Genomic DNA, 57,671 nt, shown 5'->3' with positions numbered 1-57,671 from the left:
ATAGAAGCTCTAATGAATATAAAACCTGAATATGCAAATTTAAAAGATAAAAATGGAGTTACAACAAAAGTTTCTCCAAACGATGTTAAAATAAATGATATTATAATTGTAAAAGTTGGAGAAAGAATTCCACTGGATGGAATTGTTCTATCCGGAGATTCGTCAATTGACAATTCAACTTTAACAGGAGAATCACTACCAATTCTTGTATCAAAAGACAGTGAAATATTAAGTGGTAGTATCAATTTAACGGGTATTCTAGAAATAAAAGTTACTAAACTTTACTCTCAATCAACAATTACTAAAATAATTGAATTAGTAGAAAATGCTGGAAGTAGAAAAGCTCATACTGAAAAATTTATTACAAAATTTGCTAGATACTATACTCCTATTGTTGTATCTTTAGCAGTTTTTATAGCATTTATACTACCACTATTCTTAGGTGATTTTAAACTTTGGATAGGTAGATCTTTAATATTTTTAGTTATCTCTTGTCCATGTGCATTAGTTCTTTCGGTTCCATTAACTTTTTTTAGCAGTATTGGGAGAGCTTCAAAACTTGGAATACTTATTAAGGGAGGAAACTACTTAGAAAGACTTACTAATATTGATAAAGTTATCTTTGATAAGACGGGTACCCTTACAAAAGGAAAGTTTTCAATCACTAAAATCGAGCTATTTAATGGAACAAAGGAAAATCTTTTAGAAATGGCTAAAGCTGGAGAATTTTATTCCAACCATCCCATTGGAAAAGCCATTTTAAACTATGGTGATATAGAGATAGATGAATGGGATATTGAAGGACATAATGAGAAATCTGGATATGGTGTTATTACGAGATATAAAGGCAATGAAATTATTATTGGAAATTCAAAATTCATGAAAGAATGTAACATTAGTTTCCCAGAAGAAACTGGAATTGGTACAGTTGTATATGTTGCTACAAATGATGTCTTACTTGGTAAAATTTATGTAAATGATACAATCAAACAAAATTCTATAAAAACATTAAAAGAGCTTAATGATTTAAATATTGAAACTTATATGCTAACAGGGGATAATGATGCTACTGCACAAGCTATTGGAAAAGAATTAGGAATAAATAAAAATAACATCTATTCACAACTTTTACCTCAAGATAAAATTTCTATTTTAGAAAAATTAAAATTAGATTCTAAAAAAGGGGTTATCTTTGTTGGCGACGGTATTAATGATGCTCCTGCACTTGCCATATCAGATGTTGGAATATCTATGGGTAAAATTGGAAGTGATATTGCTGTTGAAAGTTCTGATATAGTTCTTATGAATGATGATCCTTATAAAATAATTGAGTCTTTAAAAATAGCAAAACTAAATAAAAATGTTGTTTGGCAAAATATAGTTCTTGCATTAGGAATAAAAATAATCGTTATGATTTTAGGAATATTAGGATTAGCAAACCTATGGATGGCTATATTTGCCGATGTCGGCGTATCTATAATTGCAGTAATTAATGCTTCGAAACTTCTTCGAAACAAAAGGTAATTTTAAAGGAGTGAATATTGTATAAAAAAATAATTTTAACTTTGATGATTTTTTTAGCAGGATGTAATCAATCTGAAAAAAAATCAAATGAAGAAACATTTAAAATTGATAGAAGTAGTTATTTTGCAAAAGGACAAAATAATAGAATTAGACATATTATTTTGCACTATACAGTTTTAAATGATGAAAAATCCATAAAGGTTTTAACTGAAAGAGATGTAAGTGCTCACTACTTAGTTACATCAAACGATGACCAACCTATTTTGTCTTTAGTGCCTGATGAAAAAAGAGCTTGGCATGCTGGAATAAGTTCTTTTGATAACAGAACAAATTTAAATGATACTTCTATCGGTATCGAAATTGTTAACTTAGGAATAAAAACTCAGGATAAATTTGGATATAAATTTCCTCAAGCTCAAAATTATTTTCCATATACCGATGTTCAAATTGAAAAAATTGGATTTCTACTAAAAGATTTATCAAATAAATATTCTATAAATCCAAAATATATTCTAGGGCATTCTGACATCGCACCAGGAAGGAAACCTGATCCCGGACCACTCTTCCCTTGGAAAAAACTTTATTCTGACTACGGAGTTGGTGCATGGTATGATGATCAAGATTATCAAGATTTTTTAGATGATGATTTCAGACTTAAATATAATACTATTCAAATAAAAAAACAATTTATAAAATATGGCTACCCTATGAATTTAACTGATAAATGGGATAATGAAAGCAAACAGATTATCCAAGCCTTTCAAAATCATTTTAGGCCTGAAAAAATCACAGGAGTCGTTGATGCACAGACTTTTGCTATAATTAAAGCGTTAAATTTCAAATATAAAGACTAATATATATATTGTATATGTTAATCAAATAACACTTATTCACAGGAAATGATAACAATATATTTTTTATATGTATTTCCTCTATTGATTTTATGGCGTAAATGTTGTAATTATATAATAGGGGGCGATGCATATGAATAATCTGGCTAAAATTTTGATGCTTATAACTTATACAACAATCTGGGGAGGTCTTTTGGTTTCAATAATGATTGCCTTAAAGATAAATAAAAATAAATAAGTAAAATAATTTAAAGATTCTAAAATTTATTTTTAGAGTCTTTTTTTTTATCTATTGTAAACATTGACTAGAATTGCTTACAATAGTATAATATAGTAGTAAACTGGCAAATTCAGGAGGTGAAATAATGGATGAGTTTTTAGAAGTAATTAAAAAGCCTCATATATTTATGGCAGAGCAAGGTAAACCAGTTTTTGTTGCCTTATCTGATTTTTTTTCAGAAGATGAATTTCAAGAGATAGCTGAAAATACCTCGTTGAAAGGGTATAAAGTAAAAATAGATCGAAATAGTGTAAAGAAAACTAAAGTTATGGTTAGGCATAGTAGTAAGGGGTCTGGATACGAAGTTGGATTGAGTCCTAATCTAGATTTAAAAGAAGGATATACTGTTTGGGTGGCATCGATTAAGGACTATACGTTAGATTAAGCTAACTTATAGTCTTTTTTTTTAGGAGGTTTTATGAGTACCAATTTATCAAAAGAAAATATTCCAAAACTTTTATTGAAGTACTGTCTTCCATCTGTACTTACAATGTGGATTTTTTCTCTTTATAGTATTGTAGATGGGTTTTTTATAGGAAAATACTTGGGATCGAAAGGTCTAGCGGCAGTAAATATCGTTATGCCCTATATTAATTTATCTTTTGCAATGGGAATAATGATTGCAATAGGTGGATCAACAATTATAGGAATTAAATTAGGAGAAAAAGATGAAGAGTCTGCCAATAAGGTTTTTAGTATCTCCGTTCAACTTTTTATTTTATTTGGAACAATAATTGGATTCATTGGAATATTTTTTACCGAAGATGTTGTTAGACTCTTAGGAGCCAATGATACCATTTTAAATGATTCTAAAACTTATTTATTTTATCTTTCCTTTTTTATAATTTCTTATCTTTTAGGATATGGACTTGAAATTTTTATAAGAGTTGATGGAGCTCCATCATTTTCTCTTATTTGTATTATAGTTGGTGCTTTAGTCAATATTATTCTAGATTATATTTTTATAGGAAAGTTATCCTTAGGAATTAAAGGAGCTGCTATAGCTACAGGAATAGGTCAACTAAGTACTGTTATTCCATTAATCTATTATTTGAAATTTAAAAGAAAAAAATTAAAGTTTAAATTAAGCAAAATTAATTTAAAACTCTGTAACTCGATTCTTTTTAATGGATCTTCAGAATTCTTAACAGAAATAGCTACTGGAATTGTTATAATGGCTTTCAATATCAATATAATGAAGCTTATAGGAGAAGAAGGTGTTTCATCCTTTGGTATTATAGGATATATCTCTACTCTTGTTACAATGACTATGATAGGATTCGCTCAAGGAATTCAACCAATTATCAGTTATAATTTTGGGGCTTTAAAATTCAAAAGAATTAAAACTGTTTTAAATTACTCTCTAGTTATTATCTTAATCTTAGGTGGAATTTTTTATTTACTTGTAAATTTATTTACTCATAATATAATTAAGATTTTCGTATCGAATAATATAAATCTATACAATTTAACACATGAAGCAATTAAACTATATAGCTTTACATATTTAATAATGGGATTAAATATCATAGTTAGTGCCTATTTCACAGCGATAGAAGAAGCTTTAATTTCATGTGGACTTAGTATTCTAAGAGGACTACTTTTTATTAATGTAGCGCTACTTGTCCTTCCAATATTTTTTAATACAAAGGGGATTTGGCTTTCTGCACCAATAAATGAATTGTTTACTTTATTATTTTCTATCACACTTCTTTTTACAGTCGGATACAAAAAAATAATTCCAAATAATATAAAAAATGAAGACAAAGAGTATAACATACTCTAATTTATTGCTTTTTTCTTCTTTATAAAGATTTGAAACTCCTATTTTAGGAATTGGGATTGGATCAATAGGAATTCCATAACTACTTGCTATGGCTTTTATATTTAGCATGGAAATTACAGGAATTCCTACCTTTTCAAACTCTAATTTCAACCCTTCTGAAAGTAAATTTCCTCCAATATTAACAAATAATTTTATCTCTCTATCTTGGGTATAGTAATTAAATCTCTCACTTAAATTGTCACTTAATTTTGAGTTATAAAACTTCTTCAATCCGTATTCGTCTATCCTCCTTAAAATTTCAGCTTTTGTAACCTCTTCAAAATTATTTCCTATATCTCCATCTCCACCCAATGAATATCCTACACTTTTATTTTTTATATAATTTTTATCAGCTAATCTTTTCTCCATATCTAAATATGTAAAACTAGGATTATTAGCTCCATATGTTGAAGCCCCGACTGAGCTTATTATTATTCCTTCTAAATCCAAGGTATCCAATGCTGAAATTAAAGAAAGATTTAAAGCTGGAAAAGAACCAGACATATTCACTGCAATCTTATCTCCTTTTGTAATTCCATTTTCTAAAAATAATTTTATGAATAATGCTGCAAAATCTGGATTCGATGAAGTTCTTTTACTTTCTAAATTCCCTAAAGTTGTTGTTATTTCAGTATATTCTTCTCCTAATAATCCTGTTTTATTTATATCTATTGAAGAATCTATAGATATTCCATTTTCAATTTTATATTTTAATATCTCTTTACTTAAATTATTCATTTTCTCTGCGGATTTTATCATAATTTCAATATTTTTTATATCTTCTTTTTCTGATAAAACAATACCAAAATAAAGTATTATAAATAAGGAGGCAACTAGATACAATCTGTTATTTTTCATTTAAAAAAATCCTCCTCTATAATAAAAATTACTTATTACTTTTATAGTAATAGTTAAAATACTTAATGCCGAAATTGTTTTAAAACATCCATTTTTATCTATATCTTGAGCTAAAATTCCTGGAACTAAAATTCCAATAATTAAACTTTTATCTAAAAAATCTATCGACATATATCCTAAAATATACTTTAAAATAAAAGTTACGATTATAAAAACTACAAATTTTCTACGCCCATATAAAATAGTGTATTGAGATAGCCCTCTAACTACAAAATATGTTAAAATAGATAGCATTATTGTAAATAGTACTCTTTTAGGATTATCTAAAAAAAGTGCTAAATATCCCGGAACTATCACTCCACCAGGTGACAAATCAGTTACTTCATAAAAAATAATACTTAAAATAATTCCTAAAATTACTATTTCCTCACCCATTAATCTCCCCTTGTCCCTCTATATAATCAACTATTTTTTTTCCTTTTCCACATATATTTCCAACAGCAAATATCATAGAATCTTCTTCTATATTTTCAAAAAATTCAAAGTTTTTAATTTGAACAACTTTATTTTTTAAAACTCCAGCACTTAATATTTTTGTTTTAAAAATTTCCTGATTTTCTCCGGAAATTAAAATTTTTTCAAAATTATTTTCTAATTTTATTATAAAATCAATATACTGTTCAAATCTGCTTACTCTATCACGCCTGTTATTTATCATCAAATATCTTTTTCTATCCCAGTAATTATCTCTTTTTTTAATTTTGTTTAGAATTAATTCACTAGAATTTGGATCATTTGCAGCTAGGGCATTTACAAAACTAACATGTGCTCCTCTAAAATTTGTATAGTTTGTTGTTTTTAAAACTCCAGGATCTCTTTTGTAGTTTCTCATTCCTTCTAAAGCAATCTTTGAATCAATATTAAAATATTTACATACATTTAGAGCTAATGCTACATTTTCTGAAAAATCTATTGATTCATACTCCTCTTTTTCCTCCAATAAATCTAGAGTTTTTGTTCTTTTAGAAGTCGCAATATGTTTAAAATAATCTATATAATTTTTATCACTTGTAAAAAAAATTCCGTTTTCTGGTATAGTACTAGATAAAGATTCAGCTATTTGATCAAGCGTTGAACCCATTTCATCTAAATGATCTTCTCTTACATTAGTAATAATGCCAATATCAGAGTTTACTATTTGTTTTTCACATATTTTTTGAAAATCTGGTTTTACAGCCATACATTCTAAAATCAGTACTTCCGCAAGCTGAGAAGTAGCTTTCTTAAATATACTTATCTGTTCTCTTATATTCGCTTTTCCTCTTCTTTTTATTAATACTTCTTTACCATCAACGCCAATATATCTAGGTGAGGTTCCTGTTATTTTTGTAAAAACTTTATACCCACCCGCTCTCATTCCACTATCTATAAGCCTTGAAACTGTTGATTTTCCCCTTATACCATTAACGTGGATTACATACTTAATTTGATTTCTTCTTCTCTTCAATTTATATTTTTCAATAAAAAGATACAAGATATATCCCAGTCCCAACAATAAAATTATTTCTTTCATTCCAACTCCATTCTAAAATACTCTAAAGTTCTTTTTACAATATCTCTTTGTTTTTCTACTCTATTATATAAGTCCTCTTCTTTCGAAGTTTCAATAGTTAATACTGGAATTTTCAATCTTGAACTAACTTCATAATTCAAGCTTCCTTTTGCTCCACCTAATATTGTTATTAATTCAAATTCCAAAACTAAATCCATAAATTTCTCTAGGGTAGACTCTGCAAGAATAACTGTATTTCCAATATATAAATTAGGATCTTTATTTTCATCATATTTATATGGAGATTCATGTAAATCAATAATCAAATTAGGCTGAATCTCATCTATAATATCATAAATTTCTCTAGCAATTCTTTGAGTTAAATTTTTATCACTTCCTGGAAAACTTCTATTTAGATCATCCATATAATATGGAGTTCTTTTTTTTAGATCTACTGCTCTAAAATTAGCCTCTGGTATCAAATATAAAGTTCCATTTTTTAAAGATGAAAAGAGTAGCTCTTTTACAAGAACTACCCCCGCTATTTCATCCCCATGTACTCCTGAAATCACTAAAATTTTAGGAGTTCCATTTCCAATGCTATATAATTTAACTTCTGAATTTTCAGCTGATATCCCTATATAAAAACAAAGTAAGAATAAAATAAACACTGTTTCTAACATAGTTAATTAGCCTTATTAAGATATTCTCCTAATCCCTTCTCTACTAAATCACTGTAAGTTGGTATATAATCTATCTCAATTACTTTATCAGGTTCTAGTTCTCCCATAACATTTTTCAATTCAGTCAAGGCTGCTATATTTCTTGCAACCCTTTGCTCTAAAGGATGTCCATCCTCAGTGAAAGGAACAAATAATCTTCCTAATTTTTGAGCCTTTACGTATGTCTTATCCTTTCCAGTTAAAATAAGAGCTTCATTTGTTTTTCCTCTTAATCTTCCTTGAGCTGGATTAGCAGTTTCCATAAGTACCGCATATGTATCTGTATAATCTCCTAATTCTCTATGTGTAAGTCCTCTCAAAGTCTTTGGAGATGGCTCAAGACCAATTGCTATATCTTCAAATTCTAAGTTCATTGTTACTTGTGATGTTATTGGCATAGCTCTATCATGAGATACTATTGCGTTAATAACTGGGTACTCTGGTGAAGCTTCGTGTAAATCTACTGTCATATTTATTTTATTTTTCTTTATCATTTCTGTTATCGCATATGCAACTTTTTCAGTATATGTCCCGTCTGGTCTTCCAGGATAAGCTCTGTTTAAATTTCTAGTTTCGTTTCCAGATAACTGCTGACCTGAAGATGCATGAATATAAACATCAGGATCTGGCCACTGATCTAGAGGATTTGTTGCACGAGATCCATATCTAAACCATCTTTCTCCATCTTTAGTTTTTATATGGAATCTTTGTGGAGAACCTTCTTGAGGATCATTATGTGTAAATCCACTCTGATTAGTTCTAGGTATAACATAAAGAGTTCCTTTATTTACTTTTGCATTCTCTATAAGTACAACAGCACTCATAAATCCTGATGGCTCATTTGGATGAGTTCCACCAAGTACTAGCATAGATCCACCCGGCTCTTGTCCTTTTAATATATAAATATCTGTATCTCCATTAGTCCCTTTCAAATCTGGAAAATACTGACTTAACTTTTGAACTTCAGTTACTCCAACACCTTTTATAATTGGTTCTGGTTCTCTCATTTTTAAAAATTCTCTTCCTGCGAAAAATGCAGTAGCTAAAGCTAATCCTATCAATATTATTGCTGTTGTTTTATTTCCTTTCATCTCATTTCTCCCCTCCTATTTTATCATGAACAATCTTAATATTAGAGGAATTAAAACTAAAGCTGCATTTAGTTGGCTAAAAAATTCTTTCTCCTCAAGTAAATTTAATATAACTAAAACAAAAATATAGAGAGTTATTCCTAGATATATATAAGTCATTTTATACCACCTCAATTAAAATATTATTGATGCTAAATTTTTAGAAAAAATTATAAAGAGAATAGAATAAACTATTATAACTAATCCTGGAACAACTGATTTTTTTAGAACTAAGGTGTAATCTTTAAGTCCTACAACCTGAGCAGCAAAAATTCCTGCTAAAGCTGTTGGAGGCATTAAATCTCCAAGTCCAGCTATAAAAGATATTGCTGAAGCTGTTACAATTTGATTTTGAGCTAAGAAAACCATTAAGAAAGGAACTCCTAATACAGAAGCAGCTCCAAAAGATGATACAGCTCCAAATAGTGGTATTGTTATTGCCATTGCTAAGTATATAAGAGCTGGAGGTAAATCTAAACTACTCACAACGATAAATCCTCTAACTCCTGTCATTGTCATTACTTGTATAAACATTCCAACTCCCATTAAAATTCCTAATACTGGAAGAGTTTGTTTTATAGCATCTTTTGAAACTGATAAGAAATTAACTTTCTTTCCACAGAAAAGTCCAGATAATGCACTAATTATGAATATTAGAGGCATTCCTAAATTAAAAGTTTCTGGCATAACTTTTCCTAAAATCATAAGAACCACAGCTAAAATTACTGGAATATAAAGTTTTGTTCCATATGTTTCAAATGATGATGTATCTATCTTTGTCTTAACTAAATCGTAATCTATTGATTTTACATGTTTTAATCCTAAGTATAAAACTGTAAATATCGCCACCGGGATTGTTAAAAGTAAAAGTGGAATTGTAAACCCTACATATGGCATATCAATTCCTCCACCTATTATCATAGCTGGAATATTTACTGGTGGAGCTATCATTCCAAAAATTCCTCCAAGAGCAATTATAGTAGCTGTCTCAACAATCGGAATTCCAATTATCATTAAAATAGGTGCTACTATACTTCCAGCGGTAAGAACCGAGGCTGTTGATGATCCTGTAACCATTCCTGGAAACATTGCCACAAACATAAGAAAAATTAACATTAACCAAGGTATTTTATGAAATCTTTTTAAAATTGAAGCACTCAAAGCATTCAAAGTTCCAATATCTTGAATTGTTTTCATAAAAATCATTGCAGTTGCAATAACTAAAATCGTATCTAAATATCCAAACATTCCTTCTACTAAATGTCTTAAAGGAATTCCCTCTCCTGCAATTAATGTAGCTGTTATTGCTGATAAAGCCATCGCTATACTTACTGGTAACTTAAATTTAAAGCAGGCTAAGACGAATACAAGTATCATAGCTAAAAATATTATAAGTTCTATTGACAATTTAGTTCCCCCCTAAAATTAAAATCCAACTGCCTGTCCATCTCTTCTAGGATCTGCTCCACCATGAAGAGTTTTTGTTTTATAGTCCATCATAACTGCATGAACTCCACCAAAATAAGGATCATAATCAGATTTTACTTCAACTTCATGACCTATATTTTTTAAACCGTTATAAGAATTTAACGAAACTTTTCCTTCTGATTTTAATGTTCCTGCTTGGAACTGTGTAATTCTAGGTGCATTTATAGCCTCTTGAATTGTCATTCCATGATCAATTACATTACTAATTGTCATTGCAACTGCTGGAATTATTCTTGTTGCTCCTGGTGATCCAACAGTCATAAATGGTCTTCCTTGTGGATCTAAAACTAAAGTTGGACTCATGCTACTAAGTGGTCTTTTTCCAGGTTCAACAGAATTTTTACTTCCTGGTGCTGGAACGAAATCATCCATTTCATTGTTTAAAATAATTCCAAGTCCTGGAACTGTAACCCCAGAACCAAAGAAGTAATTTATAGTTTGAGTTACTGCAACCATATTCCCCTCTTTATCCATAACAGAGAAATGAGTTGTACTTCCACTTTCATATTTACTAGGGTCTCCAGCTTTTAAATCCATTCCTGGTTTAGATAAATCTATTTTAGACACTAATTCCTTAGCATATTCTTTAGATGTAAGACCTTTTAATGGAACATCAACAAACGCTGTATCTCCCATATATTCAGCTCTATCTGCAAACATTTGTCTCATACTTTCTGCCCATACGTGCCATGCTTCTGGTGTATTGTCTCCCATTGATTTTAAGTCATAATTCTCAACCATATTTAATAATTGAACTATATGTGTTCCACCTGAACTTGCTGGAGGACATGAGATAATTGTATAATCTCTATATGTTCCTGAAAGTGGTTCTCTTTCTATTACTTTATAATTTTTTAAATCTTCCTCAGTTATTATTCCACCTTGCTTTTGTACTTCCTCAGCTATTCTTTTTGCAATATCTCCAGTATAAAAAGCATCTTTTCCATTCTTTGAAATCTTCTTTAATGTTTCTGCTAAATCCTTTTGAACTATCGTATCTCCAACTTCATATGGTAATCCATCTTTTAAATAAATTTGTGAAGCAGCATCAAACTTCACAAGTTTATCGTAGTTATCAGTTATAATTGAAGCTAAATTTGGAGTAACTGGAATACCTTTTTCAGCATACTCTATTGCAGGTTTCATTACATCTTGTCTTTTCATTGTTCCATATTTTTCAAGAGTTGTTAAAAGTCCAGCTACATTTCCAGGTACTCCAACTGCCTTTCCTCCAACTGTAATCTCGTTATTTACAACTTTTCCATTTTCATCTAATGTATACATATTTGGAGTTGCGGCTCCAGGAGCTGTTTCTCTATAATCTATAATTACAGTTTTTCCAGTCTTTGCCATTCTTACAACAATGAATCCTCCCCCACCTATTCCTGAAGCATTAGGTTCTAATACTCCTATAGCAAAAGCTGTTGCAATAGCTGCATCAACTGCGTTTCCACCTTTTTTTAAGATATCGATTCCAACTTGAGATGCTTCGGGTTTAGCCGCCGCTACAACTCCGTTTGCTCCACTAGCTTCTCTTGAATATAAATTTAAAGGATGTGCAGCCTCTAATATTTTTGAAGTAGCTGTAAAAAAAGAAAATGTTATAGTTCCTAATGTTAAAATCTTATTCAGTTTCATTAATATAATCCCCCTATTTTTTAAATTAAAGGGACAATCAAATTGATTGTCCCTTTAGTTATTATTCAAATGCTTTTTTTAATGGATCTACAGCATTAGTAATTTTTGGAACTAAATCTATCGGGATATTTTTTTCAGTAGCTATTTTTGTAAATGCCCCGTCTTTATTTCCGTCTTCTACAACTATTAAGTAATCAACATACGGTGCAGCAGCATCATTGAATCTATCAGAAAGCTCTCCTCTTCTTGCTTGCCCTCCAACATGTAATCCTATTATTTTCATATTTTTTTCTCTTGCTGCTTTTATTAATTTTTCAGTACGATCAATCTCATCTTCGGCTTTTATTCCTGCTGCTCCTAAACCTTTAGAACTTCCACCAATTGCTAATATTAAAGTTTTTTCATCTTTTAAATCTTCGGATTTAAGATTTGTATTAAATCCAGATTCTATTCCACCCTTTTTTAGTAAAGCTTTTACCATCTGAACGTCAGCACTCTGACCAACTGATGTCAACATCACTGGTTTTTCAAAATTTGCTGCTAACGCTACCATCGCTGTAATCATAAATAATAATACATTTAATATTTTTTTCATTTTTCCTCCCTAGTAATTAAAGACCTAATGCTTTTCCATCTCTTCTTGGATCTGCTCCACCTCTAAGAGTTCCATCTTCAGACATAGTAACAGCCTGAACACACGGATACTCTAACCATGGACCCTCATCAACCATATTATGTCCCATATCTTTCAATTCTTTTATAACCTCAGGACTTATTCTTGTTTCATAAACTAGCTTATCATAATCTTCGTGTATTCTCGGTGCATCGATAGCTTCCTGAACATCCATCTTATGATCTATAACTTTACTAATTACTTGAGCTACTCCCGTAATTATCCTTGTTGAACCTGGTGCTCCAACACTCATTACAGGTTTCCCATCTTTTAAAATAATAGTTGGTGACATAGAGCTCAATGGCTTTTTATTAGGCTCTACTGAGTTTGCCTTTCCAAATCCAGTATCAAAATCATCCATCTCGTTATTTAAAATAATTCCCGTATTTTTAGCTGTTACACCTGAACCAAATACTTCATTTACAGTTTTAGTAACAGAAACAATATTTCCATCTTTATCAACTATTGAATAATGTGTAGTATCTTTTGATTCATTAAAATCCCAAGGATTTCCAGCTATGTACTGCTTAGATTTATTTAAATCTATTTGTTTAGAAAGTTCTTTTGCATACTCTTTAGATAGTACTCCATTCATTGGAACATCTATAAAATCTGTATCCCCCATATATTTCGCTCTATCTGCAAAAGCCATCTTTATAGCTTCAGAGAATAGGTGATAATATTTTGTTGAGTTTGGATCTATAGATGACATATCATAATTTTCAAGAATATTTAAAATTTGTATTATATGAGCTCCTCCAGAACTAGGAGGTCCAGCTGAGATAATTTCATATCCTCTATAATTTCCTACTCCTGGATCTCTTACTGAAATCTTATAGTTTTTCATATCTTCTAGAGTTAAAACTCCACCAGCCGCTTGAGCTGACTCAACTATTGCTTGTGCAATTTCTCCCTCATAGAAAGCTTTTTCTCCATTTTCTGAAATTTTTCTTAATGTCTTCGCTAAATCAGGATTCTTTAAAACATCTCCTACATCATATGGAAGTCCATCATTTAAATATATTTTAGCTGTTTCTGGGAACATATCAATTCTTTCAAATTGGTTTTTCATATCTTTATTAAGAACCGAAGAAACTTTATATCCATTTTCAGCTAAATCTATGGATGGCTTTAAAACTTCTTTTCTATCCATAGTTCCATAAGTATCCAAAGCATATAGTAGTCCTTTTACTTCTCCAGGAACTCCAATAGCTTTTCCACCTACTTCTTTTTCATTATTTTTTACGTTTCCTTTTTCATCTACTTCCCACATTGCTGGAGTAGCTCCCTTAGGTGCAACTTCCCTGAAGTCAATAAACTTTACTTCCCCTGTTTTAGCAAAACGAATTACCATGAATCCTCCGCCACCTATTCCTGAAGATTGTGGCTCACAAATTCCTAGTGCAAATCCAACTGCAACTGCCGCATCAACTGCATTTCCACCTTTTTCAATAATTTCTAATCCAATTTTACTAGCCTCAAATTTTCCAGTTGATACAACTCCATTCTTTCCTGTTGCATCTCTTCCGGTTCTAATTATATTTCCAGCTTCGTCATAAGGTTTAAATTCTTCTATTACTACTTTGTCCGTATTAATATTAGAATTAGTCTTGGCAAATACTTGACTGTTGGAACTTAGAATTGTTAATACAATAGAACCTAACAAAAAAAGTTTTTTCATTTCAATTTATCCCCCTTTTTTTAAAATCTCAACCACGACCTATATCTTATTAATATAAATATAGGTTATAAAATTGATTTTGCAAATAAAAGGAGAATTTATCTCTTTTTTCTCTTTATTCTCTCTGTTTTTTTTACTATTTTATCCATAAATATTCATTCTTAGGTCTTCCAACTTTTCCGTATATGACTTTTATTTTTATAAGGTTTTTTTCTAATAAATAAGTCATGTATCTATTTATTGTCTTTCCTGCTAGTCCAGTAAGTTCTGATATTTCCTCTATTTGAATATAACCATCAGTTTTTAACATTTCTTTTTTTATAAGTTCAATCGTATTTATATTTATCCCTTTCGGATAATCATTAACTTTTATAGATTCAACTTTATTTCCCTTGGCTATATGAACATTTATTCTAGAATATAAATCTAAAACTTTTATAGGTTTAATTGCAAAATCATTTGCTCCAGCATCAAAGAATTCTTTCGCTACAAACTCCTCCTCCTCAATAGTCAAAGCTATTATAGGTACAAGTGGATTTATTTGTCTAATCAATCTAACTCCAACCACACCATTTATATGTGGCATATTATAATCAATTATAATTGCATCTAAATCTAAATTATTCTCATTTAAAATTTTTAGAGCTTTCTCCACTGTTCCTGCTGTATAAGATTCCCATCCCTTGTATTTAAAAAATTCTGAAATAGCAAAAACTATTTCCTCTGAATCATCAATTATTAAAATTTTATTTCCCATCTTTTCCCCCAATTAAAAACTTCAAATAAACTTTTGTTCCTATATCAGTTCCCTTTTTAAAAAATATTTTACACTCATGCTCTTCTAAAACTTTATTTACAAAACTTAATCCTAACCCTGTAGAATTCTTTGTACTAAATCCATCATTATAAATTCTTAAAATATCCTCATCTGAAATTCCAGGACCTTCGTCTTTTATAATGATATAAAAATATTTTTTATAATCTTTGATAACGATTTCAACTTTATCTTTTGAAACTTCATATGCGTTTATAATTAAATTAATTATAGCTCTACACAATAGTATTCTATTAGCTTGTATAATGTAATCATTACTTAAATAATTTTCATACTTAATTTTACTTATCCCATTATGAGTTGACAAATATGAAAATATAAAATCAAAAATTTCACTAATTTTTACTGGAGTTTTTAAATTTGTTTTTAAAATCTCACTAATCATTAAATTCGTTTTATCTAGTGAATTTTCAATTTTAGAATAATACTCAATCTTTTTCTCATTCTCTTCCTGCATTTTTAAAACTTCAACCAAAGTTCTAATTGAAAATAAAGGAGTTTTTAAGTCGTGAACCAAATATCTAGCTTCTTTCATATACCTGTTTTCAAGTTCTTTTTCAAAAATATGCATCGCCTTTTCTTGACTTTTAAATATTGATAATAACAAAATTGAAAATGATGTAAGTAATATAAAAAATACTAACCCTAAAATATTCAAAATAGTTGTTGTCTCCATAAATTCTGAAGCTTTGTGTAAATCTGAAGTCAATTCACCAGTCCCCAAAATTTGGAAATATGACGTTATATCTAACCATTGTATCCCCATCATAAATACAAGTAATCCTAAACTTTTTTTAGGAATATTAGTCCTTTTGAAATTGAATCTTGAATAATAATATACCCAACCTAACCCTAAAATAGAACTTTTACCAATAGTCAATTCTATATTAAAAAATATTTTAATAAAAAAATATATTAAAGGCATCACTAAAGCTATCGGTAAAAATTTTAAAAAAAATAATTTTTTTTGATTAACTTTTAGAGTTATAGAGTCTATAATAGTAAATATAGCTATATAATTTGGAAAAGCTCTTATAGTATTTAAAAAAACTATCTTAAAAGTTGCGACTATAATGAACTCTTTATCCCATTTTTCTAAGCTTTTCGATATCAAATTATATATTTCTAAGTTTTCATGGTTAAAGTGTATTGGCATTATAATCCCGATAAAAATCATTAACATTCCAAAATGAAACTGTTCTTTTTTTATTGCAAAATCAATTCTTTTCATATCTCCCCCTGTAAATTAAATAATACTCTAAAACAGTACAAAAAAGAAGTTTTTTTTACTATGCTATTGACTTTTGGATTTTTTGAGCTAGAATTGCTATTACAATTTTATTAACAACAGGTAACTTTAAAAAATTGTTTCAACAGGAGGTTTTTTTATGTACAAGATAGGAGTTTTTGATTCTGGAGTTGGTGGTCTAACAGTTCTTAAAGAAATTGAAAAATATCTTCCAAAATCTCATATTATATATTTCGGAGATAGTGCTAATGCTCCATATGGAGATAAAAGTAAAAATGAAATAAAAAATCTTTGTCTAAAAATTGGTGAATTTTTATATAATAATAGTGTTGATGCCATTGTAATTGCTTGTAATACTGCAACAGCTGCTTCTTTAGAGGCTATGCAAGAAACATTTCCAATACCAATTATAGGTGTTATTGAACCTGGAGTTAAATCTGCACTTGCCACAACTACAAATGGTAAAGTTGCAGTAATTGCAACTCCTGCAACAGTTAAATTTAATGCTTATAGAGATGTTTTTGATAATTTTGCTCCTGAAAATTTTGACTTAGTTCAGAGAGGATGTAAATTATTGTGTCCTATGGTTGAAGAAGGATGGGAAAACAAATATAGTATATACTTTACAGATGAGATTATTCGTCTTTATTTAGAGGCTATTCCTGAAGATGTTGATACTTTAATTTTAGGATGTACTCATTATCCTATGATTAGAAATACAATTGAAAGACAATTTACTAAAAATATTGTTGATCCAGCAAAAGAAACAACATTAGAACTTCTTAATAAATTAAAAACCATCGATAAAAAAAATGATATTACTCCTAAAATAGAATTTGCTATAAGTGGAGATATTGAAAACTTTAAAACTATAGCAGAAAGATTTTTAGAAAGAGAAATTCAAAACTTATATAATATAAAACTATAAAAAGTTATAAATTTGTATTCTAAAAGCACTGCTGAGTTTGTAATTCTATGAGGAGGAAATTTTTATGAATTTAAATAAAAAATTCAAAATTATTATTTTTACAACCCTACTTATTAACCATACAACGCTTCTAGCAAATACAACAACACAAGATGAAATATCTAAAATTGACTTAACTATCTCCACAAAAAAATCAACAATTGAAAATATTTTGAATCAAGAAATTCCAAAATTGATAAATGATTCTGGCTCTGGAAATGAAATAATTGAAAAAAATAGTAATAATAAATTATTAAATTTAGGAATTAGTTTATTGGATAAAGTTCATAAAAAATCATTGGATAAAATTCAAAATTTTAAATGGAAATATTCCATCCAACGTGATGATATCCATTTTTCAGCAAACAATCGTACTATAGAGGCTCTTGCAAATTTTAATGGAACCGTTTTAGCATCTTTAGAAGAAACAAATTCCGAAGAACTAAAAAGTGATATTTCTGGAACAATAGGAATTAAAACTGATCTTTCAATTGATGAAAATTGGAACTTACTATCATCAAGTTCCCCTATTTTTAAATTAAGCGATGCAAATATTCCTCTAAACTTTGATTTAAAGGGTATAAAAATTAAAAAAAATATCAACCTATCTCATGATATAGAAAAACATATTGATCCTATATTAAAAAAAACTATTAGCAAGGTTGATGAATATGTCAAAGATTTTAAATTGCACTCATTTATTGAAGAAAAATGGCAAATTTTAAAAAATCCAATTTTAATCAATAAAAATTATAGAGTTTGGTTACTTTTAAATCCAGTTAATACAAGATATTCTGATTTTATGACTAACCAAGATAACCTAGGAGTAAAAATTGGATTAGATTCTTATGTTTCATTGTACTTAGGAGACAAACCAAATCCACTTATCCAAAGCAACTTACCTCCTATAAAATATGGTACAGTTGATGATAATTTTAATATGATACTTCCTATTTATACGACTTATAATTATATAAATGAAATTTTAGAAGAAACATTTAATGGAGATTCCTATCCTATTAATTCTTTTTCCAAAGTTAGGGTAGAGGATATCAATTTTTTAGGGACAACCAATAAATTAAATCTAAATGCCAAGGTTATATTTACTTTATTTGAATTTTTGGATTTTAAAGGAATTATAAATTGTTTTTTTACAACTCCTGGTGAAGATTTTGATTATACTTTAAAAACTAATAACTTTATTTTAAAAATTGTTGATAGCTTTTTTCATTCTACAATAAAAAAAGCTATTGAAAATAAAATAATTTCTGAAAAAAATAATCTTAAAGATAAAATGTCTGAAGTGATTATTGATAAAAATACTACTCTAAAAAATAAAATAATAACTCTTGAAATCAAAAGTATTACAACTGAAAATGAATCAATTAAAATATTAACAACAATCACTGGAACTTCTACTCTTGAAATAAGATAAATATAGTTAAAACAAAGCATGAGTTATAAAATCATGCTTTGTTTTTTTATGATTTTCTTGTATAATATTACTAGTTTACATTTTATTTTTTTATTAAGGAGGCAATATGATTAATGGAGTTTGGATGGGATTAATTTTAATAGGAATTGTAGTTTCTTTTCTAAACGGAAACGTACAAGGTGTTACAGACGCAGCTATAAATTCTTCAAAATCTGCTGTAGAAATTTCAATTGGTTTAGTTGGAGTTATGTCTTTATGGCTTGGAATTATGGCTGTAGCAAAAGAAGCAGGACTTGTTGATGCCATGGGTAGAGGATTAAGACCTCTTTTAAAAAAATTGTTTCCTGAGATTCCAGAAAATCACCCAGCTATGGGAAGCATCGTTGCAAATATAGCTGCTAATTTTTTTGGACTAGGGAATGCTGCTACTCCTCTCGGTATCAAAGCTATGCAAGAACTTCAAGATCTTAATCCAAACAAAGACGAAGCAAGTAACTCAATGGTGACTTTTTTAGCTATAAATACTTCGTCAGTTACACTTATATCTTCAAGTGTAATCGCTTATCGTACTGCTGCCAATTCAGCAAATCCAGCAGAAATTATAGCTCCTACAATTATAGCTACAATAGTTTCAACAACAGTAGCAATCGTTGCGTGTAAACTTCTAGAAAAAAGTAAATCTTTTAGAAGAGAATCTGAAAAAACTGTTGAAGAAATTGTATAATTTTAGGGAGATGATAATATGTTTATATTTATAATGGATAAAATATCTTTATTTGCAATACCAGTGATTATACTTTTTATAACTTCTTATGCTTTTTTTGTAAAAAAAGTTAAAGTTTATGAAGTTTTTTGTGAAGGTGCTAAAGAGGGATTTACTACAGCTATTAAAATAATTCCATTTTTAGTAGCTATGTTAGTGGCTATAGGAATCTTTAGAAGTTCTGGTTCTATTGATATTATAACTGGCTTTTTAAATCCAGTTTTAAGTTTTATTGGAATGCCTGGAGAACTTTTCCCAATGGCGATTATGAGACCTCTTTCAGGTGGTGGAGCAACTGGAATACTAAATGACCTTCTTACTACCTATGGTCCCGACTCTATGATTGGAAGAATGGCATCTACTATGATGGGATCTACAGAAACAACATTTTATGTTTTAGCTGTATACTTTGGTGCTATTAATATAAGAAAAACAAGACATGCTCTACTTGCTGGACTTTTAGCCGATCTTGCAGGAATTCTTACAACTATCTGGATTTGTAATTTAATATTCTAAATTGAATGGAGGGACAATGTTAGGTAAAAAATTATCTTATGGTGACACTATAGGAATTATTGCTCCAGCTAGTTTTGCAGATATTAAAAAATTGAATAGCGCTAAAAAAAATTTGGAAGAACTTGGTTTTAAAGTTGAAGTTGGAGAAAGTACTAAAAGTAAATGGTTTACGTTTTCTGGTACTGATGAAATTAGAGCTAATGATATTAATAAATTTTTCAATAATCCAAAAATAGATGCAATTATCACCATGAGAGGTGGCTATGGAAGTATAAAACTTTTAGACAAAATTGACTATGAAATAATTAAAAATAATCCTAAAATATTTGTTGGATATAGTGACATCACAACTCTTCATACGGCTATTTTTAATAAAACTGGTCTTTTAACTTTTCATGGTCCAATGGCTACAAGTAATTTCAGTAAAGAAATTAATGAGTTTACTCTTAAAAGTTTTTTACAAACTTTAATGCATCCTAAAGAAGAGTTTTATTTAAAAAATCCTACAGGAGAAGAGCTTAAAATAATCTCTGAAGGAAAAAATTCTGGAAAAATTATAGGTGGAAATCTTATAACTTTGATATCTAATATCGGAACTGAATATGATTTTGATTATAATGACAAAATTCTTTTTATAGAAGATATTGGAGAGGTAACATATAAAGTAGATAGAGCTTTGGCACAACTTAAAAATATTGGAGTTTTTTCTAAAGTTAATGGAATTATTATTGGAGATTTCAATGATTGTAAAAAAGATTGTGAAGACTCATTAACTCTTTTTGAAACTTTTCAACATTATTTTGCTAATTTAAATATTCCAGTTATTTGCAATTTAAAATCGGGACACTGTGAACCAATGGTAACTCTTCCTCTGGGGGCAAATTGTGAAATCGATACTTACAATAAAACAATTAAAATTTTAGAAAAAGTAGTAAAATAGAAGAAGCTTAAATTAAAGCTTCTTCTATTTTTTTAATAATCAAAATTTATTGTATAAGATTTTTTAATATTTCCACCTATTTCTAAAGAAATATTTCCAACTCTTTCCGAAATTTCACCATCAAAATCTATGAAATCACCTATTCCACACCAAGGTTCTATACAAACAAAATTTGCTCCAGGTTTTGCCCAAAATCCCAAATATTTAAAACCATCTAAGCTTACTGTTATTTTTCTATTAGTTTTCTTTTCTTTTAAAGAAACAGTCTGACTTTTATATCCTGTATAAACTAAGGCCCCTTTATTAAAACTATCTTTATTTAACTGTATTATCCCATCTTTTAGTTGTAATTCTTTTGTTTCTCTTTTGAATAATGCTTCTTCATTAACAAATAATTCTTCTAAAACTTCTGGATGTTCAAACTGTATAATATAATCTTCTATTTTAGAATTTTCATCAAATGGACACTTAAATCCGGGATGATTACCTAATGAAAAATGCATTATTTTATTTGATAAATTTTCAACTAAATATTCTGTAATAAGTTGATTTTTTTCCAATCTATAAGTTACAGAAAATCTAAATTCAAAAGGATATTCTTCAATGGAAATCATATTGCTATCTATAAAAAGAGTCACCTTATTTTCAGACATATCTTGAATTTTAAAATTAGTGTGTCTTGCAAATCCATGATTTTTAAATTGATATTTTTTATTTTCATATTTTATAGAATCGTTTACAGATTTCCCAACTACTGGAAATAATACAGGTGAAACACTTCCCCAAATATTTTTATCTCCACTCCACATATAGCTTTCTCCTGTTTTTCCTATAACTTTTTTTATCTCTGCTCCTAATAAAGAAATTTCAACGAATAAATCATCATTTTTTATACTTAACATTTTCGTCCTCCTCATTTTCTGAATCATAAAAATTATACTCTATTACTATACCAAATAAAAGAGTCTATTAAATAAAAGGAATTTAATAATTGATATTGAATATAAACTATTATGTTTTAAAGCTAGTTTTTAAACTTTATTTTATTCTAGGAGGTATAAAAATGAATAGTAAAAGTAGAATAGCTGCTGTATTATTGGCAGGAACAATGTTAACTGCTTGTTCTAACGTAGACAATCTTAATAATAAGACTACTGGTACAGTAGGTGGAGCCGCTGCTGGAGCTCTTTTAGGACAAGCTATTGGACACAATACAGCTGGTACTTTAATTGGAGCTGGAGTTGGAGCCTTAGCTGGACTTGGTTGGGGAGCATATAGAGATAAACAAGAACAAGAATTCAAACAGCGTCTTCAAAATACAGAAGTTCAAGTTTCTAATCAAGGAAATTATATTAATCTAAATCTTCCTGGTGGAGTTACTTTTGCTACTAACAGTGCTAATATTAATTCTAGTTTTTACAATCCTTTAAATTCAATTGCCTATGTACTTAATCAGTATCCTGAAACTAAAATTTTAGTAGCTGGATTTACTGATAATACAGGACCTTTAGCATTCAATAAAACTTTATCTCTTCAAAGAGCTCAAAGTGTTGCTAACTTCTTAGTTACAAAAGGTGTTAATCCTATGAGAATATCTGCTCAAGGATATGGACCTGATATGCCAATAGCTAATAATAATACTGCTGTTGGAAGAGCTCATAATAGAAGAGTAGAAATTCAAATTTATCCAAATAAATAAAATTATAAAAGGTTCATAACCGTTTAGTGTTATGAACCTTTTTTTATCTTAAGATTTCATCTACCTTTTCTACAGCTTTTTCTTTTTTCTTGGCTTCTATCTCAACATCAAAATCCTTAAAAAGCCATAAAAAATCTTTAACATCTTCCTTCAAAATATAATCTGAATGTGCTCTATCTGTAATATAATCTCTTCCACTCGAAATATGAGCAAGTGGTCTTTCTTTTTTCCAAGTTTTTTTAATTTCATCTATATCATAATTTTCAGAATTTGTTACTCTAGCATGATGAACATCTAAAACCATAGGAATGTGCAAAGTTTTACAAAGTTTTAAAACTTCATCGACTTTATAATAATGACAATTTTCTACTCGTATTAAACTTTTTAATTCTGGAGAAAGAGTCTCGAATACCAATTCAAATTTTTCTGCATCAGATTTTTTTCCTATATGAATAACCATATCCTTAATACCCATATATTTACATAGTTCTGCTTGATAATTTAAAATTTTAATAGAATTTTCTATAACTAAATCGGAGTTACTATTTAGTACAACATATTGATCTGGATGTATAGTAAGTCTTAAATAACAAGATAGACTTCTAATTTCCTCTAATTTTATAATTATTTGAGGATTTTTTTTCCAATCCCATATATCTATGAATGGAATAACTGAAGATGAAACTCTATAATTCAAGTTATTTTTTATACAATATTTAATACAATCTAAAGTATAATCTAAATTAAATAAGGCTGCTTCTGTTACTTTTTTTAAGTCAAATTTTGCTATGGAACTTACCCCTTTTTTCATACCCTTCTTATCAAACATACAAACTAATCCTAGCAAACTAACCACCTCTTCCTATTTAGCCATTTAACTATTATACTCTCTTTTATAGTTTATCCTTCAATGAATTATTTCACTTATTTTAACAATTAAAATAAGTTTGGCTATAGATTCGCTTTTTATTGATTTAAAATATATTTAATGATAATATTTGGCGTTAAAATTAACTATCAAGAGAGGATAAATATGAATAATTTTATTAATAATCCAGAAATTTTTTCAATAAATAAGTTAGAGCCACATTCAGATCATAAATATTTTTGTGAAAATAAAGTATTAAAAAAATCTTTAAATGGAATTTGGGACTTTTCTTATTGTGATTCTCCAATTTGGAGTACAATAATTGTTCCAGGTCATATGGAATTACAAGGATATGGAGTCCCTCAATATGTAAATACAATGTATCCTTGGGATGGACATGAAAATTTATCTCCTGGAGAAATTCCTCAAGATTATAATCCATATGGAACTTATAGAAAACAAATTAATATTCCAAAAGATTGGCAAAATTCTCCAGTTATTATATCGTTCCAAGGAGTTGAATCTTGCTTTGAACTTTATTGTAATGATAAATTTGTAGGCTATAGTGAGGATAGTTTTACACCTTCTGAATTTAATATCACTCCATTTTTATCAGAAAAAGAAAATACAATAAGTGTTAAAGTATATAAATGGTGTAGTGGTAGCTGGCTGGAAGATCAAGATTTCTGGAGATTTTCAGGAATTTTTAGAGATGTATATCTGTATACTACTCCATCTGTCCATGTTCAAGATACATTTTTAAAATCAGATTTAAGTGATAACTTAAAAAATGTAACTCTACGAAACGAGTTAATACTTAATTATCTTCGTGAATGTACAGTAAATATTATTATGGAATTAAAAGACTCCAATGATAATATCGTATCTATATCAGAAGCAATAAGAACAAAAGATAACAAAGTATATTTAGAGTTAAAAGCTGAAAATATAAATTTATGGAGTGCTGAAATTCCATATCTTTACACTATAAATACTTATGTTAAAGATGATTCTAGTGAAGAAATTATTGAAATGGTATCTCAAAAATTTGGATTTAGAAAATTTGAATTGGTTAACGGCATTATGACAATTAATGGTAAAAGAATTATATTCAAAGGTGTAAATAGACATGAATTTAATTGTTATAGAGGAAGAGCTGTAACTGATGAAGATATGCTTTGGGATATTAAATTTTTAAAAGCCAATAATTTTAACTCTGTTAGAACATCTCATTATCCAAATAATTCAAAATGGTATGATCTATGCGATGAGTATGGTATTTATGTAATAGACGAAGTTAATCTTGAAACTCATGGTACTTGGCAAATTATGGGAAAACCTACAAATAATAAAGTTATCCCAGATGATAAAATTGAATGGTTAGAAAATATATTAGATAGAGCAAAATCAATGTTTGAAAGAGATAAAAATCATCCGTCCATTTTAATTTGGTCTTGTGGTAACGAATCTTATGGTGGTGAAAATATTTTTAAAATGTCTCAATATTTTAAAAATATAGATTCATCAAGATTAGTTCATTATGAGAGCATATTTTGGGATAGAAGATTTAATGATACATCATGCATGGAAAGTAGAATGTATGCAAAAGTAAACGAAATTGAAGATTATTTACAAAACAATCCTCAAAAACCATTTATTCTTTGTGAATATTCTCATGCAATGGGAAATTCAAATGGTGGTCTACATAAATATATTGATCTAGAGGATAAATACCCAATGTATCAAGGTGGATTTATTTGGGATTATATAGATCAAGCTCTAATGAAGACTGATGAATTTGGAAAAGATTATCTTGCTTATGGTGGTGATTTTGGAGATAGACCAACTGACTATAACTTTTGTGTCAATGGACTTGTATATGCAGATAGAAAACCATCTCCTAAAATGCAAGAGGTTAAATATCTTTTTAGTAATTTCAAAATAATTCCAGAAAAAAATAGAGTTTTAATTAAAAATAACAATTTATTTACAAATTTATCTGATTTTTCAGTTCAATACAAATTGCTTTACAATGGCGAAATTAAAATTACTGGTATTATTAATGCCAATGTCGAGCCACTTTCTGAAAAATTTTTTAATTTAGATATTCCAGAACAGGTAGAGAATGGCGAATATACTGTCGAAGTTTCTATACACTCAAAACAACCGACTAAATGGGCAGAGATAAATCACGAAATATCTTTCGGCCAATATACTTATAAAATAGGATTGGATAAATTTCAATACTCAGACAAACCCTATACTTTAATAGACGGAGATTTTAATATTGGAATTAAAGGATTTAATTTTCATTTTATTTTTTCAAAAGTCTATGGTGGACTAGTCTCTTTAAAATATAATAATACAGAATTTTTAAAAGATACTGTACTCCCAAATTTCTGGAGAGCACCAACTGATAATGATAGAGGCAATAACATGGCACAAAGATATGCACAGTGGAAAATTGCCTCACTTTATCCTAATGTTTCTAATATAGAATGTAACGACTATCAAAAATATGTTGAAATATCTTATACTTATAATTTAAATACAACGCCAGCTTCCATTTGTAAAATTATATATAATATTAGTGGAGATGGAAAAATCAAAATTACAATGAAATACGACGGTACTAAAAATTTATCAAACATGCCAGCTTTTGGAATGAATTACAAAATTTATAAAAATTTTAATATTATTAACTATTATGGATTAGGACCAGAAGAAAATTATATCGACAGATTACATGGTGCAAGACTTGGGGTATTTAAAACTACAACATTGGAAAATTTGAGCCAATATGTAATTCCTCAAGAGTGTGGAAATCGTACTCAAAATAGATGGTTAGAAATAACAAATAATTTTGGATTTGGAATAAAAATTTCTAGTCCAAATCACTTTGAATTTAGTGCGTTACCATACACAATTTCTGAACTTGAGAACGCTAAACATCACTATGAACTTCCAAATTCACATTGTACCTCTCTAAATATAAATGCTAAACAAATGGGTATAGGAGGGGATGATTCATGGGAAGCTTTTACGCATGACGAGTATTTAATGCCTAGTGAAAGTTCAATGGAATTTTCTTATTGTGTAGAGTACGTAACTAAATAAAAGAGGATATTTCACTATTTTCTGTAATATTATATTTGAAGAATTTTTTAATATAATATTTTTAGGAGAGTGATTTTTAATGATAACCCTTGATAATAACAAACCATTATTTAGAGAAACTAGTACGATTGATGCTCCTTTAGTTTTCACAGAATTATATGCTATTAATCCTTCTAATTTTCCTAAATGGATTCCTGGAATAAAGAAAGCTAAAGGTAGCTTTGGAGATTTAAAAGTTTCAGAGCTTCTAAATACAAAAGTAAGTGTTATTCCTGAAGATGGTGGGATTTTAGTTGATGTTATTATTGGTAAAGATGAACATAAAATTTTAATAAAAAAATCAACTTTAGGAAATGGATTAGAAATAACTTTTAATAATATTGAAAACTTTAAAATAAAAACTGATTTTTCTTTAAAAGCTTTAACTGATACTTCTTGCTCTCTAAATCTTGAAACTTACTTATTAGAAGCAAAACATAAATTTCATCCAATACTTTCATTTGAAATTAAAATGTTCTTAAGACTACTTTTAAAAAACTTTACTAAATGTGTTGAAGAATCTTATGAAACTATTGAAACTAATGATAAAACAATAGAAGCTGAGATATTGAGTTTTTATAAAGAAAACGTATCTCAATTACAGGCTCTTATAAAACCAATAAAGGATGACTTAGGACCGGATGTAGTTGAAACATTGAATAAAGATATAAAAACACTAGCATATAATAATTCAGAAAAGTTTAATAATGTTGTGCAAATTCTTTTAACATCTATTCCAAAAGATGATTTAAACAGTATAATTACAACTATTAAAACTACTTTAAAAAATAATATGTTAACACTTAAAAGTCTTACTAAGAATACTCATTCTGGTGCTTTAGTAAATTTAAATTCTTCTGTTAAATTGCATATAGATAACTGTAGTTATGTTGTCAGTACTCTACTTAAAGATTTACCAGCTGAAACAGTTGTAAAATTTGAAAAAGCTGCTACTGAACTATTAAATAATAATTTGGAAGAATTACAAAAGATTATAGAGACTATTAGAGATAGAGTTCCTGCACAGGATGTTAAAGTCTTAGAGCTAGGAATTATCAATCTTATGAGAAAAGATATCACAAACTATAAATCAGTTTTAGATAAAATTGTTAGCGGAAACAGTAATCTTTCAGATATGGAAAATAATATTATCGTTGCCTTAAAAAATAATTTGGATAAGTACGAAGAAACTATAAATAATGAAGCTAACACAGCATATCTATCTTCGATTTCAATGTCTGAAAAGGCAATTTCTGATTTTAAAAATTCTTTAACAAAAATTTCTACTAACCTAACACCTGAAAAAATAGATGAGATTAAGTTAACTATTTCTGCTAAAACTTCAAATCTTTATAATGATGTTAATAATATATTAAAAGAAGCAACACCTGAAAATTTAGCGGCAAATAAAGATAAATTTGACTCAAAAGTTTCAGAACTTTTAGAAAGATATGAGCAAGCTGCAAAAATAATAATACCTAGTATCGATTCTGAAAAATTAAATCTTTTAACACAAAAAATAAAAGAAACTCTTGAAAAAGAGTATGACTCTTTTTCAAATAAAAAATAAATTTTAGACTTTCAGGGGGTATAATGATTCAAGTTACTATTGATGGTGACCTGTATACATTTGAAAATTCGTCTTCAGTTATAGACGTGCTTACTAGTTTAAAAATTGATTTTCCATATTTTTGTCACGACTTTAGATTGGACAAAAATTATGGACTTTGTGGACTTTGTGCAGTTTTAATCAACGGACAGTTACAAAAATCTTGTCAAACTAATATAGAAGATAAAATGATTATAGACACCAAAAATGATTTAGTAATTGAAAATCGGAAGAAACTTCTTCAAAGTTACATAAACAATCATCATGTCGACTGTTTAGTTTGTCCCAAAACTGGAGAGTGTAAATTACAAAACTATTGTTATCAGTATTCTATTGAAAGGAATATTCCTGAAATAGATCTAGTTTCAATAGATTCTAGTAACCAATTTTATTATCTCGATACAAATAAATGCGTAGGATGTGGACGCTGTCATAATATTTGTTCAACTCTCCAGTGCAGTCATGCCATTAAAATGGTTCAAACAAATGGCAGAAGACATCCAATTATAAACCAAGAACTTTGTGTTTCTTGTGGTAATTGTGTGAGTTTTTGTCCTGTAGGTGCCTTAATGCCAAAATCAAAAATAAAGTATCGTGATTTTGAAACAAAAAAATATACAACTACATGCACATATTGCGCTGTTGGGTGTCAAATACATTTTAAAGTTAAAGATAATATTATTGTTGAAGCAAATCCAAGTTTTGAAGCTCATAATAATGGTCTTTTATGCGTGAAAGGAAAGTTTGCATTTAGTTTTGTCAATCATCCCGACAGACTAAAAACTCCACTTTTAAAAAAAGATGGTAACTTTGTTCCTATATCTTGGGATGATGCTTATTCTATTATAAGTTCAAAGTTTAAAGATATAAAATCCAAATATGGAGTTGACTCTATTGGAGGATACGCATCTGCGAAGTGTACAAATGAAGAAAATTACTTATTCCAAAAATTTATGAGAACAATAATTGGAACAAATAATGTAGATCACTGTGCTAGATATTGTCATGCATCAACAGGAGTAGGTCTTGATGCAACTATTGGTGAATCTGCTATGACAAATTCTATTCATGAAATTATTGATAACAAAATTATTTTTATTATTGGAGCAAATCCAAGAGAAAATCATCCAGTTATTGGTAGCATGATTAAACGTGCAAAACAAAGAGGTGGAAAATTAATCATTGCCGATCCAAGAAAAATAGATTTATCTGAAATATCAGATGTTTATCTACAAATAAATTTGGGCTCTAATGTTCCTCTAATAAATGGATTGATAAATATTATAATCAATGAAGAATTATATAATAAAACATTTGTAAAAACCCATACAAAAGATTTTGAAAAACTTAAAAAATCTACAAGTAAATATACCCCTGATTTTGTTTCAAATTTATGTGGAATAGATTCTGAGACTTTAAAATCTGCAGCACGGCTTTACTCCAGTGATAAAGCAGCAATATATTTTGCTATGGGTATAACTCAACATACAGATAGTACCGATAATATTATGGCTTTAGCTTCTCTTGCTTTAATATGTGGGAATATTGGAGAAAAAAATACTGGTATTAATCCTTTAAGAGGTCATAATAATGTTCAAGGAGCTGGAGATTTAGGATGTTATCCAAACTTTTATCCTGGTGGAAAAAAAGTGGCTCTCAAAAAAAATAGAAATTTTTTTGAAAAAGCTTGGAATACAACTCTTAATCCAAATCCTGGTCTTCCTAGTACAAAAATGATTGAGGCTGCTAAAAATGGAGATTTAAAAGCTCTATATATAATGGGTGAAAATTCAATGCGTTCGGATCCCGATTTAAATAATGTTAAAATAGCTTTAGATAATTTAGAATTTTTAGTTGTTCAAGACATTTTTATGACTGAAACATCAAAACTTGCTGATATAATTCTTCCTGGAGTTAGTTTTGCTGAAAAAGATGGAACTTTTACAAATACTGAAAGAAGAATTCAAAGAGTAAGAAAAATAGTAAATTCTATTGGAGATGCTAAACCGGATTGGAAAATAATATCTGAATTATCTAATTTTATGAGTGGTACACAAATTTATTCTCATCCGAAAGAAATAATGAAAGAAATTTCTGAGTTAGTAACTTCTTATAAAGGAATAACATATGACAGAATAGATTCACTTGGTCTTCAGTGGCCTGTCCTAGAAGATGGCCAAGATACAAAATTTTTAACAATAGGAAATAATCTAAACAATATTTGTAATTTGGCTGGAACTTGCGATTTAAATTCTGGAGAAATAACAAGCCCTGAATTTCCATATTACATGACCACAGGAAGAAATCTTTACCAATTTCATACAGGAACCCTAACAGAAAGAATTCCAGGACTAAACGTATATGCTCCTGAAAGTTATATCCAAATTCATCCAAATGATTCTAAAAAATTAAATCTAATAACTGGTGATAAAGTTAAAATTATATCTAACAGAGGAAATATAATAACTACTGTTCAAGTTACTAATGAGGTTAAAGAAAATATTTGCTTTATGCCCATACATTATTTGGAAGGAAATCCAAATTATTTAACTGATGGTAAAGATTTAGATCCTAAAGCTAAAATTCCAGAGTTTAAAACAACTGCTGTTAGAATTGAAAAGATTTAAAAAAAGGCGAGTCTATTGACCCGCCTTTTCTATATTGTCTATTAATTCAATTATTTTTTCTTCCTCAATAGGTTTTGAAAAATAATATCCTTGATAATAATCTGTATTCATATTTTTTAAAATATTAAATTCCTCAACTGTTTCTACTCCCTCAGCTACAACTGGCAAGTTCAGCGAATGTGATAAATCTATAATAAGTTTTACAAGTTTTTCATATTCATTTCCCATAAAAATTTTACTTACAAAACTCCTATCAATTTTCACTTCTGAAAGTGGTAATCTAATTAAATAATTAAATGACGAATATCCTGTCCCAAAATCATCTAAGGATATCCTAATTCCCATATCTTTCAATTCTTTTAATTTTTCAATATTTTTATCCATATCTTTCATTAAAGTAGTCTCTGTTATTTCAAGCCCTACCCATTTAGGATTAATATCTATTTTATTTAATAAATTTTTTATTTTAGGGACAAAATCTCTATCCATAATCTCTAAAGTTGAAATATTAATAGAAATAAGATATTCAGTATTATATTTTTTATTTATTCGTTTTATAAATGTTAAAGCTTTCTCTATTATGGAATCACTCACTATATAGAGTATATTTTGATTCTCCATTATCTTTATTATTTCCAAAACAGGAACTTTAGAGTACTTTTCATTTTTCCATCTAAAAAGAGCTTCAAATCCAAATATTTTTCCATCATTTGTATATTGTGGCTGGTAGTGAAGGTGAATTTCATCTCTTTCTATAGATTTTTTTAGGTCTTGTTCTATATCGATACTTAAAATTCTTTTCTCTTCTAGCTCTTGTGTGTATATCACATAACAGTTTTTTCCTAAATCCTTGGCTTCGTATAAAGCAAAATCAGCCTTCATAAGTAAGGTAACTAGGTTATTCCCATCTAACTTCTCACTAACTACTCCTATGCTTGCTGAGACAACGTTAAACTTATCTTCTTTTCTAAATTCTGTAACGATATTAGATAGAATTTTTTCTGATATCTTTTTTACTTCCTCTATAGAATTTAAATTATCCCAAATTATTATAAATTCATCTCCACCATTTCTTCCGATGAATCCGTCTGCACAAGACTCTTTTAATTTTTCTCCAATTATAATAATTGCTTTATCACCCATATGATGACCTAAACTATCATTTAATTTTTTAAAATTATCTAAATCTATGGTCATAACTGTTAAAATACAATCTTTATCTTTTATTTCATTAAAGTATTTATAGAGTGCTCTTCTGTTTCCTAAGTCTGTAAGAGTATCTGTATATACTAATTTTTCAATTTTTTCTTGTGTCTTTTTACCTTTAGTAATATCTTGCATCATTCCAACTATTCCAATTATTTTATTCTCTAAATCTAAAACTGGAGTTTTGTGAACTGAAACTATTTTTTCTTCTTTATCTATTACTATCTTTCTTTCAAAAGACATCGTTTTTCTTTTAGTTAATACTAACCTATTTTCTGTTTCTATTTCATTTTTAAATTTTTCTCCAACTATTTTTAAAACATTTTCACCAATTACACTTTGATTAGGTATTTTAAAAAATTCATAAAATTTACTATTTACATTTAAAATATTCCCATCTACATCATTTAACCATACAGCAGAGGGGATATTTTCCATAATTATATTGACTTTAGTATTTTCATTCTTTAGATCAGTGATATCTTTAGCAATTCCAACAGTTCCTATTATCGTACCCTCATAATCATGTACAGGAGCTTTATAAATATTAAATTCTCTATAACCTTGCTTTCCTGGAATTACCTCATCAAATACAACCTGTGTATTTTTCTCCATAACATCTAAATCATATTCTCTGCATTTTTCTCCTAACATTCCATCCCAAACAAAGTCATCACTTTTTCCATATATAGTTTCCATATTTTTTCCAGAATGACTTTTAAATGCATCATTAACCATTATGTAATTACTATTTTTATCCTTAAACCATGTCATGTATGGAATATTATTCATCAGAGTTTTTAACTGTATGTCCTGTTCAAAATTATCTTGTTTTAATATTTTAATCTCTTCTCTTAATTTTTGTATGAGTAAGTTTTTTTTTGATCGTTTTTTTAGTTTCACTCAGAATTCTCCTCAGTTTTAGTCAGTAAAATTTTAAACTTTAGATTAAGTATCCCGGATACCAAAATCTTTTAAAAATATTCATTTTTAAATAAAGTGATAATAAAAATAATAAAATTATAAAGATAAATACTAATACATCATCTTTTGAATATTTCTGTCCGTTATACCAAGTTCTTTTGGGCAAATTTCCAAAACCTCTAAGATTCATTGCATTTGAAATCACTTCTATTCTATTCAAAGATGAGATAATTAAAGGTACCAAAATAGTATTATAATTTCTCATTCTTGTAAATATTGATGCTTCACCTTTTTTGAAAGCTACACCTCTTGCTTCTTGAGCATACATTATATTTTTAAATTCTTTGTTAACATCTGGTATATATCTTAAAGCTATATTTATAGCATAAGCCACCTTGTAAGGCACTCCTATTTTATTCAAACTACTTGCAAATTTACTAGGATGCGTTGTTAAAACAAATAATAACATAAGTGGAAATATCGCCATATACTTCATAGAAAGGGTTAGAGCAAACCATACAGTTTCTAAAGGTAATCCTTTTCCTCTAAAAGTTAATAGTGGTGTAAAATGTCCTGTTAGTTCTGACCCATATTCTGGAGTTATAACTATTAAAAATATTGAATTTACAATAGTGAACGTAAGAATAAATATAAATAAAGGTTTTATAGTTTTAAAAGAAATTTTTGAAAAAAATAGAAGTCCCATTCCAGAAACAAAAAATAAAGTAAATATCCTTATATCATTAAATAAAAATACACATATCGTCCATACTAAAAGTAAAAGAAACTTTATACCTCCATCTAAACTATGCATCATCGATTGATTATCTACATATAGTGCTGATCCTCTAGACATCTCTATCTTCTCCTTTATCCTCTTTATTTTGACAACGTATAAAATAATTTAATAAAAGTTGAGAAGGTATATCTAAAATCTCTGCCATAGTTGAAATAGATGTTTCTCTTAAGTTTGCTATCTTCATAATATTTTTATTTGATAATATATTTATAGGTGTATCATCTGCTATAATTTTTCCAGATGATAGAACAATAGCTCTATCCGAATACTCCAGTGCTAAATGCATATCATGAGTTATCAAAATAATAGATATTTTATTTTCAGATATTTTTTTTATAAATTTCATAAACTCTTTATAATGCTTATAATCCTGTCCTGCTGTTGGTTCATCTAAAATTAGTAATTTTGGATTTAAAGCTAAAATTGCAGCTATTGATACTCTCTTTTTCTGACCATAACTCAATGAATTTATAGGCCAATTTCTATATTCATATATTCCACAAATTTTTAAAGTATCTATTGCAATTTCTTTATAGTTTTTAATTCCTCTAATTTTTAATCCAAATTCAACTTCTTTTAAAACTGTTTCTTGTGTTAACATGTGATTTGGATTTTGCATTACATATCCAATTTTTTCTCCACGTTTTCTTACACTTTCATTCTCTATGTTATTATCAAACAGTTTTATAAAGCCATCATCTTGTTTTTCTATTCCAGTTATTATTTTTGAAAGAGTAGATTTCCCTGCACCATTATTTCCTAAAAGAGCTAATATTTCACCCTCTTTTAATGAAAAATTTATATTCTCAAGTATTTTATTCTTTTTATCATATCCAAAGTTTATCTTTTCTAATATCAGTGACTCTCTATCAAAATTTTTCTCTATACCTTTGACATCTTTACACCATTCTTGTAATTTAACTTTGTTATTTATTGTTCCAATTTTTTCAAGAGGATAAATTACATCTTTTTCAAAATTAATATTGGCAAACCTTAATGCTTCAATATAAAGTGGTTCTCTCAATCCATTTTTTTCAAAAATTTCTTTTCTCAATAATTCTTCTGGAGTTCCATCTGCAATTATTTCACCATCATTAATTATAATAACTCTATCAAAATTTTCTTCAAGAACTTCCTCTATTCTATGCTCTATAACTATGATTGTTTTGTTAGATTCTCTATGAATTTTACTAATTAACTTCATCGCATTTTTTCCACTTATTGGATCCAAATTTGCTAATGGTTCATCAAATAACAATATATTGGCAGAAGCTCTCATGATACCAGCTAGAGCTACTCTTTGTTTTTGTCCACCTGATAACTCTTGAGGACTTTTATCCTTACATTCAATCATATCAACTAATCCTAGAGCTACATCAACATCTAAAAATATTTTATCTTGAGAAACACAATTATTTTCATCTAAAAATGCAACATCTTCTCCAACACTTAGTCCAACAAATTGTCCATCTTGATCCTGTAAAACTGTTCCTATATGCTTACTTGTTTCAAATATTCCCTTCTCATAAGGTTTTATTCCATCTACAACTAATTCCCCTATAAATCCTCCATCTTTTGAAAAGGGAACTATTCCATTTAAACAGTTTCCAAGAGTAGATTTTCCACTTCCACTTGACCCAGCTATTAAAATCTTTTCTCCTGCTTTTATCTTAAGATTTATATTTTTAAGAGTTGGATTAGATTGATTTAAATACTTAAAACTAAAATTTTTAAATTCTATTATATTATCCACCTAATTTCTTACCTCTCTACTTTTAAATTAGAATATCTTTTTTTTCTTTTAGCTAATCCTAATACCATCGGAATTCCTATAGTGATAGTAACAATAAAATTAGTAAGTGTTGCTAGAATTATCTGAATAAGAACTTTTTTTGAAGGTTCACCATAAAAATAAACATCTCCAATATAAGCGGCTAACCCTGCAAAAAACATTCCTAAAATTGCATATATATACATTTTTAAAATATGATTTTTCATTATATATCCAGCTTCTAAATCAAAACTAGAGTCCATTGTTATAAATCCCGCAAAAAATCCTATCATTGCAGATAAAAATACCCAACTAAACCACACACTTCCCCACATAATCATATCATTTAAAGCATGACCCACAAATCCTACAAAAAAACCAACTACAGGTCCAAATATAGCTCCAAATATTGTCAGTAAAGAAACTGCTATTCTAAAAGATGTATTAGGTCCAACAGGAATCATAATAGCTGATAACACACTATATAATGCAGCTCCTATCCCAATAGCCACTACACTTTTAGTCGAAAAAACTTCTTTTTTTCTTACATAATATCTATAATTTTCTTTATCCAGATATGTCTTAAACATTTTTCACAACCTTTCACAAAATCGTAATCAACATTTTAACATATTTTTTAAAAAAAAGATACACAAAATATGGTATACTACTATATATAAATCTAGATTTCAAGGAGTTTTTAGATGATAAAAAAAATTTTATTATTTTTTATAATTTTTTATAATTTTCTCATAGCAGATATAAAATTAATGGCAGTAAGATATAAAAAAACTGGAAATGGTTTTTCATATAATATTATGATTCCAAGGCTGGAGTCTGATGTACAAAATATGAATGAAATTAATTCTAGTTTTCAAAAAATTGCTAAATTTGAAATAGATAATATCATAAAAGAAGGAAAAGAAATGAAAAAACTAGGAATAGACAGTGAAGCTGAAACTCTAATAACTTTTAAAAGTATTAAAAATAATTTTAATATATTATCAATTAGTATGGAAAAATATATTTCTACTGGTGGAGCTCACGGGATTACAACATCTTCAACATTTAATTTTTGTCAAAAGACTGGACAACAATTAGCATTTACAGATATTTTTATTCCAGAAGCTAAAATTTATTTTGAAAATGAGATTTTAAAAATAATAAACGAAGATTTAGAAAAGAATGAAGAAGATCCAGAAAAGATATTTTATTTTGAAAATCCAGATATTTCTTTAGATAATGCTGTTATATATTTTGAAAATGATAGTATTGTTTTTAAATATCCTCATTATATACTCGCACCTTATTCTTCTGGAATGCCAACTTTTAGATTCAATAAAAAAGATTGGCAACTACTTATCCTCCCAGGGGGCTGCCCCCCAAGTACTTTCAGCGTGTATGAGCTTAACTTCCAGGTTCGAAATGTTACTGGGTGTACCCTCATAGCTATCGTTGCCAATCAATATTCAAATGTATTTGAACACTTGAAACTATATAGTAGTTGAGATTTATTAGGTTAAAACTTCGACATATTAGTATTGGTCAGCTAAAAGTATCGCTACTCTTACACCCCCAACCTATCAACCTCCTAGTCTCGAAGGTGTCTTAAAGAATACTTATCTTGAAGTCAGTTTCCCGCTTAGATGCTTTCAGCGGTTATCTGTTCCAAACGTGACTACCCAGCTGTGCCACTGGCGTGACAACTGGTACATCAGAGGTTTGTCCATCCCGGTCCTCTCGTACTAAGGACAGATCTTCTCAATATTCTAACGCCTACAGTGGATAGGGACCGAACTGTCTCACGACGTTCTGAACCCAGCTCACGTACCGCTTTAATGGGCGAACAGCCCAACCCTTGGGACCTTCTCCAGCCCCAGGATGCGATGAGCCGACATCGAGGTGCCAAACTCTACCGTCGATATGGACTCTCGGGTAGAATCAGCCTGTTATCCCCAGGGTAGCTTTTATCCGTTGAGCGACGACCCTTCCATTCGGAATCGCCGGATCACTATGTCCTGCTTTCGCACCTGCTCGACCCGTCAGTCTCGCAGTTAAGCTCCCTTCTGCCATTGCACTCTCCGGTTGATTTCCATCCAACCTGAGGGAACCTTTGAACGCCTCCGTTACTCTTTCGGAGGCGACCGCCCCAGTCAAACTGCCCACCTAGCACTGTCTCCGAGGGTACAAACCTCAGATTAGAATTTCGATGTAGTATGGTTGGTATTCCACCGTTGACTCCGCGTAATCTAGCGACCACGCATCATAGTCTCCCAACTATCCTATACATACGACACCAAAATCCAATACCAAGCTACAGTAAAGCTCCATGGGGTCTTTCCGTCCTACTGCAGGTAATCGGTATCTTCACCGATAATACAATTTCACCAGGCCTCCCGTCAAGACAGCTCTCAGATCGTTACACCATTCGTGCAGGTCGGAACTTACCCGACAAGGAATTTCGCTACCTTAGGACCGTTATAGTTACGGCCGCCGTTCACCGGGGCTTCAATTCGGAGCTCTCACTCCTCCTCTTAACCTTCCGGCACTGGGCAGGTGTCAGCCCATATACATCGCCTTACAGCTTAGCATAGACCTGTGTTTTTGTTAAACAGTCGCCTGAGACTCTTCACTGCGGCCTCTCACAGCTTTGCGACGCGTGTTCGCTGACCATGAAAGGCACCCCTTCTCCCGAAGTTACGGGGCAATTTTGCAGAGTTCCTTAACGAGAGTTAGCCTGTCCGCCTTAGATTTCTCATCCTGACCACCTGTGTCGGTTTGGGGTACGGGCACTAATATCTTTAAACGCTTAGAAGCTTTTCTCGGCAGTGTGGTATTTGCACCTTCATCTTACGACTCCGTATCACGCCTCAGATCTAGTCTCGCGGATTTTCCTACGAGACCACCCTACACGCTTACACTGGCACTTCCGTTCGCCAGCGTGCATAACCTCCTGCGTCCCTCCATCACTCAATATCAGTGGCACAGAAATATTAATCTGTTTTCCATTCGCCTACGCATTATAGCCTCGGCTTAGGACCCGGCTTACCCAGGGAAGACAAACTTTACCCTGGAACCCTTGGTCTTCCGGCGTGGGAGATTCTCGCTCCCATTCTCGCTACTTATTCCTGCATTCTCACTTCTGATACCTCCAGAGTCGCTTACGCTTCTCCTTCAACGGCCTACAGAACGCTCTCCTACCAATTGCTTACGCAATTCCACAGCTTCGGTTTATAACTTAGCCCCGTTACATTGTCGGCGCAGAGACTCTCGACCAGTGAGCTATTACGCACTCTTTAAAGGTATGGCTGCTTCTAAGCCAACCTCCTGGTTGTTTGTGAATCTCCACCTCCTTTCCCACTTAGTTATAATTAGGGACCTTAGCTGGTGGTCTGGGTTGTTTCCCTTTTGACCATGGAAGTTAATTCCCATAGTCTCACTCCTGAGCTCTTAAATTATGGTATTCGGAGTTTGATTGATTTCGGTAAGCAATATGCCCCCTAGATCATTCAGTGCTCTACCCCCATAATTGAACACTCAAGGCTGCACCTAAATGCATTTCGGAGAGAACGAGCTATCTCCTGGTTCGATTGGCTTTTCACCCCTAAACCTACCTCATCTCCCAACTTTTCAACGGCGGTGAGTTCGGGCCTCCACTGTGTCTTACCACAGCTTCACCCTGGACAGGCTTAGATCACCAGGTTTCGCGTCTACGCCCAGCGACTATGTCGCCCTATTCAGACTCGGTTTCCCTTCGGCTCCGTTAAACTTAACCTTGCCACTGAACGTAACTCGCAGGATCATTCTCCAAAAGGCACGCCATCACCCCGAAGGGCTCTGACCGCTTGTAAGCACATGATTTCAGGTTCTATTTCACTCCCCTCCCGGGGTTCTTTTCACCTTTCCCTCACGGTACTATGCGCTATCGGTTAGTAAGAGTATTTAGCCTTACGAGATATGGTCCTCGCTGATTCACACAGAATTCCTCGTGTTCCGTGCTACTTGGGATTAGTTACGCATTTGAAACAGGTTACCTGTACGGGGCTATCACCCTCTACGGCGAACTTTTCCAAGTTCTTCCAGTTCGGTGTTTCAAAATGCTGAAAGCTTTACAGACTTTCTAGAGACTATCCCGCTACCCCATATACACAACGGCTGTAACCTTGGCATGTATATGGTTTAGGCTCACCCCCGTTCGCTCGCCGCTACTTAGGGGATCGTTTTTACTTTCTTTTCCTCGCGTTACTTAGATGTTTCAGTTCACGCGGTTCCCTCTTTCGTGCTAAGACTCCATCTTAGCAGATTTCTCCATTCGGAAATCCTAGAATCAATGTTCGATTGCAACTCCTCTAGGCTTATCGCAGCTTACCACGTCCTTCATCGGCTCTTACTACCAAGGCATCCTTCATGTGCCCTTAATATCTTAACCTATTTTTATTTGACAGACTAACTACTCAAAGATTATTTGAATTGTTAGTTATTTGTTAATTATTCTCTCAATATCTACTATATAGTTTCCAATGTACAAAAAAAAAATGATAGAACATCATCAATCGAATAGAGAAAGACTGTAGTCTCCTTAGAAAGGAGGTGATCCATCCGCACGTTCCCGTACGGATACCTTGTTACGACTTCACCCCAATCGCTAATCACACCTTAGGAACATCCCTCCCTTACGGGTTAGGCCTGCCACTTCAGGTGCAACCAACTCTCGTGGTGTGACGGGCGGTGTGTACAAGACCCGAGAACGTATTCACCGCAACATAGCTGATTTGCGATTACTAGCGATTCCAACTTCATGTACTCGAGTTGCAGAGTACAATCCGAACTAAGAACAGCTTTAAGAGATTAGCTCACCCTCGCGGGTTGGCGACTCTCTGTACTGCCCATTGTAGCACGTGTGTAGCCCAGCGTATAAGGGGCATGATGACTTGACGTCATCCCCACCTTCCTCCTGCTCGTCGCAGGCAGTATCGCATGAGTGCTCAACTTAATGGTAGCAACATACAAAAGGGGTTGCGCTCGTTGCGGGACTTAACCCAACATCTCACGACACGAGCTGACGACAGCCATGCACCACCTGTCACCAAGTTCCGGCAAGCCGGCACATCTCCATCTCTGGAAACTTCTTGGGATGTCAAACGCTGGTAAGGTTCCTCGCGTTGCGTCGAATTAAACCACATGCTCCACCGCTTGTGCGGGTCCCCGTCAATTCCTTTGAGTTTCATACTTGCGTACGTACTCCCCAGGCGGATCACTTATCGCGTTAGCTTGGGCGCTGAGGTTCGACCCCCAACACCTAGTGATCATCGTTTACGGCGTGGACTACCAGGGTATCTAATCCTGTTTGCTCCCCACGCTTTCGCGCTTCAGCGTCAGTATCTGTCCAGTGAGCTGACTTCTCTATCGGCATTCCTACAAATATCTACGAATTTCACCTCTACACTTGTAGTTCCGCCCACCTCTCCAGTACTCTAGACTAGCAGTTTCCAACGCAATACGGAGTTGAGCCCCGCATTTTAACATCAGACTTACTAATCCGCCTAGACGCGCTTTACGCCCAATAAATCCGGATAACGCTTGCGACATACGTATTACCGCGGCTGCTGGCACGTATTTAGCCGTCGCTTCTTCTGTTGGTACCGTCATTTTTTTCTTCCCAACTGAAAGCACTTTACGATCCTAAAACCTTCATCGTGCACACAGAATTGCTGGATCAGGCTTGTGGCCCATTGTCCAATATTCCCCACTGCTGCCTCCCGTAGGAGTAAGGGCCGTGTCTCAGTCCCCTTGTGGCCGTTCACCCTCTCAGGCCGGCTATCCATCGTCGCCTTGGTGGGCCATTACCCCACCAACTAGCTAATGGAACGCAAAGTTCTCTTCTAGCGCATATAGCTTTCATAAGAATCCCATGCGAGAAACTCATAATATCCGGTATTAGCTGTCGTTTCCAACAGTTGTCCCAGACTAAAAGGCAAATTCTTTACGCGTTACTCACCCGTCCGCCACTTTCCATTCCGAAGAACTTCAAGTCGACTTGCATGTGTTAAGCATTCTGTCAGCGTTCATCCTGAGCCAGGATCAAACTCTTCATTCAAATATATTTTTAAAGTCTTACGACTTAATGTACACCATTTAATGGTTGTTATTGCATAACTTCTGACTATCTTTCTCTATTCGATTGTTAATGTCCTATTATTTAAATGTGGCTGGGGTGGCTGGATTCGAACCAACGCATAACTGAGTCAAAGTCAGTTGCCTTACCGCTTGGCGACACCCCAATATAATGGTCGGAATAGCAAGATTCGAACTTGCGGCCCCCTGCTCCCAAGGCAGGTGCGCTACCGGACTGCGCTATATTCCGTTCCTTTTCATCTCGTTGTTTTCTCGAGACATTTTTAATAGTATCATAGTTGTTGAATAGTGTCAACAACTTTTTATTTTTATTTTTCTTCTCATTAATTTTTGCTATAATAGATAATAATGTTTGGGAGGTTTTTATGTTTAATAAAGAGATCTATATAGAACGAAGAAATAATTTAAAAAAATCCACAAAAACAGGATTAATAATTATCCCTGGAAATGGCAATTCTCCTATTTCATACAAAGATAATTGTTATAATTTTATTCAAGATTCAAGTTTTCTATATTTTTTTGGTTTAAATTCTCAAGATTTAATTGGAGTTATTGACGTTGATAATAATCAAGAATATATCTTTGGTAAAGAATATACTATTGATGATATCATTTGGATGGGTAATCAAGAACTGTTTAAAAATCAAGCTCTACAAGTTGGTATTGATAATTTTAAAGAAATTGAAGAATTAAACTCTTTAATTTCTAATTCTAAAAATATTAATCAAAAAATATTATTTACAAAACAATATAGAGATGCAAATATATTAAAACTATCCTCGCTTTTAGACATCAATCCATTTAATTTTAACGAATATGTATCAGAAGAATTGGAAAAAAATATATCAAATCTTAGAAATATAAAATCCAAAGAAGAAATAATTGAAATTGAAAAAGCAGTAAACATAACAAGAGACATGCATTTAGAGGCAATGAGAAATATTAAAGTAGGAATGAAAGAATTTGAACTTGCTGCTATTATAGAAAAAATTGCAAAATCTTTTAATGCTACAACATCTTTTCAAACTATTTGCACAGTAAATGGTGAAATTCTTCATAATCATTCGCAAAATAATACTCTTAAAGATGGTGATTTAATACTTTTAGATTGTGGAGCAAGAACAAATTCAGGATATTGTGGAGATATGACAACTGTTTTTCCTGTTTCTGGAAAATTTTCAGAAGTACAAAAAATATTTTATTCTATATTGATTAAAATGTTTGAAAAAGCTGAATCATTAATAAAACCTGGAATTTCGTACAAAGAGGTTCATCTTTCAGTATGCAGAGTTCTTATTCAAGAAATGATAAACTTAAATATATTAAAAGGTGACATAGAAGAAATTTTAGACTCGGGAGCTCATGCTTTATTTTTTCCTCATGGTCTTGGACATATGTTAGGTATGGATGTTCATGATATGGAAAATTTAGGAGAAAATATTGTTGGATATGAGGACGGAATCGTTAGAAGTAGCCAGTTTGGCCTAAAATCTTTAAGACTAGCGAGAACTTTGCAAGAAGGTTTCGTTATTACTGTAGAACCTGGGATATATTTTATTCCAGAATTAATTAAAAAATGGAAAAATCAAAATAATTTTTCTCAATACATAAATTATGATGAGATTGATAAATATATATCTATTGGTGGAATGAGATACGAAGGTGATTATCTAATAACAGCTGATGGAAGTAGAAGACTTGGTGATAAAATGCCAAAATATTTTTACGAAATCGAAAATATAATTAGTAAGTAGAATGAAGTCCGGAGATTAAAATCTCCGGACTTCACTTTATTTTGCTAAAGCTTTTACTACCTCTAGAGCTTTTTTATAATCTGGTTCTTGAGTTATGTCAGGAACTATCTCAACATACTTTACAACTCCTAATTTATCAATAACAATAACTGCTCTAGTTAATAATTTCAATTCTTTTATTAATAATCCATATTTTTTTCCAAATTCATTATCTTTATAATCAGATAAAGTTAATGCATTTTTAATTGACTTAGCTGCACAAAATCTTTCTAATGCAAAAGGTAAATCTTCAGAAATAGTTATAATTTTTACATTTTCCAATTCTGAGGCTTCTTTATTAAATTTTATTGTTTCCATTTCGCATACGGGAGTATCAACTGATGGCATTGAAGCTATAACTAAAACTTCTCCTAAGTTTTGGTTTAATTCAAAATCTGATAAGTCTATTTTTTTAGCTTTAAAATCAATAGCTTTATCTCCAACTTTTATCTGTTCTCCTAATAAAGTTAAAGGGGAACCTTTGAATGTAATTACATCTTTCTTTTCCATTAAAAAACCTCCTAATTTTCTTTAATACTTTTTTCTAAAATACTATTATTTATTATAGTCTCTATTCTTTTTTGAGAATTTTCAAGACTTTTTGACAATTTATACATTCCTATATAGGATCCAAACTTTGCTTTTTTAAAACCTAACTCTTGCCAGTGTAGAACTTCATTTATATCAATACTTTCTTTTTCTATAAATTCATTATTTATAAAAATGTATGTTTCTAAATGTGTAAATAATGATTTTAATAATTTTTCATCTTCAGTTTTATATATAATTTCATCTATAATTTTAGTATTTTCATCTACATAATTATAATAATTTTTTATACTACTCACATATCTTGTCTGCAAGTAGTGAGTTCCACCTATATAAGTAACTGTCAGAAATAATAATACTAAAACTATTGAATTAAATAACATTTTAACCTTATTCATAAAGAACTCCTCCCTCTAAGAAGAATTATATATACTTATATTTTATGTAATAGAAGTAAATCCTTTAAATTATTATTCTTTCTAAAAATGTCCACTTGTGTTGATATAAAAAAGAGCTGATGTATCAGCTCTTTTCTTAATTAATTAAATGTTCCTATATATATTTTGTCCGTTCTTACTCCAGGTTTTATTTCTCCATTGATAGAGTATATTTTATTACCTATTACAATTAATGCTTGACCACAAGGTGCCATAAATGGTATTTCTCCTGCACTTCTCCATAGATTTGTTTTAGCATTATAAATTAAAATTTGTTTATTCCAATTATAATCTTTTGGATTTTTATTAAAATAATCTTGTTTAAATTCTAAGAGTTCTTTTCCCTTTAGTGTTCCCAAATTTTTAACAGCATTATCCCAAACTTCTTTATTAAATCCACCGATAACCAATATTTCGTTTTCATTTATTTTAACTGAATTAGCTCCTAATAAAGAAATCTCTTTTTCATTTATTTTAACAGGTGCAACTTTTGTCCAAATTTTATTTTCAAAATCATAAGCATATCCATCTGTATAGGCTATATTAGAAGCTCCACTGAATACAAATAACATTTCTTTTCCGTTTTCATCTTTTAATATTTGTCCTATAGATTGAGATCTTTTATCTCCTGGAAATGAGATTAATTGAGTTGTTTCCTTAGTCACTAAATCATATTCATAAAAATTGTTGCTATCTTTTCCATCTTGTTTTCCTGATACTATATAAAGTTTATCATTTTTATGAATTGCAACTCCACTAAAATATGTAAATGGTAGTTCTCCAACTTTCATAACTTCTGTACTTTTATTATCTTTTGATAAAGTTACTAATAAAATATCTTTTGATATTTCTTTATCTGTAGATCCACCAATATAATATATTCCTTTATCTGTTGTTATTGAAGTTCCATATCCAGTTTCAGTTTCTAATTGAGTATGATTTATTAAATCTAATTTTCCATTGTTGTCTTTAAGTAGGAATAAGTCTGGATAATGTTTCTTAGTACCTCCTGCTAACACAGACTTGTAAGGAAAGTTAGCTCCTCCTGCTACAACTATGTATTCATTTAATGTTCCTGCTAAAGGTCCCGCTACTCCATATTGTTTGTTAAAACCTTTTGGAGCGGGTAATCTTTCAGTATTAGTCCATGTAATTGTTTCTACTTTTTGTTGATTTGTATTAGAACATCCAATAAAAAGTAAACTAGAGATTATACAACCTAAAAATAACTTATTCATACATATCCTCCCAAATATTTTAATTAACAATGATTATCAATTTTTGATATTACCTCATTAATTGAAAAAAATAAACAGATAAATTTATATATTGTTTATTGTTTGTTTTTTTGTTTAATATTGTTTATATTGTTAGGGGGATTTTTTTTGAATTAAATAATTGTCTTCAAAGTTAATAATATAAAGACTTTAAGGGGTATGCCAGAGCTAAAATATCGTTGCCATTGATGTTGTATATATGTTGCCACTAGTGTTGTATATGTATTGCCACTGTTATTGTATTTCTATGGACGTTTCTATTGTATTTTATTTGCCACTAATGTTGTATATAAAATAAAGTTTCAATTTTTGCCGTTTATGATGTAAAAGGTTAAATATCTTGAAAAGAATATATTTATATAGTAAAATATACAACAGAGATGGTATAACAATAGTTTACAGCAGTAAGGGTTAGTTTTGGAGGAAATATATGGGGAAGTTAAGAGGAAGAGATATTTTATTAAACGAGGTTATAGATACTGGACCTAGTGAAATTGTTGAGAAATTTCTAGATGTTTCAGAAATTGAAAATGAAAAAAATAATAGTCTTGTTAGAATAGATATAAATGTCATTGAATATCCATTATTTACAAAAAGTACTAGTAAGAAAAAAAATCAGATAATTAGATATTTTTTTAATAGATCAAAAGAAGCCTATATACAGGTAAATCCAACATCGGGGGACTATATACCTGGAGAGCTAGAAGAACGTGTGTTTATTGCCATTTTAAAAATAATGAGAGATAAGAGATACAGTAATGTATTTTATACAACTGTTAGTGAAATATTGACAAATATGGGAATAGTTCAAGAGTCATTCAAAGGTTTTTACGGAAGAATAAGTAAAGCCCTTGTTAGACTTTCACAGACAAGTTATACTTTTAAAAATTCCTTATATTCTAATAAGATAAAGGGAATAATAGAAGAGCAAATAAATACTAACATTATGAATATAAGAATGCTTTCTTTAAAACAAGCAGATGAAAATGAGAAAGAATATTTTACTGATGGAAGAATTAAAGAAGTTATAAAAATTTCTATTTCAGATCATTTTTATGACAACATTATTAGAAAAGGATATTTAGTATATGATTCGCAGCTTTTATTAAGTATGGATAATCCAATAACCAGAGCACTTTACATGCTTATCAATAAACTAAGATTTAATAAACTTTATTTTAAAGTTTTGTCTATGAATTTAATTAAAAGGATTCCTTTAAGTGAAAATATTCAAAAAATTAGTAGAACAATAAAAGTTATAGAAAAAAGTTGTGAGGAACTTAGAAAAATGGACCTTATTGCTGACTATAATATAATAAAAAATAGTAAATGGATTGAATCAGAAGTGGAATTTTATTTTAATGAAACTCATAACACTTTAAAACAATCATATTTTTATGATGATAAAAATCATTTTGATAATCTTTTGATTACTCATACTGATAGTGGAACTAAATCAGATGATGGAAATACTTATTTTCAAACTGTTAGAGCTGAAACCATGGACAGAATTCCAACCAATGAAATGCTTGAAACAATTTTATCTATAATGCCATCGAAAGCTAAGGAATTAAAAACGCTTCCAAAGGCTATAAAAGACGGAATAAGACAGTATGGGTTTGAACATGTTAAATTGGTAGCTGAGTATATGAGAAAGCAGAAAGTGGGTAATATTAGGAGCTATTTCATACAAGCTTTATCTAAGGGATGGGCAAATGATTATATAACTCAAGAAAAAACTAATAAACAAACAACTAAAAAATTATCTAACAATACAACAGAAGTGTCCAAAATTGAAAATCTTACTTTAGATGTGTATTCTCACGATGAGTATTCTATGACAAAAGATCAAGCATCTAAGTATTTTGCAAATCTAAAAGATGTAGAAAAACAAAATATTGAAAAACTTGCTTATAAAGATTATATTAAAATTTGTGGCTTTGAAGGAAAAATTCAGAAAATGGCCTTTAATGCTGGCAAAGAGACTATAATTTTAGATTATATTAGAAAGAATACAGCAGAAGAGGACAAAAATCAAAATGTTGAAATAGTTAATACAAAGAAATATAAAAATATTTCTATGTTCCAACTTGATATACTTGATTCTTTAGAAGGTTTTGATATGAAAGAAGTAAATAAAATTATCAGATTAGTAAATATCACTAAATATTTTGAAGGTGATATTGGAGAGTATAAAATTCAAATTGAATTTAATGATGAAACTCAAGAGGGAATAATATTAAAAGAAAAAATAAAATAAAAAAAGAGTTCTTTAAAGTTTAATTTACATTAAAGAACTCTTTTTTTATAATTTTATATTTGGATAGGATGACTTATTATACTGATAAAAAAAATCATTAACAGGTTTTACAGATGTATAATCTTTTCTTTTAAATCCTAAATTAGTTATAACATTAATTAAAATTTTATTATCTTTATTAATTTGATAGATAACAGTTTCTAAAAAAAGGGTATTGAAACAATAATCTAAAACGAATTCTACAATTTCAGGAGCATGACCCTCATTTAAATAATATTCTCCTGCAATAAAATAAAATCTGACTTCTTCATAATTTGGTTGATAAACTAACGATACAAAACCAATAAGTTCATCAGTATTTTTATAGAAAATAAAAAAATCTCCAAAGTTGTAATCTTCCCAGTGAACAACACTAGAATTAAGATGACTTTTAGTATCAAGTATATTAAAATGGGGATTTTTTAAAATATGTTGTGTAAGAATAGGGTTACTAAAAATTTCATGCATCATTTCAAGATCATAGTATGTGACTTGTTTAAAAATAAAATTTTTGCTTTCTATCTCCATATCTACATCTCCCTCCAGATTTATTTTTAAATTTGATAAAAAAAGACACTCATTGCTGAGTATCTTGTGCTGTTGGATTTAACCATTGAGTAATTGAGTTTTTTAGAGACTCTTCTGTTTGAGCATCAATCTCAATAAGAGAATCTCCACTTCTTTTAAAAGCAAGAAACTTTTTTTTGTATTGTTGTTTTCCGATAGTAAAATCTTGATAGATTGTTTTATCAACTAATAAGTTCACTTCAGACTTAAATAAAGTGTCCAAAAGATTTTTATTTTTTGAAAGATAACTAGTGCCAACCGTATTATTTTCCTTGTTGTTATAGATTGTAATTTCATTATTATCTACAGAAGTCGTTATTACTTCTTCCCATTGTGAATATGAAAAAAGAAAAACTAAGTGAAAAAACAGTAAAATTTTTTTCATAGGAAATATTCTTTTAATGGAAGTAAAGCAGTACCTATAAGAGAAGAGTCTTCATTATATTGAGAAAACTTTACATTTTCTTCTGGAAATAACTCTTCAAGAATATTTGCATGTTCTGCAATACGACCACCAATTACAATTTTATCAATATCGGTAATAAGTTGCACATTTTTTAAAAACGATGATATGGCAAATACGTAGGTCTCTAATATTTTTTTTCCATCTTCTTTTTCAAACATATTTTTTGTAAATATCTCATGAAAATTATTGATTGGTTCAGAAGAAAGATTTTTAAAATTTTTAGTAAGAGTTTCATTAGATATATCAGGAGAGAATTTTTGAGCTGATTTTCCTCCGTTCAGTGTTTTTCCATCAATTATTAGTCCAATTTCTACATCATTTAAATTATCTCCAATATTTAAAAACGCAAGGTTTTTATTATTACTTTGACTGTATTCAAGAATAGCTCCGGCACTTGCCATTCTTTCAACAGAGACTTCAATAGATGTAGTTTCTGTTATTTTTTTTGAAAGATTTTCTAGAAATAATTTAGAATCATTATTTTTCATATTAAATGCAGAAATTGATAATCCAATACCTTTGATTAAATAATTAAGTTCAAAATCATTTATAAAATTTTTGATTTCAGATACTATTTTGTCAATTGAATTTTCTGAAATAGGAATATTTGTTAAAGTTTTTTTTCTAATCTTTTGTCCCTGTAAATTTGCTATTAAAAATTTAATTGAATTTGATTCTATTAAAATTCCTAAAGAGTAAAAAGCACTTGGATTATATCTGTAAATAGTTGATTTTCTACCAAGTCCCCCCTGACTTACTCCAATATCATTTATTAGATTTTCATTCAAAAAATCATCCACTATTTTTGAAACAGTGGGTATTGAAAGTTTTAAAGCAGTTGAAACGTCCAACTTTGTAAAAGTTTCAACTTTAGAAATAAATTTAAACAAATTATACTTATTTTTTAACTTTTCTCTTTTTTGATAAATAGTCTCAATCTCCATAAATCTCCCCCTTGAATAAGAAACAATTTACTGATATATTTAGTATAATAAAAGTGTACCTTATAAGTTTTTTATTTACAAGTCATTAAAAAAAATTATTAAAAAAACAGTTTTCTTTTATTAAATATGATATAATTAAACCTTAAAATCACTCAATATCTAGGAGGAATAAAACTGAAAAGAAGAAATTTAGATTTAAAGGTAATAGAACCAAAAGAATTAATGGTATTTTTACTTGAAAAATTAGAGGGACAAAGTCGTAATAACATAAAAACACTTCTTACAAAAGAACAAATATTAGTAAATGGGCAAGTGGTAAAGCAATACAACCATTCGTTAAAAAGTGGAGATGAGGTTTCTGTTATTTTTTCAAAATCTCGTGAAGAAAAGGCCCTACAAGGTATAAAAATAATATACGAAGATGATGCTTTAATAGCGATTGAAAAAAATAGTGGAATGTTATCTATAGCTTCAGATAAAGAAAAAGAAAAAACAGCCTACAGTATATTAAAAGAGAATCTTAAAAAGAAAAATCCAAGAAATAAAATATTTATAGTTCACAGATTAGATAAAGACACATCTGGAGTTATGATATTTGCAAAATCTGAAGATATTCAGAAAAAACTTCAAGAAAATTGGAATGAAATAGTAAAAGAAAGAACTTATGTAGCCGTGGTTGAAGGAACTGTTAAAGAAGATAAAGGAACAATCAAATCTTGGTTAAAAGAGAACAAAGCACATATAAGTTATTCGACATTTTCTGAAAATGATGGAGGAAAATTAGCAGTTACAGCTTATAAAGTAATTGGAAGAAGAAGAGGTTATTCTCTTGTAGAAGCAGAACTTGAAACAGGAAGAAAAAACCAAATAAGAGTTCACATGAAGGATTTAGGACATTCTGTTACTGGAGATAAGAAATATGGAGCAGAAAAAAATCCTATTAAACGTTTAGGTCTTCATGCCAAAACTATAAAATTCCAACATCCAGTAACGGATAAAATTGTTACATTTTCTTCAGATATTCCTGAATCTTTCTTAAAAATGTTTAAATAATAAATATTATTGCGGAGGAAATAGAAATGGATAGATTAAAATTTTTAAAAATTAAAATTGAAAAACATCCAACCAAAGGAACTAGTTTAGAATTTTTAGATAAGCCAAACGCTATAGCAGCCTTAATTTTAGATTATTCTGAAAAACAGGTTCTTTTAGTTAAGCAATATAGACCTGGTGTATCTGATGAAATATTAGAGATTCCTGCTGGAATAATAGAAAAAGATGAAACTGCATTATCAACTTTATATAGAGAAGTGCTAGAAGAAACAGGTTATTCCAAAGATGATTATGAAATAATCTATGCTCCAGAAATGCCTCTTATTTTGTCACCAGGATATACAACAGAGTCTTTATATACATATATAATAAAACTTAATTCAGAAGAAATAAAACCCAAAGAATTAACGTTAGACGATGGAGAAGATTTGGTTGGAGAATGGATAAAATTAGAGGACGTATTAAAAGTGACTCATGATTTTAAAACCCATTATGCAATCTTATTATATCAAGGATTAAAATATGTTAAATGATATATTGAAATCTTTTGGAGGAATAGCTTTATTTTTCATAATTTTAGCAGCATCAAGATATTTGGTGATGTCTTCGTTTTTTTTAAAATATAATAAATATCCATTTATAAAAGAATACTCAAAATATATAAATAAATATCATAAATATTTTGGTATGTTAGCACTATTTTTTGCAATTTTTCATTCTTTTGGGATGATTAAGTACTTGAAAAATCCAAAACTTTTTATGTGGTTTGGATTAGCAGCATTAGTAGATCTTTTTATTGTAGGATTGATGGGAATGCTTGTAAAAAAAGTTTCAAGTAATCATAAGAGAATAATTATTAAAATTCATATGTTATTAGCAGGATTACTTGTTATTCTTGCTTTATTACATGTAATTTTATAAAAAAATATTTAAAGAAAATAAGTGTCCGCTAATTATAAAATATTTAGCGGACACTTATTTACATTTTATTTATCAATTTCTAAAAATCTTCCAGTGAAGAATCTTAAATATTTAGGTTCATAGTCCCATACTAGCCCTTTTATTGTATCTCTTTCTTTATAAAGTTCAATAATTGAATTAGCTACATAATCTAAATGAGCATAAGTATATACTCTTCTTGGGATAGTAAGTCTTACTGTTTCTAATTTAGGATAGTGATTTTTTCCTGTTTTTATATCTCTACCAGCTGAAACTATTCCTCTTTCCATAGTTCTAACACCAGAGTTTATATATATAGCAGCAGCAAGAGATTGAGCAGGATGCTCGTCTTGAGTTAAGTGAGGAAGGAATGCTTTTGCATCTAAGAAAATAGCATGACCTCCAAAAGGTTTTACCATTGGAATACCAGCAGCTTCTAACTTTTCTCCAAGATATCTAATTTGATTAACCCTATGACTAATATATTCAAAATTAACTGCTTCTCCAAGTCCTATAGCCATAGCTTCCATATCTCTACCGGCCATACCACCATAACTTGGCATTCCTTCAAATTGTACAACTACACCAGTTGATTGTTGGTAAAGATCTTGATCATTTAGACAAAGGAATCCTCCTATATTAGTAAGACAGTCTTTTTTCCCACTCATTGTACAACCGTCCCCATATGAGAACATTTCTTTAACAATAGCTCTTATAGTTTTATTTTCAAATCCAGGTTCTCTTTCTTTAATAAAGTATGCATTTTCTACACATCTAGTCGCATCAAACATAACTTTTATGCCGTATCTGTGTGCAAGTTCACAAGTTTCTTTAATATTTTTCATAGAAACAGGTTGACCACCAGCTAAATTAACTGTAACAGCAAGACAAATATACGGAATCTTATCAGCTCCAACTTCATCAATTAGAGCTTGTAGCTTATTAAGATCAACATTTCCTTTAAAAGGAACATCTACTCTGTTTGGATCATGAGCAGCATCGATTATAATATCTCTAAATGTAGCTCCATTTCTTTCTTGATGGAATCTAGTTGTAGTAAAATACATATTACCAGGAACATAATCTCCAGGTTTTATCATGATAGAAGAAAGAATATTTTCAGCTCCTCTACCTTGATGAGTAGGCACTACATATTTAAATCCAAAAATGTCTCTAATAGTTGCCTCAAGATTATAGAAGTTCACACTTCCTGCATATGACTCGTCTCCAACCATCATTCCAGCCCATTGCTTATCACTCATCGCGTTTGTTCCCGAGTCAGTTAATAAGTCAATATAACACTCATTTGCTCTTAGAAGAAAAGTATTGAAGCCTGCTCTTTGAATGGCCTCTTCTCTTTCTTCTCTTGTTAAAATACTCATAGATTCTACAACTTTAATTTTAAACGGTTCCGGCATAAATTTTGTCATAATATCCCCCTTAATTTCACAATCTTTTGTTTTGAAAAATAGGAAAGTATCTAAAACTAGTATTTTATAATTGGTATTTTATTACTACATAGAATCTAATAAGTCAAGTGAAAAGGTAAAAATAAAAATTAAAAAAAGGAAAAGTATAGAGTATACTTGTATTATCCTACTTAAGGCACGTTTAGAAAATATTAAAGGACAAATATTATGAAATACTTAAAGAAATATTTATTGAATCAAGAAAATCAACCAAGTATCAATAAAAAAGCATTAATTTTGAATACAGTACTAGCCTTAGCACTTATATTGGGTATACTATATTTTTCTTTTAGTAAATTAGAGTATACTTATCGATGGAACGATACAGTTATAAAATATAAAAAGAAATTTTTTATAGGATTTATGTTAACTGTATATTTATCTTGTTTTTCATTAATTTTAAGTTTAGTAATTGGATCTATTACAGTTATATTTAGAAAAAGTAAAATTATTTTACTTGGATATTTGAGTAGAATTTACGTTGAATTGATAAGGGGAACACCTTTAATTGTACAAATATATATATTTTTTTATGTTATAGGAACCGCATTTAACTTAGAAAATAGATATGTTATGGGAATATTGATTATGGGGATATTTTCAGGAGCATATGTTGCTGAGATTATAAGATCAGGAATAGAAAGTATCGAAGTAAATCAATTTGAAACAGCAAAATCGCTTGGATTTACAAAAGTTCAAACATATAGATATATAATTTTACCACAAGTAATAAAAAGAATTATGCCACCTTTAGCTGGACAATTTGGCTCTTTGATAAAAGATTCGTCATTATTGTCAATAATAGCTGTTAATGAACTAACAAAAAATGTGCAAGAAGTTGACTCCCTAACTTTTGCTCCCCTAGAAAATTATTTGTTTTTAGCTATAGGATATATAATATTGACATACCCTATTTCATATTTTTCAAAAAAATTAGAAAGAAGGTTCGCATATGACTCTTGATATATTAAATCTAACTAAGAAGTATAACAATCAGATTGTTTTAGATAACCTAAATTTAGACATAAAAAATATCCATTCTTTAGTAATAATTGGTCCGTCTGGTGGCGGAAAATCCACTCTTTTAAAAGTTATAGCGGGATTAGTAACTCCAGAAACAGGAACTGTTAGAATAAATAATAAAAATCTTTCTTTTGAAGAAAAATATCTAGAAAAATATAGAAAAACAATTGGAATAGTATTTCAATCATATAATTTATTTCCTCATTTGACAGCTTTGGAAAATATAATTTTACCATTAGAAAAAATTCATGGATTTCCAAAGGATGAATCTTATAAAAAAGCATTAAATCTTTTAGAAAAATTTCAATTACTGGAGCATATGAATAAAAAACCTAAGCAACTAAGTGGCGGTCAACAACAAAGAGTTGCTATTATAAGAATGCTTGCCTTAGACTCTGAATTTTTGTTATTAGATGAGCCTACATCAGCTTTGGATCCTTATTTAGTCTCGGAAGTATTGGACACGATTATGGAGCTTAAAAAGGAAAAAAAGGATTTAATATTAGTTACTCATCAGATGAGCTTTGCAAAAGCCGTTGGAGATTATTTAATATACGTAGATAAAGGAAAAATTATTGAACAAGGAAATCCAAAAGAGGTATTAGAAAGTCCTAAAAGTGAAGAGTTAAAGTTTTTTTTGAGTAAAATATTAAAATATTAAAATATAAAAAAAACAAAAGGTTATTGGAAACAATAACCTTTTGTGCTGTATATTATTTAGATTGTAATTGTTAAATCACTTATTTTTTCGTTTTGATAAAAGCTATGTGTAATCATAATTACAGTTTTATTTAATTTTTTACAATTTAATATGAATTTTTCAATAGTTTGTGTAGTTTCCTTATCAGTACTAGCCGTAGGTTCATCTAGAAGTAAATAATCTCTATCGTATAAAAGTGTTCTTACGAATTGAACTTTAGCTTTTTCACCACCAGACAAAGTCTCTATATCTGAGTATCTTAATTTTTCTAATCCAAATTCATTTAATAATTCATTTGTTTTTTCTTCAGGAAAAGGAAGATTTCTTAATTTAAATGGTTCTCTAAGGTTATACTCAACAGTACCTTTAAAGAAAAGTGGGGTTTGTGGATTAAATATAATTTTTTGAAATCTATTTTCATCTTTCAATATTTCCCCATCTAAAAAAAATTCTCCTTCATCAAAATCTTCCAAACCATATAAAATTCTAAGAAATGTTGATTTTCCAGCTCCATTATTTCCTACAATTGTATAGATTTTTCCTCTTTCAAAAGTAAGAAGTGGAATATCTAAAATTATTCTGTTATTAAATGATTTTTTTAAATTTTTAATAATTAACATATTATGCCTTTCTTCTTAGTAAATAATTTATTAAAAAAGATATAACGAAAAGTATTAAAGCTATTATTATTGAAGTATCATAATTCCCCATTGAAGTTGAAAGAGCTATATAAGTCGTCATAACCCGCGTATGCCCCTTTATGTTTCCACCAACTAGTGAAACTGCACCAACTTCTGAAATTGCCCTAGAAAAGGCAATTAAAAAGATACAGACAAGAGGTTTTATAAGTTCCTTGAGGAAAATTTTAGCAATTTTATTTTTAGGTATTTGTAAAATTTTACAAGTTTCTAATATTTTTTTCCCCTCACCATTAAATACGTCTAAAGACAGTGTAATAACTAATGGAAGTAGCAAGAAAAATTGAGCTATAATTATAGCTGTTGGAGTAAAAAGAAGCTTTAAACTTCCAAAAGGTCCTTTTCTAGAAAGTAAAAGAAGAACACATAAACCAAAAATAACTGTTGGTACTCCTGTTAAGGCATTTAGAAAATTTATTAACCATTTTTTTAAAATGAAATTTTTTAAAAAAATAAATAAACTTAAAAAAAATCCAATTAAAAAACTAAATAGAGTTGCAGTAGAACTTACCACAAGAGAAAGAACTACAATTTGGAGAATTTCCATTTAGTTATTTTCTCTAAAGAATAAGTTAGTCCCTAGAGTATCCTTTCCGTAAGTCTTAATAACTTCATCCATCTCAGGTGAATTCATAAACTCAATAAAAGTTTGTATATCTTTTTCTTTAGATTTTTCTGTTTTTGAAAGTTCTACAATAGCGTAAGTATTTTTCAACTCAGTTTTATCGTTTAATTCTATATTTTTAAGACCAAATTTATTTTTTAAAGTTTCAAAAGTTCCATAGTCAGAAACAGTATAACCTTTAAGTTCAGAAGTTATATTTAATGTTTTTGCCATTCCAACTCCTGTTTCTTTATAATTTTCAAATTTAGGAGTTATTCCAACTGCTTTCCAAATAGCAAGTTCTTTTGAATGAGTCCCTGATTTATCACCTCTTGAAAGGAAAACTAAATTTTCATCAGAGATTTTTTTCATAACAGAATTTAAATCTTTCGGGAAATTAGAGTTATCATTATCATTAGCAGTAACAATCATAAAATAGTTATACATCATTTCGTGTCTTTTAGTACCAAATCCATCTTTAATAAATTTTTCTTCTCTTGCTTTGTCATGTGTAAATAATATATCTACATCTCCTCTTTTTCCAAGCTCTAGAGCTTCTCCAGTCCCTCTACTTAAGTACTTTAACTCAACGCCAGTTTTTGCTTTTAATTTCTCTGATACAACTTTTAAAAATCCAGTATCATCAAGAGAAGTAGTAGTCCCCATCAATATTTCACCAGAAAAAGATGTTAGAGAAAAAGTAAGAGCCCCCATAAATAATAATATTTTGTTCAAAATAAATCCCCCTGTTAAATTTTTTATTTATATAATTCCACCTAGAAAGTCATTATATACGATTGGATTAGGATATTTAACTCTTCCTATTAAACAAATTCCTAACTTAGTAGCAACTTCAATAGCTAAATCACTTGCAATACTAAGAGATACTATAATTGGTATTCTAGCTCCAGCAGCTTTTAAAACCATATCTAATGAAATACGACCTGAAGTCATTATTATAGAATTTTCTAGATTAACTCTTTCTTTTAAAGCCGCTCCAATAACTTTATCAACGGCATTATGTCTGCCAATATCTTCTCTGACAAAGATGTTATCTTTATCATCAAAAATTGCTGAGCAGTGCATTCCACCCATAGTGTTATACATAACTGATTGTTTTTGCATAACTAAA

General features: G+C 29.7%; 50 protein-coding genes, 2 tRNA genes, 3 rRNA genes and 1 pseudogene (2 of these 56 cut by a window edge). 22 read left to right on the top strand and 34 right to left on the bottom strand.

The window, feature by feature from the left end:
• The 5 genes from H3N56_RS00835 to H3N56_RS00815 form a co-directional block, all read left to right on the top strand.
• On the top strand, nucleotides 1-1,524 hold the 3' portion of the coding sequence (locus H3N56_RS00835) for a heavy metal translocating P-type ATPase (RefSeq protein ID WP_185879449.1). The gene continues 564 nt to the left of window position 1, outside the view; only the last 1,524 of its 2,088 coding nucleotides appear in the window; the start codon falls outside the window, past its left edge; the stop codon is at nucleotides 1,522-1,524.
• Nucleotides 1,525-1,541: 17 nt separating this feature from the next.
• Complete coding sequence (locus tag H3N56_RS00830; protein ID WP_255492121.1) at nucleotides 1,542-2,378, top strand: N-acetylmuramoyl-L-alanine amidase; 837 nt, start codon at nucleotides 1,542-1,544, stop codon at nucleotides 2,376-2,378.
• Nucleotides 2,379-2,508: 130 nt separating this feature from the next.
• Nucleotides 2,509-2,613 (top strand): MetS family NSS transporter small subunit, encoded by a 105-nt coding sequence (locus H3N56_RS00825; RefSeq protein ID WP_185879448.1) that lies wholly within the window; start codon nucleotides 2,509-2,511, stop codon nucleotides 2,611-2,613.
• A 127-nt stretch (nucleotides 2,614-2,740) separates the two neighbouring features.
• Nucleotides 2,741-3,040 carry a hypothetical protein gene (locus H3N56_RS00820; RefSeq protein ID WP_185879447.1) on the top strand — a complete coding sequence of 100 codons (300 nt, stop codon included), beginning with the start codon at nucleotides 2,741-2,743 and terminating at the stop codon, nucleotides 3,038-3,040.
• Nucleotides 3,041-3,073: 33 nt separating this feature from the next.
• Complete coding sequence (locus H3N56_RS00815; protein WP_185879446.1) at nucleotides 3,074-4,441, top strand: MATE family efflux transporter; 1,368 nt, start codon at nucleotides 3,074-3,076, stop codon at nucleotides 4,439-4,441.
• Here H3N56_RS00815 and pgsW read toward each other — a convergent pair.
• The 12 genes from pgsW to H3N56_RS00755 form a co-directional block, all read right to left on the bottom strand.
• Entirely contained in the window at nucleotides 4,349-5,338 is a 990-nt protein-coding gene (pgsW, locus tag H3N56_RS00810) for a poly-gamma-glutamate system protein (protein ID WP_185879445.1), read from the bottom strand. The two genes, H3N56_RS00815 and pgsW, sit on opposite strands and share 93 nt — an antisense overlap.
• Nucleotides 5,339-5,773, bottom strand: a complete 435-nt coding sequence (gene pgsC, locus H3N56_RS00805; RefSeq protein ID WP_185879444.1) for a poly-gamma-glutamate biosynthesis protein PgsC — start codon at nucleotides 5,771-5,773, stop codon at nucleotides 5,339-5,341. It lies immediately after the preceding gene.
• The gene (pgsB, locus tag H3N56_RS00800) at nucleotides 5,766-6,911 is read right to left on the bottom strand and encodes a poly-gamma-glutamate synthase PgsB (protein ID WP_185879443.1); all 1,146 of its coding nucleotides are present in this window, start codon (nucleotides 6,909-6,911) and stop codon (nucleotides 5,766-5,768) included. Before pgsB ends, pgsC begins: the two co-directional genes overlap by 8 nt.
• Nucleotides 6,908-7,573, bottom strand: coding sequence for a succinylglutamate desuccinylase/aspartoacylase family protein (locus tag H3N56_RS00795; RefSeq protein WP_185879442.1), 666 nt, complete (start codon nucleotides 7,571-7,573; stop codon nucleotides 6,908-6,910). The genes pgsB and H3N56_RS00795 overlap by 4 nt, the downstream gene beginning before the upstream one ends.
• Before the next feature lie 2 nt (nucleotides 7,574-7,575).
• Nucleotides 7,576-8,703, bottom strand: a complete 1,128-nt coding sequence (locus H3N56_RS00790; protein WP_185879441.1) for a succinylglutamate desuccinylase/aspartoacylase family protein — start codon at nucleotides 8,701-8,703, stop codon at nucleotides 7,576-7,578.
• Between the two features lie 15 nt (nucleotides 8,704-8,718).
• Nucleotides 8,719-8,862 (bottom strand): hypothetical protein, encoded by a 144-nt coding sequence (locus H3N56_RS00785; protein WP_185879440.1) that lies wholly within the window; start codon nucleotides 8,860-8,862, stop codon nucleotides 8,719-8,721.
• A gap of 15 nt (nucleotides 8,863-8,877) precedes the next feature.
• A complete protein-coding gene (locus tag H3N56_RS00780; protein ID WP_185879439.1) occupies nucleotides 8,878-10,149 on the bottom strand; it encodes a TRAP transporter large permease subunit in 1,272 nt (423 codons plus the stop codon).
• An 18-nt stretch (nucleotides 10,150-10,167) separates the two neighbouring features.
• Nucleotides 10,168-11,868 carry a gamma-glutamyltransferase gene (gene ggt / locus H3N56_RS00775; protein WP_185879438.1) on the bottom strand — a complete coding sequence of 567 codons (1,701 nt, stop codon included), beginning with the start codon at nucleotides 11,866-11,868 and terminating at the stop codon, nucleotides 10,168-10,170.
• A gap of 61 nt (nucleotides 11,869-11,929) precedes the next feature.
• Nucleotides 11,930-12,463 (bottom strand): DUF6305 family protein, encoded by a 534-nt coding sequence (locus H3N56_RS00770; RefSeq protein ID WP_185879437.1) that lies wholly within the window; start codon nucleotides 12,461-12,463, stop codon nucleotides 11,930-11,932.
• Between the two features lie 16 nt (nucleotides 12,464-12,479).
• Nucleotides 12,480-14,222 (bottom strand): gamma-glutamyltransferase, encoded by a 1,743-nt coding sequence (ggt, locus tag H3N56_RS00765; protein WP_185879436.1) that lies wholly within the window; start codon nucleotides 14,220-14,222, stop codon nucleotides 12,480-12,482.
• Nucleotides 14,223-14,358: 136 nt separating this feature from the next.
• On the bottom strand, nucleotides 14,359-14,979 hold the full coding sequence (locus tag H3N56_RS00760) for a DNA-binding response regulator (protein ID WP_185879435.1): 621 nt from the start codon (nucleotides 14,977-14,979) through the stop codon (nucleotides 14,359-14,361).
• A complete protein-coding gene (locus H3N56_RS00755) occupies nucleotides 14,969-16,288 on the bottom strand; it encodes a HAMP domain-containing sensor histidine kinase (RefSeq protein ID WP_185879434.1) in 1,320 nt (439 codons plus the stop codon). Before H3N56_RS00755 ends, H3N56_RS00760 begins: the two co-directional genes overlap by 11 nt.
• Before the next feature lie 157 nt (nucleotides 16,289-16,445).
• Here H3N56_RS00755 and murI point away from each other — a divergent pair, with 157 nt between their 5' ends.
• The 5 genes from murI (at nucleotide 16,446) to H3N56_RS00730 (ending at nucleotide 20,927) form a co-directional block, all read left to right on the top strand.
• A complete protein-coding gene (gene murI / locus H3N56_RS00750) occupies nucleotides 16,446-17,234 on the top strand; it encodes a glutamate racemase (protein ID WP_185879433.1) in 789 nt (262 codons plus the stop codon).
• A gap of 64 nt (nucleotides 17,235-17,298) precedes the next feature.
• On the top strand, nucleotides 17,299-18,708 hold the full coding sequence (locus H3N56_RS00745; protein WP_185879432.1) for a DUF4403 family protein: 1,410 nt from the start codon (nucleotides 17,299-17,301) through the stop codon (nucleotides 18,706-18,708).
• Between the two features lie 106 nt (nucleotides 18,709-18,814).
• Complete coding sequence (locus tag H3N56_RS00740) at nucleotides 18,815-19,432, top strand: nucleoside recognition domain-containing protein (protein ID WP_185879431.1); 618 nt, start codon at nucleotides 18,815-18,817, stop codon at nucleotides 19,430-19,432.
• Between the two features lie 18 nt (nucleotides 19,433-19,450).
• Nucleotides 19,451-19,987: a spore maturation protein gene (locus H3N56_RS00735; RefSeq protein WP_221893413.1), complete on the top strand. Its 537-nt coding sequence runs from the start codon at nucleotides 19,451-19,453 to the stop codon at nucleotides 19,985-19,987.
• 16 nt (nucleotides 19,988-20,003) lie between these two features.
• Nucleotides 20,004-20,927: an LD-carboxypeptidase gene (locus tag H3N56_RS00730; RefSeq protein ID WP_185879430.1), complete on the top strand. Its 924-nt coding sequence runs from the start codon at nucleotides 20,004-20,006 to the stop codon at nucleotides 20,925-20,927.
• A gap of 32 nt (nucleotides 20,928-20,959) precedes the next feature.
• Here H3N56_RS00730 and H3N56_RS00725 read toward each other — a convergent pair whose 3' ends face one another.
• Nucleotides 20,960-21,829: an aldose 1-epimerase family protein gene (locus tag H3N56_RS00725; RefSeq protein WP_185879429.1), complete on the bottom strand. Its 870-nt coding sequence runs from the start codon at nucleotides 21,827-21,829 to the stop codon at nucleotides 20,960-20,962.
• A gap of 161 nt (nucleotides 21,830-21,990) precedes the next feature.
• Here H3N56_RS00725 and H3N56_RS00720 point away from each other — a divergent pair, with 161 nt between their 5' ends.
• The gene (locus H3N56_RS00720; protein WP_185879428.1) at nucleotides 21,991-22,626 is read left to right on the top strand and encodes an OmpA family protein; all 636 of its coding nucleotides are present in this window, start codon (nucleotides 21,991-21,993) and stop codon (nucleotides 22,624-22,626) included.
• Nucleotides 22,627-22,669: 43 nt separating this feature from the next.
• Here H3N56_RS00720 and H3N56_RS00715 read toward each other — a convergent pair whose 3' ends face one another.
• A complete protein-coding gene (locus H3N56_RS00715; RefSeq protein ID WP_185879427.1) occupies nucleotides 22,670-23,473 on the bottom strand; it encodes a hypothetical protein in 804 nt (267 codons plus the stop codon).
• 186 nt (nucleotides 23,474-23,659) lie between these two features.
• On the opposite strand from H3N56_RS00715, the gene H3N56_RS00710 reads away from it, so the two are divergent.
• The 3 genes from H3N56_RS00710 to fdhF all read left to right on the top strand — a co-directional run bounded on the left by H3N56_RS00710 (nucleotide 23,660) and on the right by fdhF (nucleotide 30,886).
• Nucleotides 23,660-26,611: a glycoside hydrolase family 2 TIM barrel-domain containing protein gene (locus H3N56_RS00710; RefSeq protein WP_185879426.1), complete on the top strand. Its 2,952-nt coding sequence runs from the start codon at nucleotides 23,660-23,662 to the stop codon at nucleotides 26,609-26,611.
• 79 nt (nucleotides 26,612-26,690) lie between these two features.
• A complete protein-coding gene (locus tag H3N56_RS00705; RefSeq protein WP_185879425.1) occupies nucleotides 26,691-28,220 on the top strand; it encodes a hypothetical protein in 1,530 nt (509 codons plus the stop codon).
• A 23-nt stretch (nucleotides 28,221-28,243) separates the two neighbouring features.
• Complete coding sequence (fdhF, locus tag H3N56_RS00700; protein ID WP_185879424.1) at nucleotides 28,244-30,886, top strand: formate dehydrogenase subunit alpha; 2,643 nt, start codon at nucleotides 28,244-28,246, stop codon at nucleotides 30,884-30,886.
• Nucleotides 30,887-30,898: 12 nt separating this feature from the next.
• On the opposite strand, the gene H3N56_RS00695 is transcribed toward fdhF, so the two are convergent.
• The 4 genes from H3N56_RS00695 to H3N56_RS00680 are packed head-to-tail and all read right to left on the bottom strand — an operon-like array spanning nucleotide 30,899 to nucleotide 36,176.
• Nucleotides 30,899-32,995 carry an EAL domain-containing protein gene (locus H3N56_RS00695; protein ID WP_185879423.1) on the bottom strand — a complete coding sequence of 699 codons (2,097 nt, stop codon included), beginning with the start codon at nucleotides 32,993-32,995 and terminating at the stop codon, nucleotides 30,899-30,901.
• Between the two features lie 40 nt (nucleotides 32,996-33,035).
• Complete coding sequence (locus tag H3N56_RS00690; RefSeq protein WP_185879422.1) at nucleotides 33,036-33,872, bottom strand: energy-coupling factor transporter transmembrane protein EcfT; 837 nt, start codon at nucleotides 33,870-33,872, stop codon at nucleotides 33,036-33,038.
• Complete coding sequence (locus H3N56_RS13500) at nucleotides 33,865-35,568, bottom strand: ABC transporter ATP-binding protein (protein WP_370521037.1); 1,704 nt, start codon at nucleotides 35,566-35,568, stop codon at nucleotides 33,865-33,867. Before H3N56_RS13500 ends, H3N56_RS00690 begins: the two co-directional genes overlap by 8 nt.
• A gap of 8 nt (nucleotides 35,569-35,576) precedes the next feature.
• Entirely contained in the window at nucleotides 35,577-36,176 is a 600-nt protein-coding gene (locus H3N56_RS00680) for an ECF-type riboflavin transporter substrate-binding protein (protein ID WP_185879421.1), read from the bottom strand.
• A gap of 114 nt (nucleotides 36,177-36,290) precedes the next feature.
• Between H3N56_RS00680 and H3N56_RS13495 the strand changes: the two are divergent.
• Nucleotides 36,291-36,914, top strand: a pseudogene (locus H3N56_RS13495) (PdaC/SigV domain-containing protein); the annotation flags it as partial.
• Nucleotides 36,915-36,932: 18 nt separating this feature from the next.
• Here the strand turns inward: H3N56_RS13495 and rrf are convergent.
• From rrf to H3N56_RS00650, 5 genes are all read right to left on the bottom strand, one after another.
• Nucleotides 36,933-37,049: ribosomal RNA gene (rrf, locus tag H3N56_RS00670) — 5S ribosomal RNA — on the bottom strand.
• Between the two features lie 52 nt (nucleotides 37,050-37,101).
• Nucleotides 37,102-40,015, bottom strand: a 23S ribosomal RNA gene (locus H3N56_RS00665).
• A 154-nt stretch (nucleotides 40,016-40,169) separates the two neighbouring features.
• A 16S ribosomal RNA gene (locus tag H3N56_RS00660) occupies nucleotides 40,170-41,683 on the bottom strand.
• Together the 16S, 23S and 5S rRNA genes with 2 tRNA genes alongside form the textbook arrangement of a ribosomal RNA operon.
• A 109-nt stretch (nucleotides 41,684-41,792) precedes the next feature.
• Nucleotides 41,793-41,867 (bottom strand) — tRNA-Gln (locus H3N56_RS00655).
• A gap of 6 nt (nucleotides 41,868-41,873) precedes the next feature.
• Nucleotides 41,874-41,950, bottom strand: a tRNA-Pro gene (locus H3N56_RS00650).
• Nucleotides 41,951-42,086: 136 nt separating this feature from the next.
• On the opposite strand from H3N56_RS00650, the gene H3N56_RS00645 reads away from it, so the two are divergent.
• Nucleotides 42,087-43,475: an aminopeptidase P family protein gene (locus tag H3N56_RS00645; RefSeq protein ID WP_185879420.1), complete on the top strand. Its 1,389-nt coding sequence runs from the start codon at nucleotides 42,087-42,089 to the stop codon at nucleotides 43,473-43,475.
• Nucleotides 43,476-43,511: 36 nt separating this feature from the next.
• Here H3N56_RS00645 and tpx read toward each other — a convergent pair whose 3' ends face one another.
• The 3 genes from tpx to H3N56_RS00630 form a co-directional block, all read right to left on the bottom strand.
• Nucleotides 43,512-44,024, bottom strand: a complete 513-nt coding sequence (gene tpx / locus H3N56_RS00640; RefSeq protein WP_185879419.1) for a thiol peroxidase — start codon at nucleotides 44,022-44,024, stop codon at nucleotides 43,512-43,514.
• 11 nt (nucleotides 44,025-44,035) lie between these two features.
• Nucleotides 44,036-44,461, bottom strand: coding sequence for a hypothetical protein (locus H3N56_RS00635; RefSeq protein ID WP_185879418.1), 426 nt, complete (start codon nucleotides 44,459-44,461; stop codon nucleotides 44,036-44,038).
• A gap of 140 nt (nucleotides 44,462-44,601) precedes the next feature.
• The gene (locus tag H3N56_RS00630) at nucleotides 44,602-45,738 is read right to left on the bottom strand and encodes a cyclically-permuted mutarotase family protein (protein ID WP_185879417.1); all 1,137 of its coding nucleotides are present in this window, start codon (nucleotides 45,736-45,738) and stop codon (nucleotides 44,602-44,604) included.
• A 469-nt stretch (nucleotides 45,739-46,207) separates the two neighbouring features.
• Between H3N56_RS00630 and H3N56_RS00625 the strand changes: the two genes are divergently transcribed.
• The gene (locus tag H3N56_RS00625) at nucleotides 46,208-48,037 is read left to right on the top strand and encodes a hypothetical protein (protein WP_185879416.1); all 1,830 of its coding nucleotides are present in this window, start codon (nucleotides 46,208-46,210) and stop codon (nucleotides 48,035-48,037) included.
• Nucleotides 48,038-48,082: 45 nt separating this feature from the next.
• Here H3N56_RS00625 and H3N56_RS00620 read toward each other — a convergent pair whose 3' ends face one another.
• Genes H3N56_RS00620 through H3N56_RS00610 form a run of 3 tightly spaced genes read right to left on the bottom strand, consistent with a single transcriptional unit; the run spans nucleotide 48,083 to nucleotide 50,053 of the window.
• On the bottom strand, nucleotides 48,083-48,604 hold the full coding sequence (locus tag H3N56_RS00620; RefSeq protein ID WP_185879415.1) for a GNAT family N-acetyltransferase: 522 nt from the start codon (nucleotides 48,602-48,604) through the stop codon (nucleotides 48,083-48,085).
• 49 nt (nucleotides 48,605-48,653) lie between these two features.
• On the bottom strand, nucleotides 48,654-49,028 hold the full coding sequence (locus tag H3N56_RS00615) for a hypothetical protein (protein WP_185879414.1): 375 nt from the start codon (nucleotides 49,026-49,028) through the stop codon (nucleotides 48,654-48,656).
• Nucleotides 49,025-50,053: an ROK family protein gene (locus tag H3N56_RS00610; protein WP_185879413.1), complete on the bottom strand. Its 1,029-nt coding sequence runs from the start codon at nucleotides 50,051-50,053 to the stop codon at nucleotides 49,025-49,027. The genes H3N56_RS00615 and H3N56_RS00610 overlap by 4 nt, the downstream gene beginning before the upstream one ends.
• Nucleotides 50,054-50,275: 222 nt before the next feature.
• Here H3N56_RS00610 and H3N56_RS00605 point away from each other — a divergent pair, with 222 nt between their 5' ends.
• Genes H3N56_RS00605 through H3N56_RS00595 form a run of 3 tightly spaced genes read left to right on the top strand, consistent with a single transcriptional unit; the run spans nucleotide 50,276 to nucleotide 52,027 of the window.
• Nucleotides 50,276-51,106 (top strand): RluA family pseudouridine synthase, encoded by an 831-nt coding sequence (locus H3N56_RS00605; RefSeq protein WP_185879412.1) that lies wholly within the window; start codon nucleotides 50,276-50,278, stop codon nucleotides 51,104-51,106.
• Between the two features lie 26 nt (nucleotides 51,107-51,132).
• A complete protein-coding gene (locus H3N56_RS00600) occupies nucleotides 51,133-51,639 on the top strand; it encodes an NUDIX hydrolase (protein WP_185879411.1) in 507 nt (168 codons plus the stop codon).
• Nucleotides 51,629-52,027 (top strand): hypothetical protein, encoded by a 399-nt coding sequence (locus H3N56_RS00595; RefSeq protein ID WP_185879410.1) that lies wholly within the window; start codon nucleotides 51,629-51,631, stop codon nucleotides 52,025-52,027. The genes H3N56_RS00600 and H3N56_RS00595 overlap by 11 nt, the downstream gene beginning before the upstream one ends.
• Nucleotides 52,028-52,092: 65 nt before the next feature.
• Here H3N56_RS00595 and H3N56_RS00590 read toward each other — a convergent pair whose 3' ends face one another.
• Nucleotides 52,093-53,475, bottom strand: coding sequence for a tyrosine phenol-lyase (locus H3N56_RS00590; protein ID WP_185879409.1), 1,383 nt, complete (start codon nucleotides 53,473-53,475; stop codon nucleotides 52,093-52,095).
• 207 nt (nucleotides 53,476-53,682) lie between these two features.
• On the opposite strand from H3N56_RS00590, the gene H3N56_RS00585 reads away from it, so the two are divergent.
• The gene (locus H3N56_RS00585; protein WP_185879408.1) at nucleotides 53,683-54,477 is read left to right on the top strand and encodes an amino acid ABC transporter permease; all 795 of its coding nucleotides are present in this window, start codon (nucleotides 53,683-53,685) and stop codon (nucleotides 54,475-54,477) included.
• Nucleotides 54,467-55,198, top strand: a complete 732-nt coding sequence (locus tag H3N56_RS00580; protein WP_185879407.1) for an amino acid ABC transporter ATP-binding protein — start codon at nucleotides 54,467-54,469, stop codon at nucleotides 55,196-55,198. The genes H3N56_RS00585 and H3N56_RS00580 overlap by 11 nt, the downstream gene beginning before the upstream one ends.
• Nucleotides 55,199-55,254: 56 nt before the next feature.
• Here the strand turns inward: H3N56_RS00580 and H3N56_RS00575 are convergent, their stop codons facing one another.
• The 4 genes in view from H3N56_RS00575 to fdhD are tightly spaced (at most 27 nt apart) and all read right to left on the bottom strand, a layout consistent with a single transcriptional unit that may run on beyond the window.
• Nucleotides 55,255-55,857 carry an ATP-binding cassette domain-containing protein gene (locus H3N56_RS00575; protein WP_185879406.1) on the bottom strand — a complete coding sequence of 201 codons (603 nt, stop codon included), beginning with the start codon at nucleotides 55,855-55,857 and terminating at the stop codon, nucleotides 55,255-55,257.
• Nucleotide 55,858: 1 nt separating this feature from the next.
• The gene (locus tag H3N56_RS00570; protein ID WP_185879405.1) at nucleotides 55,859-56,482 is read right to left on the bottom strand and encodes an ABC transporter permease; all 624 of its coding nucleotides are present in this window, start codon (nucleotides 56,480-56,482) and stop codon (nucleotides 55,859-55,861) included.
• On the bottom strand, nucleotides 56,483-57,274 hold the full coding sequence (locus H3N56_RS00565) for a substrate-binding domain-containing protein (RefSeq protein ID WP_185879404.1): 792 nt from the start codon (nucleotides 57,272-57,274) through the stop codon (nucleotides 56,483-56,485).
• A gap of 27 nt (nucleotides 57,275-57,301) precedes the next feature.
• On the bottom strand, nucleotides 57,302-57,671 hold the 3' portion of the coding sequence (fdhD, locus tag H3N56_RS00560; RefSeq protein WP_185879403.1) for a formate dehydrogenase accessory sulfurtransferase FdhD. It continues 347 nt past the right edge of the window; 370 of the gene's 717 nt are visible here — the last part of the coding sequence; its start codon lies beyond the right edge, outside the window; the stop codon is at nucleotides 57,302-57,304.

The organism is Cetobacterium sp. 2A (genome assembly GCF_014250685.1).
In the GTDB taxonomy this organism is placed as follows: domain Bacteria; phylum Fusobacteriota; class Fusobacteriia; order Fusobacteriales; family Fusobacteriaceae; genus Cetobacterium.
This window is presented reverse-complemented; position numbering and strand designations above follow the sequence as displayed.

Bases quoted from the DNA above. Each gene is read 5' to 3' on its own strand.
- H3N56_RS00825 (WP_185879448.1), top strand. From the start codon at position 2,509: ATGAATAATCTGGCTAAAATTTTGATGCTTATAACTTATACAACAATC.
- H3N56_RS00820 (WP_185879447.1), top strand. From the start codon at position 2,741: ATGGATGAGTTTTTAGAAGTAATTAAAAAGCCTCATATATTTATGGCA.
- H3N56_RS00815 (WP_185879446.1), top strand. From the start codon at position 3,074: ATGAGTACCAATTTATCAAAAGAAAATATTCCAAAACTTTTATTGAAG.
- pgsW (WP_185879445.1), bottom strand. From the start codon at position 5,338: ATGAAAAATAACAGATTGTATCTAGTTGCCTCCTTATTTATAATACTT.
- pgsC (WP_185879444.1), bottom strand. From the start codon at position 5,773: ATGGGTGAGGAAATAGTAATTTTAGGAATTATTTTAAGTATTATTTTT.
- pgsB (WP_185879443.1), bottom strand. From the start codon at position 6,911: ATGAAAGAAATAATTTTATTGTTGGGACTGGGATATATCTTGTATCTT.
- H3N56_RS00795 (WP_185879442.1), bottom strand. From the start codon at position 7,573: ATGTTAGAAACAGTGTTTATTTTATTCTTACTTTGTTTTTATATAGGG.
- H3N56_RS00790 (WP_185879441.1), bottom strand. From the start codon at position 8,703: ATGAAAGGAAATAAAACAACAGCAATAATATTGATAGGATTAGCTTTA.
- H3N56_RS00785 (WP_185879440.1), bottom strand. From the start codon at position 8,862: ATGACTTATATATATCTAGGAATAACTCTCTATATTTTTGTTTTAGTT.
- ggt (WP_185879438.1), bottom strand. From the start codon at position 11,868: ATGAAACTGAATAAGATTTTAACATTAGGAACTATAACATTTTCTTTT.
- H3N56_RS00770 (WP_185879437.1), bottom strand. From the start codon at position 12,463: ATGAAAAAAATATTAAATGTATTATTATTTATGATTACAGCGATGGTA.
- ggt (WP_185879436.1), bottom strand. From the start codon at position 14,222: ATGAAAAAACTTTTTTTGTTAGGTTCTATTGTATTAACAATTCTAAGT.
- H3N56_RS00760 (WP_185879435.1), bottom strand. From the start codon at position 14,979: ATGGGAAATAAAATTTTAATAATTGATGATTCAGAGGAAATAGTTTTT.
- H3N56_RS00755 (WP_185879434.1), bottom strand. From the start codon at position 16,288: ATGAAAAGAATTGATTTTGCAATAAAAAAAGAACAGTTTCATTTTGGA.
- murI (WP_185879433.1), top strand. From the start codon at position 16,446: ATGTACAAGATAGGAGTTTTTGATTCTGGAGTTGGTGGTCTAACAGTT.
- H3N56_RS00745 (WP_185879432.1), top strand. From the start codon at position 17,299: ATGAATTTAAATAAAAAATTCAAAATTATTATTTTTACAACCCTACTT.
- H3N56_RS00740 (WP_185879431.1), top strand. From the start codon at position 18,815: ATGATTAATGGAGTTTGGATGGGATTAATTTTAATAGGAATTGTAGTT.
- H3N56_RS00735 (WP_221893413.1), top strand. From the start codon at position 19,451: ATGTTTATATTTATAATGGATAAAATATCTTTATTTGCAATACCAGTG.
- H3N56_RS00730 (WP_185879430.1), top strand. From the start codon at position 20,004: ATGTTAGGTAAAAAATTATCTTATGGTGACACTATAGGAATTATTGCT.
- H3N56_RS00725 (WP_185879429.1), bottom strand. From the start codon at position 21,829: ATGTTAAGTATAAAAAATGATGATTTATTCGTTGAAATTTCTTTATTA.
- H3N56_RS00720 (WP_185879428.1), top strand. From the start codon at position 21,991: ATGAATAGTAAAAGTAGAATAGCTGCTGTATTATTGGCAGGAACAATG.
- H3N56_RS00710 (WP_185879426.1), top strand. From the start codon at position 23,660: ATGAATAATTTTATTAATAATCCAGAAATTTTTTCAATAAATAAGTTA.
- H3N56_RS00705 (WP_185879425.1), top strand. From the start codon at position 26,691: ATGATAACCCTTGATAATAACAAACCATTATTTAGAGAAACTAGTACG.
- fdhF (WP_185879424.1), top strand. From the start codon at position 28,244: ATGATTCAAGTTACTATTGATGGTGACCTGTATACATTTGAAAATTCG.
- H3N56_RS00690 (WP_185879422.1), bottom strand. From the start codon at position 33,872: ATGTCTAGAGGATCAGCACTATATGTAGATAATCAATCGATGATGCAT.
- H3N56_RS00680 (WP_185879421.1), bottom strand. From the start codon at position 36,176: ATGTTTAAGACATATCTGGATAAAGAAAATTATAGATATTATGTAAGA.
- H3N56_RS00645 (WP_185879420.1), top strand. From the start codon at position 42,087: ATGTTTAATAAAGAGATCTATATAGAACGAAGAAATAATTTAAAAAAA.
- tpx (WP_185879419.1), bottom strand. From the start codon at position 44,024: ATGGAAAAGAAAGATGTAATTACATTCAAAGGTTCCCCTTTAACTTTA.
- H3N56_RS00635 (WP_185879418.1), bottom strand. From the start codon at position 44,461: ATGAATAAGGTTAAAATGTTATTTAATTCAATAGTTTTAGTATTATTA.
- H3N56_RS00630 (WP_185879417.1), bottom strand. From the start codon at position 45,738: ATGAATAAGTTATTTTTAGGTTGTATAATCTCTAGTTTACTTTTTATT.
- H3N56_RS00625 (WP_185879416.1), top strand. From the start codon at position 46,208: ATGGGGAAGTTAAGAGGAAGAGATATTTTATTAAACGAGGTTATAGAT.
- H3N56_RS00620 (WP_185879415.1), bottom strand. From the start codon at position 48,604: ATGGAGATAGAAAGCAAAAATTTTATTTTTAAACAAGTCACATACTAT.
- H3N56_RS00615 (WP_185879414.1), bottom strand. From the start codon at position 49,028: ATGAAAAAAATTTTACTGTTTTTTCACTTAGTTTTTCTTTTTTCATAT.
- H3N56_RS00610 (WP_185879413.1), bottom strand. From the start codon at position 50,053: ATGGAGATTGAGACTATTTATCAAAAAAGAGAAAAGTTAAAAAATAAG.
- H3N56_RS00605 (WP_185879412.1), top strand. From the start codon at position 50,276: ATGGTATTTTTACTTGAAAAATTAGAGGGACAAAGTCGTAATAACATA.
- H3N56_RS00600 (WP_185879411.1), top strand. From the start codon at position 51,133: ATGGATAGATTAAAATTTTTAAAAATTAAAATTGAAAAACATCCAACC.
- H3N56_RS00595 (WP_185879410.1), top strand. From the start codon at position 51,629: ATGTTAAATGATATATTGAAATCTTTTGGAGGAATAGCTTTATTTTTC.
- H3N56_RS00590 (WP_185879409.1), bottom strand. From the start codon at position 53,475: ATGACAAAATTTATGCCGGAACCGTTTAAAATTAAAGTTGTAGAATCT.
- H3N56_RS00585 (WP_185879408.1), top strand. From the start codon at position 53,683: ATGAAATACTTAAAGAAATATTTATTGAATCAAGAAAATCAACCAAGT.
- H3N56_RS00580 (WP_185879407.1), top strand. From the start codon at position 54,467: ATGACTCTTGATATATTAAATCTAACTAAGAAGTATAACAATCAGATT.
- H3N56_RS00575 (WP_185879406.1), bottom strand. From the start codon at position 55,857: ATGTTAATTATTAAAAATTTAAAAAAATCATTTAATAACAGAATAATT.
- H3N56_RS00570 (WP_185879405.1), bottom strand. From the start codon at position 56,482: ATGGAAATTCTCCAAATTGTAGTTCTTTCTCTTGTGGTAAGTTCTACT.